This window comes from Streptomyces sp. 142MFCol3.1, assembly GCF_000424945.1.
Lineage (GTDB): Bacteria > Actinomycetota > Actinomycetes > Streptomycetales > Streptomycetaceae > Streptomyces > Streptomyces siamensis.
On record NZ_AUKV01000014.1, the window covers coordinates 230,568 to 283,296 of the forward strand.

Annotated in this window: 43 protein-coding genes, 1 tRNA gene and 1 rRNA gene (1 of these 45 running past the window's edge); 17 read left to right on the forward strand and 28 right to left on the reverse strand. The window is 70.7% G+C overall.

Translation table 11 applies throughout. The annotated features are described in order from the left end of the window. On the reverse strand, nucleotides 1-788 hold the 5' portion of the coding sequence (gene miaA, locus H305_RS0122225; protein WP_028802325.1) for a tRNA (adenosine(37)-N6)-dimethylallyltransferase MiaA. The gene continues 151 nt to the left of window position 1, outside the view; only the first 788 of its 939 coding nucleotides appear in the window; the start codon lies at nucleotides 786-788; its stop codon lies off the left edge, out of view. A gap of 183 nt (nucleotides 789-971) precedes the next feature. Between miaA and H305_RS0122230 the strand changes: the two genes are divergently transcribed. Then, nucleotides 972-1,229, forward strand: a complete 258-nt coding sequence (locus H305_RS0122230) for a hypothetical protein (RefSeq protein ID WP_028802326.1) — start codon at nucleotides 972-974, stop codon at nucleotides 1,227-1,229. Between the two features lie 24 nt (nucleotides 1,230-1,253). Beyond that, on the forward strand, nucleotides 1,254-1,517 hold the full coding sequence (locus tag H305_RS0122235) for an antitoxin (protein ID WP_028802327.1): 264 nt from the start codon (nucleotides 1,254-1,256) through the stop codon (nucleotides 1,515-1,517). Nucleotides 1,518-1,623: 106 nt separating this feature from the next. Here the strand turns inward: H305_RS0122235 and H305_RS0122240 are convergent, their stop codons facing one another. The 3 genes from H305_RS0122240 to H305_RS0122250 form a co-directional block, all read right to left on the reverse strand. After that, nucleotides 1,624-2,343: a class III extradiol dioxygenase subunit B-like domain-containing protein gene (locus H305_RS0122240; RefSeq protein WP_028802328.1), complete on the reverse strand. Its 720-nt coding sequence runs from the start codon at nucleotides 2,341-2,343 to the stop codon at nucleotides 1,624-1,626. Nucleotides 2,344-2,661: 318 nt separating this feature from the next. Further along, nucleotides 2,662-4,188: a tRNA (N6-isopentenyl adenosine(37)-C2)-methylthiotransferase MiaB gene (gene miaB / locus H305_RS0122245; protein ID WP_028802329.1), complete on the reverse strand. Its 1,527-nt coding sequence runs from the start codon at nucleotides 4,186-4,188 to the stop codon at nucleotides 2,662-2,664. A 40-nt stretch (nucleotides 4,189-4,228) separates the two neighbouring features. Further along, nucleotides 4,229-4,747, reverse strand: a complete 519-nt coding sequence (locus tag H305_RS0122250) for a MazG nucleotide pyrophosphohydrolase domain-containing protein (protein ID WP_324608113.1) — start codon at nucleotides 4,745-4,747, stop codon at nucleotides 4,229-4,231. An 87-nt stretch (nucleotides 4,748-4,834) separates the two neighbouring features. Between H305_RS0122250 and H305_RS0122255 the strand changes: the two genes are divergently transcribed. Then, on the forward strand, nucleotides 4,835-5,833 hold the full coding sequence (locus H305_RS0122255) for a TAXI family TRAP transporter solute-binding subunit (RefSeq protein ID WP_028802331.1): 999 nt from the start codon (nucleotides 4,835-4,837) through the stop codon (nucleotides 5,831-5,833). 133 nt (nucleotides 5,834-5,966) lie between these two features. On the opposite strand, the gene H305_RS0122260 is transcribed toward H305_RS0122255, so the two are convergent. Then, nucleotides 5,967-7,373 carry a sensor histidine kinase gene (locus tag H305_RS0122260; RefSeq protein ID WP_028802332.1) on the reverse strand — a complete coding sequence of 469 codons (1,407 nt, stop codon included), beginning with the start codon at nucleotides 7,371-7,373 and terminating at the stop codon, nucleotides 5,967-5,969. Nucleotides 7,374-7,382: 9 nt separating this feature from the next. Further along, nucleotides 7,383-8,069, reverse strand: coding sequence for a response regulator transcription factor (locus tag H305_RS0122265; RefSeq protein WP_028802333.1), 687 nt, complete (start codon nucleotides 8,067-8,069; stop codon nucleotides 7,383-7,385). 286 nt (nucleotides 8,070-8,355) lie between these two features. On the opposite strand from H305_RS0122265, the gene H305_RS0122270 reads away from it, so the two are divergent. From H305_RS0122270 to H305_RS0122300, 8 genes are all read left to right on the forward strand, one after another. Beyond that, nucleotides 8,356-9,132: an amino acid ABC transporter ATP-binding protein gene (locus H305_RS0122270; protein ID WP_028802334.1), complete on the forward strand. Its 777-nt coding sequence runs from the start codon at nucleotides 8,356-8,358 to the stop codon at nucleotides 9,130-9,132. 107 nt (nucleotides 9,133-9,239) lie between these two features. Next, nucleotides 9,240-10,076, forward strand: a complete 837-nt coding sequence (locus H305_RS0122275) for a glutamate ABC transporter substrate-binding protein (protein WP_028802335.1) — start codon at nucleotides 9,240-9,242, stop codon at nucleotides 10,074-10,076. Nucleotides 10,077-10,150: 74 nt separating this feature from the next. Next, nucleotides 10,151-10,816: an amino acid ABC transporter permease gene (locus H305_RS0122280; RefSeq protein ID WP_028802336.1), complete on the forward strand. Its 666-nt coding sequence runs from the start codon at nucleotides 10,151-10,153 to the stop codon at nucleotides 10,814-10,816. Beyond that, entirely contained in the window at nucleotides 10,813-11,712 is a 900-nt protein-coding gene (locus H305_RS0122285; protein ID WP_028802337.1) for an amino acid ABC transporter permease, read from the forward strand. Before H305_RS0122280 ends, H305_RS0122285 begins: the two co-directional genes overlap by 4 nt. Before the next feature lie 225 nt (nucleotides 11,713-11,937). Next, nucleotides 11,938-13,605, forward strand: coding sequence for an FAD-dependent monooxygenase (locus H305_RS0122290; RefSeq protein WP_028802338.1), 1,668 nt, complete (start codon nucleotides 11,938-11,940; stop codon nucleotides 13,603-13,605). A 257-nt stretch (nucleotides 13,606-13,862) separates the two neighbouring features. Further along, a complete protein-coding gene (locus H305_RS56085; protein ID WP_324608114.1) occupies nucleotides 13,863-13,949 on the forward strand; it encodes a putative leader peptide in 87 nt (28 codons plus the stop codon). Nucleotides 13,950-14,032: 83 nt separating this feature from the next. Continuing rightward, entirely contained in the window at nucleotides 14,033-14,560 is a 528-nt protein-coding gene (locus tag H305_RS0122295) for a cysteine dioxygenase (RefSeq protein WP_199791439.1), read from the forward strand. Then, on the forward strand, nucleotides 14,557-14,955 hold the full coding sequence (locus H305_RS0122300) for a rhodanese-like domain-containing protein (protein ID WP_420708112.1): 399 nt from the start codon (nucleotides 14,557-14,559) through the stop codon (nucleotides 14,953-14,955). The genes H305_RS0122295 and H305_RS0122300 overlap by 4 nt, the downstream gene beginning before the upstream one ends. Nucleotides 14,956-15,059: 104 nt before the next feature. Here H305_RS0122300 and H305_RS0122305 read toward each other — a convergent pair whose 3' ends face one another. The 4 genes from H305_RS0122305 to recA all read right to left on the reverse strand — a co-directional run bounded on the left by H305_RS0122305 (nucleotide 15,060) and on the right by recA (nucleotide 20,450). Then, on the reverse strand, nucleotides 15,060-17,594 hold the full coding sequence (locus H305_RS0122305) for an ABC transporter permease (protein ID WP_028802341.1): 2,535 nt from the start codon (nucleotides 17,592-17,594) through the stop codon (nucleotides 15,060-15,062). After that, nucleotides 17,591-18,253, reverse strand: a complete 663-nt coding sequence (locus H305_RS0122310; protein ID WP_028802342.1) for an ArsR/SmtB family transcription factor — start codon at nucleotides 18,251-18,253, stop codon at nucleotides 17,591-17,593. Before H305_RS0122310 ends, H305_RS0122305 begins: the two co-directional genes overlap by 4 nt. Before the next feature lie 232 nt (nucleotides 18,254-18,485). Beyond that, complete coding sequence (recX, locus tag H305_RS0122315) at nucleotides 18,486-19,322, reverse strand: recombination regulator RecX (protein WP_028802343.1); 837 nt, start codon at nucleotides 19,320-19,322, stop codon at nucleotides 18,486-18,488. A gap of 3 nt (nucleotides 19,323-19,325) precedes the next feature. Next, nucleotides 19,326-20,450 (reverse strand): recombinase RecA, encoded by a 1,125-nt coding sequence (recA, locus tag H305_RS0122320; RefSeq protein WP_028802344.1) that lies wholly within the window; start codon nucleotides 20,448-20,450, stop codon nucleotides 19,326-19,328. Between the two features lie 415 nt (nucleotides 20,451-20,865). Between recA and H305_RS0122325 the strand changes: the two genes are divergently transcribed. Beyond that, on the forward strand, nucleotides 20,866-21,645 hold the full coding sequence (locus H305_RS0122325; protein ID WP_051370827.1) for a hypothetical protein: 780 nt from the start codon (nucleotides 20,866-20,868) through the stop codon (nucleotides 21,643-21,645). Between the two features lie 41 nt (nucleotides 21,646-21,686). On the opposite strand, the gene H305_RS0122330 is transcribed toward H305_RS0122325, so the two are convergent. Then, nucleotides 21,687-22,901, reverse strand: coding sequence for an AI-2E family transporter (locus H305_RS0122330; protein ID WP_078629182.1), 1,215 nt, complete (start codon nucleotides 22,899-22,901; stop codon nucleotides 21,687-21,689). A 60-nt stretch (nucleotides 22,902-22,961) separates the two neighbouring features. After that, entirely contained in the window at nucleotides 22,962-23,156 is a 195-nt protein-coding gene (locus tag H305_RS0122335; RefSeq protein ID WP_028802347.1) for a DUF3046 domain-containing protein, read from the reverse strand. Nucleotides 23,157-23,236: 80 nt separating this feature from the next. On the opposite strand from H305_RS0122335, the gene H305_RS0122340 reads away from it, so the two are divergent. Then, a complete protein-coding gene (locus tag H305_RS0122340; protein ID WP_028802348.1) occupies nucleotides 23,237-24,181 on the forward strand; it encodes a hypothetical protein in 945 nt (314 codons plus the stop codon). Between the two features lie 40 nt (nucleotides 24,182-24,221). Here the strand turns inward: H305_RS0122340 and H305_RS0122345 are convergent, their stop codons facing one another. Genes H305_RS0122345 through H305_RS46775 form a run of 3 tightly spaced genes read right to left on the reverse strand, consistent with a single transcriptional unit; the run spans nucleotide 24,222 to nucleotide 26,091 of the window. Next, complete coding sequence (locus H305_RS0122345) at nucleotides 24,222-24,530, reverse strand: AzlD domain-containing protein (protein WP_028802349.1); 309 nt, start codon at nucleotides 24,528-24,530, stop codon at nucleotides 24,222-24,224. Next, nucleotides 24,527-25,246 (reverse strand): AzlC family ABC transporter permease, encoded by a 720-nt coding sequence (locus H305_RS50895; protein WP_234021007.1) that lies wholly within the window; start codon nucleotides 25,244-25,246, stop codon nucleotides 24,527-24,529. The genes H305_RS0122345 and H305_RS50895 overlap by 4 nt, the downstream gene beginning before the upstream one ends. Then, nucleotides 25,147-26,091: an AraC family transcriptional regulator gene (locus H305_RS46775; RefSeq protein WP_234021008.1), complete on the reverse strand. Its 945-nt coding sequence runs from the start codon at nucleotides 26,089-26,091 to the stop codon at nucleotides 25,147-25,149. Before H305_RS46775 ends, H305_RS50895 begins: the two co-directional genes overlap by 100 nt. A 265-nt stretch (nucleotides 26,092-26,356) precedes the next feature. Here H305_RS46775 and H305_RS0122360 point away from each other — a divergent pair, with 265 nt between their 5' ends. The 3 genes from H305_RS0122360 (at nucleotide 26,357) to H305_RS0122370 (ending at nucleotide 33,422) form a co-directional block, all read left to right on the forward strand. Next, nucleotides 26,357-31,465, forward strand: coding sequence for an ATP-dependent helicase (locus H305_RS0122360; protein WP_028802351.1), 5,109 nt, complete (start codon nucleotides 26,357-26,359; stop codon nucleotides 31,463-31,465). A 320-nt stretch (nucleotides 31,466-31,785) separates the two neighbouring features. Beyond that, nucleotides 31,786-32,628 carry an Fpg/Nei family DNA glycosylase gene (locus H305_RS0122365; protein WP_028802352.1) on the forward strand — a complete coding sequence of 281 codons (843 nt, stop codon included), beginning with the start codon at nucleotides 31,786-31,788 and terminating at the stop codon, nucleotides 32,626-32,628. 32 nt (nucleotides 32,629-32,660) lie between these two features. Beyond that, nucleotides 32,661-33,422, forward strand: a complete 762-nt coding sequence (locus H305_RS0122370) for an SDR family NAD(P)-dependent oxidoreductase (protein ID WP_028802353.1) — start codon at nucleotides 32,661-32,663, stop codon at nucleotides 33,420-33,422. Between the two features lie 3 nt (nucleotides 33,423-33,425). On the opposite strand, the gene H305_RS46780 is transcribed toward H305_RS0122370, so the two are convergent. From H305_RS46780 to H305_RS0122420, 10 genes are all read right to left on the reverse strand, one after another. Further along, entirely contained in the window at nucleotides 33,426-33,659 is a 234-nt protein-coding gene (locus tag H305_RS46780; protein ID WP_037764891.1) for a hypothetical protein, read from the reverse strand. A 98-nt stretch (nucleotides 33,660-33,757) separates the two neighbouring features. Then, the gene (locus tag H305_RS0122380; RefSeq protein WP_028802354.1) at nucleotides 33,758-34,228 is read right to left on the reverse strand and encodes a Dps family protein; all 471 of its coding nucleotides are present in this window, start codon (nucleotides 34,226-34,228) and stop codon (nucleotides 33,758-33,760) included. A gap of 232 nt (nucleotides 34,229-34,460) precedes the next feature. Next, nucleotides 34,461-34,838 carry a helix-turn-helix domain-containing protein gene (locus tag H305_RS0122385; RefSeq protein WP_028802355.1) on the reverse strand — a complete coding sequence of 126 codons (378 nt, stop codon included), beginning with the start codon at nucleotides 34,836-34,838 and terminating at the stop codon, nucleotides 34,461-34,463. A gap of 109 nt (nucleotides 34,839-34,947) precedes the next feature. Next, the gene (locus tag H305_RS0122390) at nucleotides 34,948-35,493 is read right to left on the reverse strand and encodes a CinA family protein (protein WP_028802356.1); all 546 of its coding nucleotides are present in this window, start codon (nucleotides 35,491-35,493) and stop codon (nucleotides 34,948-34,950) included. Continuing rightward, nucleotides 35,490-36,212: a CDP-diacylglycerol--glycerol-3-phosphate 3-phosphatidyltransferase gene (gene pgsA, locus H305_RS0122395; RefSeq protein ID WP_028802357.1), complete on the reverse strand. Its 723-nt coding sequence runs from the start codon at nucleotides 36,210-36,212 to the stop codon at nucleotides 35,490-35,492. Before pgsA ends, H305_RS0122390 begins: the two co-directional genes overlap by 4 nt. Then, a complete protein-coding gene (gene rimO / locus H305_RS0122400; RefSeq protein ID WP_028802358.1) occupies nucleotides 36,209-37,687 on the reverse strand; it encodes a 30S ribosomal protein S12 methylthiotransferase RimO in 1,479 nt (492 codons plus the stop codon). The genes pgsA and rimO overlap by 4 nt, the downstream gene beginning before the upstream one ends. A gap of 93 nt (nucleotides 37,688-37,780) precedes the next feature. Further along, nucleotides 37,781-38,647, reverse strand: coding sequence for a helix-turn-helix domain-containing protein (locus tag H305_RS0122405; RefSeq protein ID WP_028802359.1), 867 nt, complete (start codon nucleotides 38,645-38,647; stop codon nucleotides 37,781-37,783). 264 nt (nucleotides 38,648-38,911) lie between these two features. Continuing rightward, the gene (locus tag H305_RS0122410) at nucleotides 38,912-41,644 is read right to left on the reverse strand and encodes a DNA translocase FtsK (RefSeq protein ID WP_051370829.1); all 2,733 of its coding nucleotides are present in this window, start codon (nucleotides 41,642-41,644) and stop codon (nucleotides 38,912-38,914) included. A gap of 151 nt (nucleotides 41,645-41,795) precedes the next feature. Further along, nucleotides 41,796-42,479, reverse strand: coding sequence for a response regulator (locus H305_RS0122415; protein ID WP_028802361.1), 684 nt, complete (start codon nucleotides 42,477-42,479; stop codon nucleotides 41,796-41,798). Between the two features lie 342 nt (nucleotides 42,480-42,821). Continuing rightward, on the reverse strand, nucleotides 42,822-48,323 hold the full coding sequence (locus H305_RS0122420) for a HAMP domain-containing protein (protein WP_028802362.1): 5,502 nt from the start codon (nucleotides 48,321-48,323) through the stop codon (nucleotides 42,822-42,824). Nucleotides 48,324-48,641: 318 nt separating this feature from the next. On the opposite strand from H305_RS0122420, the gene H305_RS0122425 reads away from it, so the two are divergent. After that, nucleotides 48,642-51,389, forward strand: a complete 2,748-nt coding sequence (locus H305_RS0122425; protein ID WP_028802363.1) for a SpoIIE family protein phosphatase — start codon at nucleotides 48,642-48,644, stop codon at nucleotides 51,387-51,389. Between the two features lie 123 nt (nucleotides 51,390-51,512). On the opposite strand, the gene H305_RS0122430 is transcribed toward H305_RS0122425, so the two are convergent. From H305_RS0122430 to rrf, 3 genes are all read right to left on the reverse strand, one after another. Further along, nucleotides 51,513-51,585, reverse strand: a tRNA-Thr gene (locus tag H305_RS0122430). Between the two features lie 104 nt (nucleotides 51,586-51,689). Continuing rightward, the gene (locus H305_RS0122435; RefSeq protein WP_028802364.1) at nucleotides 51,690-52,352 is read right to left on the reverse strand and encodes a DegT/DnrJ/EryC1/StrS family aminotransferase; all 663 of its coding nucleotides are present in this window, start codon (nucleotides 52,350-52,352) and stop codon (nucleotides 51,690-51,692) included. Nucleotides 52,353-52,466: 114 nt separating this feature from the next. Then, nucleotides 52,467-52,583 (reverse strand): 5S ribosomal RNA (gene rrf / locus H305_RS0122440). Between the last annotated feature and the right edge of the window lie 146 nt (nucleotides 52,584-52,729).

Here is a 52,729-nt window from a genome sequence, read left to right on the forward strand (position 1 = left end):
TCCGCGCGCGCCTCCTCCTCTGTGCATTCGCCCGCGAGAGCCGAAAGCACTTGCTGGTATCCGAGCGCACGCGATGCCGTGCGCCCCTCGCGCAGGCCCTGCGCCTCCAGCGCGCGCACCTCGTCGACGAGCCCCGCGTCCCACATGCGGTCGACCCGGCGGGTGATGCGGTCGTCGAGCTCGGGGCGCGCCACGTCGACGCCGATCTGGAGGGTGTCGTAGACGGAGTCGTGACCCGGCAGGTTGGCGGTGAAGGGCTTCCCGGTGATCTCGATGACTTCGAGGGCGCGGACGATGCGCCGGCCGTTGCTGGGCAGGATCGCGCGGCCGGCCTCGGGGTCGGCCGCGGCCAGACGGGCGTGCAGGGCGCCCGATCCGCGCAGGCCGAGCTCCTCCTCCAGGCGGGCCCGCACCTCGGGGTCGGTGCCGGGGAACTCGAGGTTGTCGACGGCCCCGCGGACGTACAGGCCGGAACCCCCGACCAGGATCGGCCAGCGGCCCTCGGCGAGCAGGGCGTCGATACGGGCGCGGGCGAGCCGCTGGTACTCGGCGACGCTGGCCGTGACCGTGACGTCCCAGATGTCCAGGAGGTGGTGCGGGACGCCGTCGCGCTCCTCGGGCGTCAGCTTGGCGGTGCCGATGTCCATCCCTCGGTACAACTGCATCGAGTCGGCGTTGACGACCTCGCCTCCGAGGCGTCGGGCGAGGAAAACGCCCAGATCAGACTTTCCTGCCGCGGTCGGTCCTACGACGGCGATGACCCTGGGGGCGGGGGGTGCGCTACTCACCGCCCCAGTCTCGCAAACCTCGCGGGCTCTTCTCGAACGAGCTACGTGACGCCACGAGTCCGACCTCGTTGCCTGTTGCGAGGTTCCAGCCGCCGGTTTTCGAGGACCGGTGACCCGGGCGACGCAATGGGACGCACCGGGTGACGCGGGATTTCGCCCTCACGAGTAACGTATGGAGTGGATATGGGCGTTTTTGCACGGCTTCTCCGGAAGTCGAAGGCCACGGAGGAGGCGTCGACCGCCGAGGTGCGGACCGGCCCGCGCGGGGCCGGCGCCGAGGCGGAGGCGGTGGAGGAGGCTAAGGCATCGTCCGAGACCGGAGACCCGGCCACCGCGGAGAAGCCCGCGGCGACCGCCGCCGAGGAGGACGTGGAGATTCCTCAGCAGCAGACGGCCGACAAGGCCGCGGACAACGAGGCCGGTGAGGGCGCCCGCAAGTAACTGTCCCGCGAGAGAAGGGGAACCATGAGTCTCCTGGAGACATTGAAGTCCAAGCTGGCGCCTGCGAAGGACAAGGTCTCGGACCTCGCGCAGCAGCACGGGGGCAAGGTCACCGACGGTCTGGACAAGGCCGCGAAGGTGGTCGACGAGAAGACCAAGCACAAGTACAGCGACAAGATCCACACGGGCACGGACAAGGCGAAGGGTGCCATGGACCGACTCGCGCACAAGGACAGTGGCGGGCCCACGCCCCCGCCGGACGCGCCGTCCCCGCCTCCGGCATCCTGAACAGCACCACATATCGGCGGACGGCCGCGGAGCGCACCAGGCTCTCGGCCGTCCGCCGTTTTCACGCCCGGCCTGCCCCGTCGGCCCGCGCGCACCGGCAGGCCCGCTACGACCAGGCCGCGACCAGGTATCCCACCCCGTAAGGAGCGTCCTCGTAGAGCAGCGCGCCGCCCAGCCCCGCGCCCTCGGCAGCGCCGGCGAGGACCTGCCAGGCGGCTCGGCCGGAGGCCTTGAGTTCGTACGCCAGCTCGGTGTCGAGCGCCTTCAGCGCCGTCAGGTCCGCCGCTCCCAGTGCACGGGCGACCTCGGCGTCGAAGGCCTCCGCGCGCTCGTCGAGGTAGCCCGGCGCCTTGAGGGTCCGGCACGCGCTGGCGTCGCCCATCACCAGCAGCGCCACCCGCCCGGCCCGTCCGGCGATCGCCTGCCCGGCCTGGATGCAGCGCTCGGCCGCGAGGGGTTCGCCCACACCGAGACCCTCGACGGGGGAGTCGGACCAGTCCGTCCGCTCCAGCAGCCACGCGGCGACGGCCAGCGACGGCGGCAGCCCGCGCTCCACCGCGGCCGGGGCAGGCCCCTCTCCCCCGAGGTGCACGTCGAGATCGACGCCGAACCCGCGGAAGGAGCCGGGTGCTCCTTGCGGGAACGTCCCGCGCCCGGACTCGTCGGCCGGCCCCACGACGACCAGCAGGTCGGGTCGGGAGGCGGCCAGCAGTCCCACCGCGTCGGTGCAGGCGGCGCGCGCGGCGTCCAGCTCGGGGGCCGCGCCGGCGGCGACGCCGGGGACGAGCAGCGGAGGGCAGGGGCAGACTGCGGCGGCTACAAGCATGATCCGCAGCGTAACGCGCCCGGTGGGCGATGAGCCCTGAGTCCCCTTCAAGCCCGTGAGCAGGAAGGGGAGCGCGTGCGCATGCAGCCGGGCGAGCCTTCCCCGACGAGCCCACTCGCGGGGTCTGCGGCTCACGTCAGCCCTGCCCCACTCGCGGGGTCTGCGGCTCACGTCAGCCCTGCCCACTCGCGGGGTCTGCGGCTCACGTCAGCCCTACCCCACTCGCGGGTCTGAGGCGCGCGTCAGCCCTGCCCCGAGCAGGCCGGGGCAGGCCCTGCGCCTGGCAGGCCGGGGTCGACCGGCCCCGGTCAGGCCGGTTCAGTCGCAGCCGCAGCCGCTGCCCGTGGCGACCGGGAGCGGTGCGGGCACGCCGATCTTCGGCAGCCCGAGCATGACACCTGCCGGCTTCGCGGCCTCGGCGGCGTTGCGCTTCTCCCAGGCGTCCCCCGCGCGCGTGCGGCGCACGTCGAGGACCTGGCCCTCGGCGAGCAGATGGTGCGGGGCGGCGTACGTGATCTCGACGGTGACCACGTCTCCGGGGCGTACCTCTTCGTCCGGCTTGGTGAAGTGGACCAGGCGGTTGTCGGGGGCGCGGCCGGAGAGCCGGTGGGTGGCGCCGTCCTTGCGGCCCTCACCCTCGGCGACCATCAGCTCCACGGTGCGGCCGACCTGCTTCTTGTTCTCGTCCCAGGAGATCTCCTCCTGGAGCGCGACGAGACGCTCGTAGCGCGCCTGGACGACATCCTTGGGGATCTGCCCCTCCATGGTGGCCGCCGGCGTTCCGGGGCGCTTGGAGTACTGGAAGGTGAACGCCTGGGTGAACCGGGCCTCGCGGACCACGTGCATGGTCTGCTCGAAGTCCTCCTCGGTCTCGCCGGGGAAGCCCACGATGATGTCGGTGGTGATCGCCGCGTGCGGGATGGCCGCGCGCACCTTCTCGATGATCCCCAGGTAGCGGTCCTGGCGGTACGAGCGGCGCATGGCCTTCAGCACGGTGTCCGAGCCGGACTGGAGCGGCATGTGCAGCTGCGGCATCACGTTCGGGGTCTCCGCCATCGCGGCGATCACGTCGTCCGTGAAGTCGCGCGGGTGCGGGGAGGTGAAGCGGACGCGCTCCAGGCCCTCGATCTGCCCGCACGCCCGCAGCAGCTTGCTGAAGGCCTCGCGGTCCCCGATGTCGCTCCCGTAGGCGTTCACGTTCTGTCCGAGCAGCGTGATCTCGGAGACGCCCTCGCCGACGAGCGCCTCGATCTCGGCCAGGATGTCGCCCGTCCTGCGGTCCTTCTCCTTGCCGCGCAGCGCCGGGACGATGCAGAAGGTGCACGTGTTGTTGCAGCCGACGGAGATGGAGACCCAGGCGGCGTAGGCGCTCTCCCGCCGAGTGGGCAGCGTCGAAGGGAACGCCTCCAGGGACTCGGCGATCTCGACCTGGGCCTCTTCCTGGACGCGGGCGCGCTCCAGGAGGACCGGCAGCTTGCCGATGTTGTGCGTTCCGAAGACGACGTCCACCCAGGGCGCCTTCTTCACGATGGTGTCGCGGTCCTTCTGGGCCAGGCAGCCACCGACGGCGATCTGCATCCCGGGGCGCTTCGACTTCATCGGGGCGAGGCGGCCGAGGTTGCCGTACAGCCGGTTGTCGGCGTTCTCCCGGACGGCGCAGGTGTTGAAGACGACCACGTCGGCGTCGCCGTCCGACCCCTCGGGCGCACGCACGTAGCCGGCGCCCTCGAGGAGCCCGGAGAGCCGTTCGGAGTCGTGCACGTTCATCTGGCACCCGTAAGTGCGCACTTCGTAGGTCTTGGGTTCCTGAACGTCCACTGCCTGACTCCGGTCGCTGCTGCTCATGTGACAAGGGTAGGCGGTACCCGGGGTACCTCCTGTCGCCCTATGTCTCAGCGGCCGCCCAGCCCTGACCGCGAAGGATCCGGGCGACGTCCGGGGCCCTGTAGTGGTCCCCCTTGAGGACCTTGCCGTCGGCCCTGCGGGCGACCCGGCCGTCGGGACCCAGCTTCGTCATGTTGGACCGGTGGACCTCTGCGATCACCGCGTCCAGGTCGATGCCGTGGACGAGCGCGGTGCCGTAGGCCACGTACACGACGTCGGCCAGCTCGTGCGCCAGCCTGTCGAGCGGACCGCCGACCGAGACTTCGGCGACCTCGGCGGCCTCCTCGGCGAGCAGGTCACCGCGGTGGGCGGCCAGGGCCGGGGACACCTCGGTCGGGGTACTGCGGGCGTCCAGACCGAACGCGAGGTGGAACTCGCGCACCAGGGACGCGGGCGACGCCGCAGGGGCACCAGGCGTACGGGGCGAAGGCACGGGGACGGCGGAGGAGATGTCCGGGACGGAGGAGGCGGGGGCCGGGACGCCGGGCGCGGGGTCCTGGGAGGGGTGGGAGGACTGCATCCGGTGACCCTACCGATCCGGGAGGTGCCCGCGCGGTCGGCCGGGACGGCCCTGGTCATGGCAGCCCACGCCTGGCAGGATCGCGGAATGCTTCAGGCACTCCCCCGTATCGGCCGGCGCCGCGCGCTGCTCGGCTCGGCGGCCGCGTTCGTGGTCTTCGGGCTGCTGCTGTGGTGGCTGCTGCCGCTGGGCGAGGAGTCGCCCAGCGGGAGGGTCAGGTTCAGCACGGGCACGCCGACCGGGGTCTACCAGAAGTACGGCACCCTCCTCCAGGACGCCATCGCCAAGGACCTCCCCCGCCTGGATGTGCAGCTGCAGAACAGCGACGGCTCCCAGGAGAACGTCCAGCGGGTGGCCACGGGGACGGCCGACTTCACCATCGCGGCGGCCGACGCGGTGGAGACGTACCTGCTGCACGGCAAGCAGGGGGCGAAGCGGCTGCGGGGCTGCGCCCGGCTCTACGACGACTACGTGCACCTGGTGGTCCCGCGCTCGTCGTCGGTGAGGTCGGTGGCGGACCTGCGGAACAAGACCGTCGCCGTGGGACCGAGCGGCTCCGGGGTACGGCTGATCGCGAACCATGTGCTCCAGGCGGCCGGGCTCGACCCCGACGAGGACATCCGCCCGGTGGCCGACGGCATCGCGACCATGCCGGGCCTGCTCAAGCGGCACAAGATAGACGCCTTCTTCTGGTCCGGCGGCCTGCCGACGAGCGCCGTGCTGGAACTGTCCAGGACGGACAGCATCAGGCTCGTCCCGATCGGCGGCAAACTCATCAAGAAGCTGCACGAGCAGGGTGGCGCCTCCCGCTACTACCGCGCCGCGGTGATGCCCGCCGACGCCTACCCGAAGGCTCAGCGCGGCATGTCCGTGCAGACGCTGGCGGTGGCCAATTACCTGATCACGCGGGAGGACGCGGACGCGCAGCTCACCCAGGAGCTCACCCGCACGGTGATCGCCAGCCGCGACCGTATCGGCTCCGTGGTGCACGCGGCGCAACTCGTCGACCTGCGCACGGCCATCTACACCGACCCCCTGCCGCTGCACGAGGGCGCCCGCCGCTACTACCGGTCGATCAAGCCCTGACCCCACTCAAGCCCTGGCCGCGCGCCACGGCGGCCGGGACGCGGCCGGGCCGCGCGTGGGAGGCCGCTCCTCAGGCCGAGGCTCCGCACGAGGGCGGTCGATCAAGCCCTGTCCACGGCACGACGGTGGCCGCTCAGGCGGCTGGCCCCGACCTCGGCACCTTCACCGTGACCCGCAGGCCGTGCGGCTCGTGGTGGTCGTACGCGATCGAGCCGCCGCCCGCCGAGAGCAGCGCGCGCGAGATGGACAGGCCGAGGCCCGAGCCCTTGATGTTCTGGTGTCCCGCGCTGCGCCAGAACCGGTCCCCGATGCGAGCCAGGTCCTCGTCGCTGAGGCCGGGACCGCCGTCGGTCACGACGATCGTCGAGGCCTCCCCGTTCGAGGCGACCTCCACGTCGACGCTTCCTCCCTCGGGTGTGAACTTCACCGCGTTGTCGATGACCGCGTCCAGGGCGCTGGACAGCGTGACGGGGTCCGCCCAGGCCGTGGTGGCCGGGCAGGTCCCCGCGAGCCGAACGCCCTTGCTCTCGGCGACGGGCTGCCAGGACGCCACGCGCTCGGCCGTCAGGGCGCCGATGTCGGTGAGCCGGAGGTCGGCCTCGGCGTGCTCGGCGAGCGCCAGGTCGAGAAGGTCGTCGAGCACCTGGGCGAGCCGTTTGCCCTCGGTACGGACCGACGCGATCTCCTCATTGCCCTCGGGCAGTTCCAGGGCGAGCAGCTCGATGCGCAGCAGCAGCGCCGAGAGCGGATTGCGCAGCTGGTGCGAGGCGTCGGCGACGAAGGCGCGCTGCTGCTCCAGGACCTCTTCGACGTTGTCCGCCATCTCGTTGAACGACCGGGCCAGGCGTCTGAGTTCCGGTGGGCCGCCCGCGGCCGCCACCCGGGACTTCAGACGCCCGGTCGCGATGTCGTGGGTGGTGGCGTCCAGGACGCGTACCGGCCTGAGGACCCAGCCGGTGAGGCGCAGCGCCGCGCCGAGGGCGAGCAGCATCGCGGCGATCTCGCCCGCGCCGATGATCAGCCAGCCGTGCAGGGTCTTGGAGCGCATCTGCCCGGTCGGCGAGTCGGTGACGACGACGGCGATGACGTCACCGTCCCTGATGACCGGGGAGGCGACGACGAGGCGGTGCCGCTGCCAGGGCCAGACCTGTTGCGGGTCGTGGCTGCGCCGGCTGACGCGGGCCTCGTTGAACGCGTCGCGCGCCGCGCCCTTCTTGGGCAGGAACCAGGTGTCCGGCGCGTTGGCCATGGGCGTGTCGTTGCGGTAGAAGACGCCGGCCCGGATGCCGTACACGCTGTAGTAGCGGGCGAGTTCCGTGCGCAGGGTCTGGCCGCGTTCGTCGGTGAAGTTCTCCGGGGCCGCGGTCGGCGGGTCCGTGACGAACTGGGCGAGGGCCGCGAAGCGCGCCGTGTCGTCGATGCGGTCGACGACCACCCGTTGCTGCTCGGCCGCCGCCACACTCACGGCCAGCGGGACGCCGAGCGCCAGCAGCACGGCGGCCATCAGGACGATGAGCAGCGGCAGAAGACGTGTGCGCACCCGGCCCCGCTACGACACCGGGGCGACGAGCCGGTACCCGACGCCGCGTACGGTCTCGATCAGCGCCGGCATGCGCAGTTTGGAACGCAGGGACGCGACGTGCACCTCCAGGGTGCGCCCGGTCCCCTCCCAACTGGTGCGCCACACCTCGCTGATGATCTGTTCCCGGCGGAAGACCACTCCGGGCCGCTGGGCCAGCAGTGCGAGGAGATCGAACTCCTTGCGGGTCAGTTGGACGGTCGAACCGTCGACGGTGACCTGACGGTTGGGGAGTTCGATGTGCACGGGCCCGAGGCGCAGCGCGGTCTCGCCGTGGGTGGCGGCCTCGTCCGGTACGCTGCGCCGGCTGACGGCGTGGATACGGGCGAGCAGCTCTCCGGTGTCGTACGGCTTCACCACGTAGTCGTCGGCGCCGAGGTTGAGGCCGTGGATGCGCGAGCGTACGTCGGAGCGGGCGGTGACCATGATCACCGGGGTGCTGGTCCGCTTGCGGATCTTGCCGCACACCTCGTAGCCGTCCTGGTCGGGCAGTCCCAGGTCGAGCAGGACGACCCCGAAGCCGTCGCACTCCGGCACCAGTGCCTGGAGCGCCTCCTCGCCGCTGCGGGCGTGCGTGACGTCGAAACCGTGTCGCGCCAGCACCGCGGACAGGGCGGCGGCGACATGGTTGTCGTCCTCGACGAGGAGCAGTCTCATTCCGGCCCCCTCCGGTTCATCGGTCATACGGTCTCGGCTTGTAGGAACGCGACACACGCGCGCGTGCACTGTGGAAGTCACGCCGATGGACAAGGATGGCGTCAAGAGCCATCGGGTTGCCGACGGCTTCCGTTACCCAGCCGGTACGCGACCGCGTACCCCCTGCTACGACACGTGTCCGATTGCTACCGGATCGTGATGCTCAAGTTCCCCTCAGATGTAATGACGCTGGTCGTGCGGGGTTACTACTGTCCTCCGAAACCGAGGAGGATGGAGCCAAAAAGCGATGACCGAAGCATCGGTGGCCAAGGACGCCGTGGCCGCGGCCGAGGAACTGGTCGTCCTGAAGGGCGTCAACAAGCACTTCGGCGCGTTGCACGTGCTCCAGGACATTGACCTGACGATCGCCCGCGGCGAGGTCGTCGTGGTCATCGGGCCCTCCGGGTCCGGAAAGTCCACTCTGTGCCGCACCATCAACCGCCTGGAGACCATCGACTCGGGTGACATCTCGATCGACGGCAAGCCGTTGCCCGAGGAGGGCAAGGCACTCGCCCGGCTGCGGGCCGACGTGGGCATGGTCTTCCAGTCCTTCAACCTCTTCGCGCACAAGACGGTGCTCGAGAACGTGATGCTGGGGCAGATCAAGGTCCGCAAGGCCGACAAGAAGGCCGCGGAGGAGAAGGCCCGGACGCTTCTCGACCGCGTCGGCGTCGGCACGCAGGCGGACAAGTACCCCGCACAGCTGTCGGGCGGCCAGCAGCAGCGTGTCGCGATCGCCCGGGCGCTGGCCATGGACCCCAAGGTCATGCTCTTCGACGAGCCGACCTCGGCGCTGGACCCCGAGATGATCAACGAGGTCCTCGAGGTCATGCAGCAGCTCGCCAGGGACGGCATGACCATGATCGTCGTCACCCATGAGATGGGCTTCGCCCGTTCCGCCGCCAATCGGGTGGTGTTCATGGCCGACGGTCGCATCGTCGAAGAGGCTGTGCCGGACCAGTTCTTCAGCAACCCGCGCAGCGATCGTGCCAAGGACTTCCTGTCGAAGATCCTGCACCACTGACGTCCTGCACTTCTTCACGGCCGGTCTCGCCGACGAAGGTCCGGCCCCGAAGTCCCTCGTTCGTTCCTGAAGAACTGCATCTCTTCACCAGTCAAAGGATGTTCACCATGAAGCTCCGCAAGGTCACCGCCGCCTCGGCCGCCGTCCTCGCGCTCGCGGTCACGGCCACGGCGTGCGGCTCGGGCGACAAGGACGACAACGGGTCGTCGGGCGGCGGCAAGAAGATCACCATCGGCATCAAGTTCGACCAGCCCGGCATCGGCCAGAAGACCCCGCAGGGTTACTCCGGCTTCGACGTTGACGTCGCGACGTACGTCGCCAAGAAGCTCGGCTACAAGGCCGACCAGATCCAGTGGAAGGAGTCGAAGAGCGCCGACCGCGAGAACATGCTGAAGCGCGGTGACGTCGACTTCATCGCCGCCTCCTACTCGATCACCCCTGAGCGCCAGCAGCTCGTCGACTTCGCCGGCCCGTACCTGCTGGCCCACCAGGACGTCCTGATCCGCGCCGACGACAACTCCATCAAGTCGCCGGCGGACCTCAACAGCAAGAAGCTGTGCTCGGTGACGGGTTCGACCTCGGCCCAGAACGTGCACGACAAGCTGGCCCCCAAGGCGCAGCTCCAGAAGTACCCGACGTACTCGGCGTGTCTGACCGGCCTGCAGAACAAGGCGATCGACGCCCTGACGACGGACGACTCCATCCTCGCGGGTTACGCGGCGCAGTCGAACTTCAAGGGCAAGTTCAAGCTCGGCGGCTTCAAGATGACCAACGAGAACTACGGCATCGGCGTCAAGAAGGGCAGCGACCTCAAGGCCAAGATCAACAAGGCGCTCGAAGAGATGGTCGCCGACGGTTCGTGGCAGAAGGCCGTCGACAAGAACTTCGGCCCGGCGAAGTACAAGAACGAGCAGGCGCCGAAGATCGGCAACGTCGTCAGCTGAGCAGGGCCCGACGGTGCGCCACCCACGGGGGGTGGCGCACCCGGGCATCGCCACACGCGGAAGCGCGGGAGATCGTGTTCGACTTTCTTGAAGGTTACGACCTGCTGGGAGCCTTCTGGGTGACGGTGAAACTCGCCGTCTTCTCAGCCATCGGCTCCCTCATCTGGGGAACGATGCTGGCGGCCATGCGCGTCGGCCCTGTGCCCCTCATGCGCGGTTTCGGCACCGCCTACGTGAACATCGTGCGGAACATCCCGCTCACCGTGATCATTCTGTTCACCTCACTGGGCCTCAACCAGACCCTGGGTGTCAGCCTCGGATCGAGCAACTTCGACACGATCAACTTCCGGCTTGCCGTGCTGGGTCTGATCGCCTACACCTCCGCCTTCGTCTGTGAGGCACTGCGTTCGGGCATCAACACGGTCCCGGTGGGCCAGGCGGAGGCAGCACGCGCCATCGGCCTGAACTTCACCCAGGTCCTGACGCTGATCGTGCTGCCACAAGCCTTCCGTTCGGTCGTCGGCCCGCTGACGAACGTGCTGATCGCGCTGACGAAGAACACCACGGTGGCGGCTGCGATCGGCGTGGCCGAAGCGGCGACCCTGATGAAAGAGATGATCGAGAACGAGGCTCAGCTCGTCGCGATCTCGGCCGTCTTCGCCTTCGGATTCATGTGCCTGACGCTGCCGACCGGCCTGCTGCTCGGCTGGGTGGGCAAGAAGGTGGCGGTGAAGCGATGACCTCCATCCTGTACGACGCCCAGGGCCCCCGGGCCAAGCGGCGCAACATCCTCTACACGGTGTTGTTCATAGTCGGACTCGCCGCCGTGGCGTGGTGGGTGTTCAAGAACCTCGACGACAAGGGACAGCTCACCTGGGACAAGTGGAAGCCCTTCGTCCACTCCGAGGCCTGGACCACGTACCTCCTACCGGGCCTCAAGAACACGCTGAAGGCCGCGGCGCTCGCGATGGTGATCGCGCTGCCGCTGGGAGCCTTCTTCGGCATCGCGCGGCTCTCGGACCATGCCTGGGTCCGCGTCCCGGCGAGTGCGATCGTGGAGTTCTTCCGCGCCATCCCGGTGCTGGTCCTCATGATCTTCGCTGTGGCCGCCTACTCCCAGTACACGGACGTAAGCTCGGACGACCGTCCGTTCTATGCGGTCGTCACCGGCCTCGTGCTCTACAACTCCTCGGTCCTCGCGGAGATCGTCCGCGCGGGCATCCTGTCCCTGCCCAAGGGACAGTCCGAGGCGGCCATGGCGGTCGGCCTGCGCAAGAACCAGGTCATGCGGTTCATCCTGCTGCCGCAGGCGGTCACGGCGATGCTCCCGGCGATCGTCAGCCAACTCGTCGTCATCGTGAAGGACACAGCGCTCGGCGGCGCGGTCCTCACCTTCCCGGAGCTGCTCGCCTCGGTCGGCCCGATGAGCGCGTACTACGGCGCCAACACGATCGCCAGCTTCACGGTCGTGGCCGTGATCTACATCGTGCTGAACTTCAGCCTGACGAGCTTCGCGAGCTGGCTCGAGGGCCGGTTGCGTCGCGGCAAGAAGTCGACCGGTGCGGTCGTCGGTGCCGACGCCGTCGCCGAACTCGCGACGCCGGGTGAGCACCCGGGCACCACCAAAACGCCGTGAGACTGCGGACCGGGCCGAAGGGTCGCCGTACGCGAGGTGACGGCCGGGCCTAAGAACTGACGAGATGTGAGCATGACGGAGGCAGCGGCGCGAGTGCCGCTGCCTCCGTCACTTGACGCAAGCAGCGGCAATAGGTTGCATACGTTCTGTGATCGTGCACCCCGCTCCAACTGCCTGTTCCCGTACATCCCTCAGGGCACCGCACCGGGCAGGGGGCGCCGCGTCGTGGACCCGGTGATCATCGTCGGAGCCGGCCCCGTTGGGCTCGCGCTCGCCCTTGCGCTGGCACGCCAGGAGGTGCCGTGCGTGGTCCTCGACGAGGGGCCGGGCAAGGATGAACAGCGGCTCGCCAGGACGGTCGTGCTGCGCGAGGACACGGTCGCGCTCGTCGAGCGGCTGACCGGTTTCCCGCTCTCCGGGCTGGGGTTCCGTTGGGCCGGATGGCGGTCCATGCGGCGCAAGCAGGTGACACGCGAGATCACGTTCGGCGGCGAGGCGCCCGCGGCGGACCACGCGGCCGGGACACCCGGCACGGCGTCCCCCCGGAGCGTCGCCGGCGCCGGGACGTACGCCGCCCCGCTGCACATCACGCAGCACGCGCTGACCGGCGCCCTGCGCGACGCCATCGGCGACGAACGGCTGATCAAGCTCGCCGTGGACAGCCGCCTCGACGCCATCGAGCAGGAACCCTCGGGCGTCACCGCGCACACCAAGGGCTCCAAGGGCACATGGTGGCGCGGCAGCTACCTGGTCGGCTGCGACGGCCCCCGCTCCACCGTGCGCAAGCTCCAGGACATCCGGTTCCCGGGACGCACGGCCGTGGAACGGCACGCGGTCGCGGCACTGCGCACGGAACTTCCCTGGCCCGGCGAGGCGTTGTTGCATCGCACGCCACCGTGGCGGACGTCGAGCCCCTCGGCCGCCGAGGTGACCGCGCGCCCGCTCGCCGACGACCTGTGGCGCCTCGACTGGCTGCTGCCCCCGGGCAAGGACCTGGTGACGCCCGACCTGCTGGTGACCCGTGTCCGGGAGACCCTCGCCGGCTGGAGCGGCGGCCCCACACCTCCGTACGAGCTGCTCGACACCGGAGTCCACACCGTCCACCACCGGCTCGCCCGCAGGTGGCGCGCCGGACGTGTCTTCCTCGCGGGTGACTCCGCGCACCTGCTGGGCGCGCTCGGCACCCAGGGGCTCGACGAGGGCCTGCGCGACGCCGACAACCTCGCCTGGAAGCTGGCGCTCGCCTGGCACCACGGACCGCACGAGTCGCTGCTGGACAGCTACCAGACGGAGCGTCGCGCGGTCGTCGCCGCCCGGCTGCGCGCCGCCGACCAGGCACTGCCGCTGCTCCGCGGAGGCGGAGGTCTGCGCGCCTACGTTCCCGGGTCCGCCCGCGGTCATGACGCGCTGCTCACGGACGGTCATCTGGGACGCGGCCCGCTGGGTGCGCCGGGGACGTACGCGGACTCGCCGCTCGCGCCTCCGCGTGCCGAGTCGGACACCCCCGTGGACACCGCTCCGGGCGCGCCCGTCGTCGACGTGCGGGTGACCGCCGAGGACGGCTCGTTCGTGGGGCTGCGCGAGCGGCTCGGACGCGGGGTCCTCCTCGTGGTGCTGGTCGCTCCCGGTACGGGAGTGTGGGAACGGAAGCACTGGGTGACGGCGGGGATCATGCCCCGGCTCGCCGCGGCCGTGACCGCGCTCCCCCACCCCGCCGAACTGCTGGTCGCCGAGAACTACCCCGGCGCCGCCGCGCACACCGTGCTCCTGGTCCGCCCGGACGGGCACCTGGTCACCGCGCTCGGCGGGGTGCGCCCGGCCGACCTGTACGAGGCGGCGGAGGCCGCGCTCGGCGGCCCCACGAAGACGGAGGCCACCGCGAGCACGGGCTGAATCCCCCCGCCCCGGCACCGACTGAGTCCCACAGGTCCCGCGTCGGCCGTGGAGTTCGGGCAGTACCGGAATGCGAATCGGTCGGCCTCAGGCCGGCACCGACCGCCCGACCGCCCGATCACCGGGTGACCCGCTGCCGCGCGGTTTTCGGCAGCGGCATCCATTGGACCCAGGCAATCCATGCCTCCACGATTACCGAGCGTCCACATAGTGACGGTGAGTTGACCGGTCTGCGCCGTCATGCTCTACTCCGGAACGTGACCGACACTCGTGTACGCCTGTGGCGGAGGGTCCACATGGACCTCGTCCGCTATGCGGGCTGCGTGTGTCGCCCGTCCTGCTGAACTCGGAATTCGCACCCCCCTTCCTTCCGCGCGCCGCGCTCTCGCTGCCGCGCGCTCCCACGCGAACCCTCAGGACGGTACGAGTGTCTGTGTCCCCCGCTGTCGGCACGCTCCCGCAAACCCCCACGCAGGCCGACCTGCTCGACTTCGTGCGCCGTACGGCCGCCGACGCCGAACTGATCGCGTCGCTCCCCCTCGACCCCGAGGGCCGCACCTGGGTGCGCCTCGAAGGACCGGGCGGCAGTGAGGCCTGGCTCATCGGCTGGCCGCCCCGGACCGGAACCGGCTGGCACGACCACGCCGAATCCGTCGGCGCCTTCCTCACCGCGTCCGGCGAGCTCAAGGAGAACTCCCTCGGCGCCCGCCTCCCCGCGGACGGCTGGAAGACCCTGGAACTGTCCGAGGGCATCGACCGCGAACGGACCCTGCCGGCGGGCAAGGGGCGTTCCTTCGGCCGCCACCATGTCCACGAGGTGCTCAACGAGTCCACCGAGGAGCACGCGATCTCGGTCCACGCCTACTACCCGCCGCTCCCGCAGATCCGCCGCTACAGCCGCACGGGTCCGGTGCTGCGTCTGGAGCACGTCGAGCGTCCCGAGGACTGGCAGTGAGCGGCCCGCGCCCCGTGGGGATCGACGAGTTGCTGGAGCGGGCCCGCGAGGACCTGGACCGAGTGGACGCCGCGGATGCCTACGAGGCCGCGCTGGCCGGCCGGGCGCTGCTGGTGGACATCCGGTACGCCGCGCTGCGCGAGCGCGACGGCGTCATCCCCGGCGCCCTCGTCGTCGAACGCAACGAACTGGAGTGGCGGCTCGACCCGCAGGGGAGTCATCGCGCCCCGCAGGCCACGAGCCACGACCTGCGCATCGTCGTGATCTGCAACGAGGGATACGCGTCGAGCCTCGCCGCCGTGTCCCTGCGCCAGTTGGGACTGCGCCGGGCCACCGATCTGGTCGGCGGGTTCCAGGCGTGGAAGGCGGCAGGGCTCCCGGTGACCGCCGCGTAGGCCGGAACGTCTGGCGGACCCGCCTGTCTTGGGCGTCGCTCGATGTCGTACGCACCAGTGGGCGCCCCTGGAGGTAAGGGGCGCCCACCATTGCGTATCGCCCCTTACTCCTTGGCCGTGGCCACCGCTACTGGGCGCACCCGCAGTGCGACGCGGCCGGGCAGCGCGGTGGCGACGAGTGCGAGCACTCCGGCGACCGCGACGACCGTCACGTACACCAGAGGCGTGACCGCCGGGGCCGCGCCGCCCGTCATACCGACGCTGAAGGCGGTCAGCACGGCGAGCGCGATGGAACTGCCGAGCGCGGTGGCGAGCAGCAGCACCGACAGGGCTTCGGTCCGCAGCATCCGCAGGACCTGGCGTCGGGTCGCCCCGGCGAGGCGGAGCATCGCGAACTCACGGACCCGCTCGGACACCGACATGGCGAGCGTGTTGACGACGGCGATGGCGGTGAACGCCAGGACCAGCCCCATGGCGAGGTAGTTGACCTCTGCGTTCGCCTGCTGCCTTTCGGCCTGGATCGAGTCGGCGGTCGCGGGTGCGAGAACACGGACCGCCGGGAACTTACGGAGCGTGCTCGCCAGTTGTGTCTGTGTACGGTCCGTTCCGACCAGGACGGAGGTGGCGAGCGGGTTGTCGACGTGGCGTGCGACCAGGTCATGGGCGAAGGTGAGGTCCCCGAAGCCGAGTCCCTTCGCGTAGACGGCGGCGACGGTCACGGTGACCGGCGTGCCGTCACCGAGGGTGAGCCCAAGGGTGCTGCCGGGCTTCAAGTGGCGCTGTTGCGCGGCGAGTTCGCTGACGGCGACGGTGTCGTTCCCGAGGTCCTTCAGGGAACCCGCGGTGACCTCCGGGTCCCAGGTGCGGGTGAGACCGGCCGGCGTCACTCCCTGGGCCGCGTATTTGTCGAGGCCGACGCGGACGGTCGTGCGGACCACTTCGGTTGCGACGTCGTGCCGCGTGCGCAGTGCCCGGGCGGCCTCGGCCGGGACACCCGGTCCCTGTGCGGCGAGCACCCAGTCGGCACGGATTCCTTCGCGTGCCTGGGCGCGGGCCGCGTCGCCGAGGGTCGGCTGGACGAAGAGCACCGTGCAGGTCATGCCGATGAGGAGGGTGAGAGGGGTGACGACGGAGGCCATGCGTGCCGCGTTGCCCCGCAGATTGGCGCGTGCGAGGCGGCCACCGGGGCCGCTCAGCCGCAGCGGGCCCGCGAGCACGGTCGCGGCGGCCTTGACCAGCAGCGGTCCCAGCAGTGCCACGGCGCAGGCGAGGACCACGACAGCCAGGAAGGTCACGGGAGTCGAGGCGGGCTCGGTGCGCAGCACGCTGAGCACGGCGACCAGGACGGCGCCCCCGGCGAGCAGGACGAGGCCGGCGAGGAGGCGCCCCCAGGCCGGGCGGGTGCGCTCGGCGCGGGCTTCGACGAGTGCTTCGGCCGGACGGATCCGGGCGACCCGGCGCGACGAGATACGGGCGGCGGCCCAGGCGCCGAGGAGCGTGGCGGCCACCGCGGCGAACGGCGGGAAGGCGCCGGCCGAGTGCTGGAGCGTGGCCGGAACGGCCCCCATGGCGACGAACCGGCTGTGCAGCCAGGCGCCCAGCGGAAGTCCGGCGAGCGCTCCGGTCGCCCCGGCGGCCGCCCCGACGATCAGCGCCTCCTTGCCGAGGAGTGCGCGGATCTGGCCCGGTGTGGCGGCGATGGCGCGCAGCAGGGCGAGTTCGCGGTGGCGCTGCTGCACGGAGAGGGCGAAGGTGCCGACGACCACCAGCACGGCCACCAGCAGCGAGGTACCGCCCATCGCGCCGCCCATGCTGACCAGCTTCGTACGTGCGGCGGCCGCGTCCAGGAACTCGACCGGACCGCGGGCGCTCCCCGAACTGACCTGTGCGGTGGTGCCGTGCAGCGCCTCGGCCACCGACCGCTCCAGGGCGGTGGTGCCGGTCCTCTTGGCGGGCAGGACGCCGAAGGCGGTGACGTGTCCGGGGTGTGCGGCCAGGCGCCGCGCCTCGGCGGTGGAGAAGAAGAGCGAGGTCTGGTGGCGTACGTTCACAGCTGCCTGGGCGATTCCCGTGATCCGGTAGGTGCGCGGCGACTGCGTCGACTGGACGGTGAGACGGTCGCCGGGCTCCAGGTGGGCGCGCTCGGCGAACCGGCGGTCGACGACCAGGTCACTCGCGGCTCTGGGCGCCCTTCCGACGCGCAGCGTGTAGGGGGTGAGCACGGCGGAGTCCCATGCGTGGCCGTAGGCGGGCCGGCTCTCCTCGACAGCGGGGCCGGACGTCAACGGCTTGGCCAGGAAAGTCAGTTCGGGGACGACGCGGCCCACGCCAGGTGCCCGGTGGAGCCGTACGGCAAGGCCCTCGTCGAGCCAGGCCCGTTCCGCGATCGGCTTGGCCTTGTGTTTGACCTTGGTCTTGCCCTTCTTGTGCTTGACCGTGGTCCGGTGGACGTTCTGGTCGGCGGAGACCACGACGGGGGCCGCGGCATAGCGTTCGGTGCTGATCGTGCCGCGCAGCCCGGTTTCGAGGAGGGTGCTGCAAGCGGTGATCAGAGCGGCGGCGCACATCAGGGCGAGGAAGGCTCCGAGGAACCCGCCCTTGCGGGCCCGGACGGTCTTCAGGGCGTACCGCAGCATCATGAGGGGTCGCTCTCTCTTCTGTTGTGGGGCGCCGGGTGGGTCTCGGGTGCGGCGCCGGGAGCCGGGAAGGCGAGGAATCGGGTGAGCACGGTGCGCGCTCCGCGCGGAGTGTCCGCGTCCGGGCGCTTGTAGCGGTTGAGGAGCGCGATGTACTCCTCGAAGAAGGCGCGCAGTTCGGGGAGGGTCAGCCGGATGCTGCCGCGCGAGTAGGGGAAGGCGTCCGCCCAGGGGTCTTCGTATCCGCCGGCCTGGAGCTGGGTCTGCTCGAAGAGTTCGAGATCGGCGGCGTAGACGTCATGGTTCAGCTCGTTCATGACGAGCCGCATCTCGGGGCTCTGCCGACTGCGCGGCGGGAAGCGGCGGTCTCCGGGCACGGCCCGCCACCAGCGCTGCCTGCCCTGGCCGCGCGGTTCGGACAACTCCTCCACGAAGCCGTACCGTGCGAGTTCGCGCAGGTGGTAGCTGGTGGATCCGGTGTTGAGTCCGAGCGCCCGGGCGAGCGTGGCGGACGTGGCGGGTCCGTGCAGGGTGAGGTGCTGGAGCATGCGCTGCCGACGGGGCTGCGCGAGCGCCTTGAGCGTGGCGAGGTCGCAGAGCTCGGTGGGTGCGTGCGGCGCCTTCGAGGGGGATTCCGCTCGCGCGCCGGGTTCCTGTGCCATGCGTACACAGTCGTCTGTGCACAGGTGTCTGTGCAGTGCGGCGGCCCGGCGTCTTGGACCGGGGGTTAACCCCACCCCGGCCAAGAGGAGTTGAGCCGGTGGAGTGGAGCGTGTGCCGCGGTATGCCCGGACGGCGAGCAGGCTCTGAACGCGATCGGCGCCCCCGCGCGTCGACCGTGCTCAGAGCCCTCGTACGTCTGCCGGTGTGCGAGCTCTGCCGCTGTGAAGCCGGTCAGTACCCCGCGTCGTCCAGCCCCTCCGTGTCCTCGCCCTCTTCCTCCAGCGCCTGGCGCACCACGCGCAGGGCCATCCCTTCCGGGTAGCCCTTGCGGGCGAGCATGCCCGCGAGCCGGCGCAGCCGCTTGTCGCGGTCGAGACCGCGGGTGGAACGCAGTTTGCGGGCGACCAGCTCCCGCGCCGTCGTCTCCTCCTGCTCGGAGTCAAGCTGTCCGACGGCCTCGTCGATCAGCGTCGAGTCGACGCCTTTGATCCGCAGCTCCTGCGCGAGCGCCCGCCCGGCCAGCCCCCGGCCGTGGTGCCGGGACTCCACCCAGGCCTCCGCGAAGGCACTGTCATTGATCAGGCCGACCTCTTCGAACCGTGTCAGCACTTCGTCCGCCACGTCGTCCGGGATCTCGCGCTTGCGCAGGGCGTCGGCGAGTTGCTTCCGCGTGCGCGGGGTCCCGGTGAGCAGGCGCAGACAGATCGCCCGCGCCCGCTCAGCCGGGTCCCCTGAAGACTCCCCCTTCTCGGCCCTCGACGAGGCAGAGGCGTCTTCGTCCTGTGGGTCGCCGGACGCCTCGCCGAAACCGCCACGCCTTCGACGCCCTCGGCCACCGCGCGGCCCCCCGTCGGCGCGCCGGCCCCCGCCGCGGCGCGAGCCACCGCCGGGCGAGGCACCGCCCGGCGCATCGCCCTTCGGGTCGCCGTGGAACCCGTCGTACGCTGCGGTGTCGTACGCGTTCTCACCGTGTCCGGCCGAGCCGCCGTCCCGCCCGTCGTACCCCTGCCCCGGCCCTTCCGGAGCGATGGGGTACGCGTACTCGGCCCAGTCGGTTCGTCGCGTCATGGACTAGCTCTTGGCCGCCGCGGCCTTGGACTTGGTCGCCTTGGCAGCCGGTGCGGGCACCGTCTTCGCGGCCTCGTCCGCGCTCGCGGAGACCGCGGCGTCCGTGCCGGGCTCGGTGGCGGGCTCCTCGGGACGCACGCCGACGCCCAGCTTCTCCTTGATCTTCTTCTCGATCTCGTTGGCGAGGTCGGGGTTGTCCTTGAGGAAGTTGCGGGCGTTCTCCTTGCCCTGGCCGAGCTGGTCGCCCTCGTACGTGTACCAGGCGCCGGCCTTGCGGACGAAGCCGTGCTCCACGCCCATGTCGATCAGGCCGCCCTCGCGGCTGATGCCCTGGCCGTAGAGGATGTCGAACTCGGCCTGCTTGAAGGGCGGCGCGACCTTGTTCTTCACGACCTTGCAGCGGGTACGGTTGCCGACCGCCTCCGTGCCGTCCTTCAGGGTCTCGATGCGGCGGATGTCGATACGCACAGAGGCGTAGAACTTCAGGGCCCGGCCACCCGTCGTGGTCTCCGGGGAGCCGAACATCACGCCGATCTTCTCGCGGAGCTGGTTGATGAAGATCGCGGTGGTCTTCGACTGGTTGAGCGCGCTGGTGATCTTCCGCAGGGCCTGGCTCATCAGGCGGGCCTGCAGACCCACATGCGAGTCGCCCATCTCGCCCTCGATCTCCGCGCGCGGCACCAGGGCGGCCACGGAGTCGATGACGATGAGGTCGAGCGCGCCCGAGCGGACCAGCATGTCCACGATCTCCAGGGCCTGCTCGCCGTTGTCCGGCTGCGACAGGATCAGGTTGTCGATGTCGACGCCGAGCTTCTTCGCGTACTCGGGGTCGAGGGCGTGCTCGGCGTCCACGAAGGCCACCTGGCCGCCGGCCTTCTGCGCGTTCGCCACCGCGTGCAGGGTCAGGGTCGTCTTACCGGAGGACTCCGGGCCGTACACCTCCACCACGCGGCCGCGCGGCAGGCCACCGACGCCGAGGGCGACGTCGAGTGCGGTCGACCCGGTGGGGATGACCTCGATGGGCTCATTCGGCCGCTCGCCGAGGCGCATCACGGCGCCCTTGCCGAACTGCCGTTCAATCTGTGCGAGCGCGGCGTCGAGTGCCTTCTCGCGGTCGGTTCCTGCCATGGGTTCCACCCGGTTTGCTTGAGTCGATCGCTTCACGTCAAAGACGCTAACGCCTGCCACTGACAATGCGCCCCGACGCCCGTCCGGCCTGTGGATAACTCGGGCACATCTCCATCAAAACCCTGTCGAAATGCCCGCCGGGAGCCTCGCTGGAGCCTCCATAAGAATGGATGTTCGATTTTCGTGTCAAGCGCACCACCCGCATCTCCGAGAGTACGGCGGCGCTCCGACAACGCCCCGGCCCTCCACCGGACGACGCCCGGCCCTCAGCCGGACGGGCACGGATCGGCCGGGCCCGACGGGCGGTCGCTGCCTCGCTGCGCCCACCCGACGGCCGGACTACTCCCCCGGGCGTACGACCGGTGCCTTCGGGGGTACGACGACGCGGCGGGGCCCGGTCGCCAGGCTGTGAGCCATGGAGACCACCACGTCCCGACCGCCCGCGCCGGTGAGGACCACGCTCCGCCCGCCCGAGCGGCTCTGCTGTGCGACGGGCGCGCTGCTCGTCCTGACGGGATGCGCGCACCTGGCGGTCTTCGCCGTCGACGGCGGCCCCTGGGACGGTCCCGTCTCCTGGCGCAAGCCCGTCACCTTCGGACTCTCCTTCGGGCTGACACTGATGGCGATCACCTGGGTCACGTCCTACCTGCGTGTCGGCAGCCGGCTGCGCACGGCGCTGCTGGTCGTGTTCGCCGCGGACTGCGTGGTGGAGGTCGGCGGGATCACGCTTCAGGCATGGCGCCGGGTGCCCTCGCACCTCAACATGGAGACCGGCTTCGACACGGCGGTCTCCATGACGCTCGCCGTGGGCGGCGGGGTGCTCGTCGTCCTGCTCACCGTGTTCGCCGTCGTCTCGTTCCGCGGCCGGCCCACGGGCCCGGCGGGCATGCCGCTCGCGCTCCGTGCCGGGTTCGCCATCCTGATCGTCTCCCTGCTGTCGGGCGCCGCGATGATCGCGCGGGGGGTCGTCCTCACCCGGACCGGCCATCAGGAGGCGGCGTACCACTCGACGGCCCCGCTCAAGCCGCTGCACGGGGTGAGCCTGCACGCCGTGCTGGTACTGCCCGCGCTGGCCCGGCTGCTCTCCCGCACCGCCTTGAGCGGCGCGACCCGGCAGCGGATCATGTGCGCGGCGGTCGGCTGCTACACGGCGGCCGTCGTCGGCGCCGGTGTGTGGGCGGCCCTCACCTGGTGAACGGCCCGGCGGCCCTCACCCGGTGAACGGCCCGGCGGACGTCATCGGGTGAACAGGCCCCTCACCCGCCCGAGGAAGGTGCTCGAACTCCGCGTCCGGTGCCCGTGCACCCGGGGGTCGTCCGTGACGTCGTACCGCTTCACGTAGGCCCCGAGGAACGCCTGGAGCGTGGCGACGGCCGGGATGGCGATCAGCGCGCCGACGGCGCCGAGGAGCGCGGTGCCCGCGATGACCGATCCGAAGGCGACCGCGGGATGGATGTCCACTGTCTTCGCGGTCAGCTTGGGCTGGAGCACGTAGTTCTCGAACTGCTGGTAGACCACGACGAAGATGAGCACCCACAGCGCGTACCAGGGGTTGATCGTGAAAGCGATCAACATGGGCAGGGCGCCCGCGAGATAGGTGCCGATGGTGGGGATGAACTGCGAGACCAGGCCCACCCACACGCCGAGCACGGGCGCGTAGGGTACGCCCAGGGCCTGCAGCAGGATGTAGTGGGCGATGCCCGAGACGAGCGCCATCAGGCCGCGCGAGTACAGATAACCGCCGGTCTTGTCGACCGCGATCTCCCAGGCACGGAGCACCTCGGCCTGCCGGGCCGGCGGCAGTACCGAGCAGAGCGCCCGCCGCAGTCGCGGTCCGTCGGCGGCGAAGTAGAACGAGAACAACGCGATCGTCAGCAGCTGGAAGAGGCCGCCCAGCACCTGCGCGGACACGTCGAGGACTCCGGTGGCGCTGTTCTGCACGTACTTCCGCAGCCAGTCGGAGTGGAGCAGGCTGTCCTGGATGTCCACCCGTCTCAGGTCGGTGTGGAAGTGCGTGTTGATCCAGTTGATGACCGAGTCGAGGTACTCGGGGAAGCCCTCGACCATTTTGATGATCTGGCCCGCGAGCATCGAGCCGAGCAGCGTGATGAACCCGGCTATCACGATCATCGACCCGATGAAGACGAGGAAGGTGGCCAGCCCCCGGCGCATGCCGTGCGAGGCCATCCAGCTCACCGCGGGCTCGATGGCGAGCGCCAGGAAGAACGCGATGAGGATGTTGATCAACAGGCCGGTGAGCTGGTGGAAGGCCCAACTGCCCAGCTGGAAGACGGCGATGAGGGCGAGGGCGAGCACCATGGCACGCGGCAGCCAGCGCGGCATGCGCCCGCCGCGCGCGTCGGCGTCTCCGCCCGGCGGCGGGTCGGGCGGCGTCGTACCGAACGGTGATGCCTGCGGGGCGACCTGCGCGGTCTCGTCTGTCGGGGCCACCCAGCAAGTCTCGCCCACGCCACCGACAATCGGGACCCGGCCCCGGATCTTCGTGGCCGGTCAGCGGTTTTCGTGCGGAATGTTCATGGTCGCGCACACCACGCGCCACACATCCTTGGCTTCCCAGCCCGCGTCCAGCGCCTCGTGCACGGTGCGCCCGCCGAGTTCCGTCATCACATGATCGCGCGCGAAAGTGTCGGCGTACCCCGCACCGAAGTGATCCGCCATCCGCTGCCAGAAGACCGTCAACCGCATGACTTCAGTATCCCGCCCCTGAGAGTGGGCCGGAGCCGGGACCGCTTGCCGAGACCGCTTTCCGCCCTACGGTCTGTCGCATGGCCGATACAGGAGCATCCCCACTCCCCCCGACGCCCCCGGCGCACTCCCCCCTCTCGCGCGCCGAGCACTTCGTCTGGCTCACCGCGCGCGTGCTGGAGCAGCGCCGTTTCGCGTACCACTTCCTCCGCGGCGACGCCGACGCGGTGGAGACCGCGCTGGCCGCCTACCGCAATGAGGACGAGGGGTACGGTCACGCGCTCGAACCCGACCTGCGCGGTCCGGTCAGCCAGCCGCTGCACACCGCTCACGCACTGCGCGTGCTCGACTCCATCGGGCGCTGCGGTGGACAGCGCGTGGAACGCGTGTGCCGCTACCTGACCTCCGTGTCCACGACGGACGGCGCCCTGCCGGCGATCCACCCCGGCCAGCGCGGCTATCCGACGGCCCCCTTCGTGCCGGTCGTCGACGACCCGCCCAGCGAACTCCTCGCCACAGGCCCCGTGGTCGGCCTGCTGCACCGCAACGAGGTGTGGCACGCCTGGCTGTTCCGGGCCACCGACTTCTGCTGGCACGCGGTCGACTCCCTGGACAAGTCGCATCCCTACGAGATCGAGGCGGCCGTCGCCTTCCTGGACTCCGCGCCCGACCGCTCCCGCGCGAAGGCCGCCGCCGACCGACTGGGCCGGATGGTACGCGAGCAGCGGCTCGCGGCGCTGGATCCCGAACGTCTGGAGGCGTTTCCGGTCGCGTCCGGATACGCGCCGGGCGAGCACCACTTCCCGCACGACTACGCGAAGACCCCCGAATCCCTCGCGCGCGCGTGGTTCACCGACGACGAGATGTCGCGCTCCCTGGATCACCTGGCAAACGAGCAGGAGGCGGACGGAGGGTGGCCGATCCACTGGCGTCGGTGGGCGCCGGGCACGGCCCTGGAGTGCCGCCCCATGGTGACCATCGAGGCGTTGCGCACACTGCGCGCGTACGGCCGGCCCATCGGCTGACGGCCGGGGCGTGCATCCGGCGGCTGCCTCGAGAGAGCCGTCAGCCGGTGAGCGCCCGCACACCCGCCGTCACCACGACGGCGGCACCGACCACGAGCAGGAAGGGCGCCCGCAGGACCAGTGCGACGGCAGCGGCGGCGAGTCCCGCGGCCTTCGCGTCGATGACGAGTACACGTCCGTCGGCGAAGGTCTGCTGGGCGGTGAGCGCGGCGAGGAGGGCGACGGGCAGCAGGGCGGAGAGGCGCTGCACGAGCGGGCGTTCCAGCACTCCGGCCGGGACCAGCAGTCCGATGAGCTTGACGGCGTAGCAGCCCACGGCGGTGGCGCCGATGGCGATCCAGATGTTCAACGCTCTTCCCTCGGTCCGTCGTCGGCGGTCTTCGTCCCGCGGCGCCCCCGCAGCCAGAGAGCCACCGGCGCGGCCAGCGCCGCCACCAGGACGGGCACTCCGGCGGGCAGCACGGGCAGCAGGCCCAGTCCCAGCAGGACCGCGGCTCCGGCGACCGCACGCTCCGTGCCGGTCCTCAGCATCGGCGCGAGCAGGGCCAGGAAGACCGCGGGTCCCGCGGCGTCCAGCCCCCAGGCGTCGGTGTCGCCGATGGCCTCGGCCCCGACGGCCCCGAGCAGCGTGGTCAGGTTCCACAGCACGTAGAGGGTGAGTCCGGTGACGGTGAAGCCGATGCGGACACTGCGCCGGGTGGGCTGGGCGAGCGCGACCGCCGTGGTCTCGTCGATGACCCACTGGGCGGCGAAGGGACGCACCGCGCGCGGGAGGGCCAGCAGCTGCGACAGACGCAGTCCGTAGAAGGCGTTGCGGACCCCGAGGAAGAAGGCGCCCGCGGCGGCCGTGAGCGGGTTGCCCCCGGTCGCGAGCGCGCCCACGAGGGCGAACTGTGAGGCCCCGGTGAACACCAGGAGACTGAGCGCGCAGGTCTGCAGCAGTGTGAGCCCGCCACCCGCCGAGGTCACCCCGAAGGCGAAACCGGACAGTCCGACGGCGACCCCGACTCCCAGGGCGTCCCGGACGACGGCGGCGTCGGGTTTTCCGAGTCCTTCACTGCGTATGTCTGCGAGAGCTGTCTGTTCTGCCACGCCCCGGACGGTACGGCCAGGCGTCCGCGACGGTCTTGTACGTTCTTGCGCTCGCGCTGGTAGGCACCTGGGGGCACGCCCACGATCCGGCCGAAGTGCCGGTTCAGGTGCGGCTGGTCCGTGAAGCCGACGGCGACCGCCGCTTCCGCGGGCGCGGAGCCGGCGTCCAGCAGATGCCGCGCCCTGCGTACCCGGGCGTCGGTCAGCCAGGTGTGGGGAGGCATGCCGTAGGCGTCCCGGAACGCGCGCAGCAGCGCGAACGGGCTGGTCCCGAGGTCGGCGGCGAGTCGCTCCAGTGTCGGGGGCTCGGCCATCCGCTCCTCCAGCACGGCACGTGCGCGTGCGGCGGTGCGGGCGCCCGCGGAGCGCACGGACCGCTGGGGCAGCGGACCTCCGTTGAGGCGCAGCAGCCGGGTCACCGCGACGCGCAGCATGGTGTCGGCGGCGAGCGCGTTGCCCTCCTCCGCGGCCCGCAGCACCTGGTGGACCAGGCCCACCGTGTACGGGTCGTCGAGCACCGGGGCGGCGAATCCGGGCGTGCCGCGGATGGAGGTGGTCTCGGCGGCGATCTCGGAGACCAGCTCCGGTGACGGATACACCGCCCCGTACCGCCAGCCTTCGGGTACGCCGGCGCGGCCGGTGTGCGCGGTGTCCGGGTTGACGAGGGCCAGGGAACCGGGACCCGCGTACTGGTCGGCGCCGCCGTGGTGGAAGACCTCTACGCCGTCGGCGATGGCGGCGATGACGAAGTTCTCGTGGGTGTGCCGCACGAAGATCTTTTCCACGTAGCGTGCGCGGAGCAGGTCGACGCCGGGCAGTTCCGCCTACTGCCAGTGCCGTGCCCGTTCCGCCGATGTCGCCATGCCCTCCATTCTCTGCCGGCGGCGGCGGCCGGATCGCGGGCTCGGCGGCCGCCGTCGGGCCACGCGGCCTCGGCCCAGCGACCGGGCCGCCTGGCCACCCGCGCCGCGACAACACCCCCACCTTCCGGTCTTCTGGCCTCCCCACCTCCCGGCCTCCCGGCCTCGACGATCATTTCCGCAGGTCAGGCACATTGTCAGTGGCCGGGTGCAGGATGGACGCATGGTCAGCTCCGCACACCGAGCCCTCGACGGCTTCTCCCCCGCGACCCGCGGCTGGTTCACGGGGGCCTTTTCCGCGCCCACCGCGGCCCAGGCCGGGGCGTGGGCAGCCATCGGCGAGGGTTCGGACGTCCTCGTCGTGGCCCCCACGGGCTCCGGCAAGACGCTGGCCGCCTTCCTCGCCGCGCTCGACCAGCTGGCCTCCACCCCGCACCCGGCCGACCCGCGCAAGCGCTGCCGGGTGCTGTACGTGTCCCCGCTGAAGGCCCTCGCGGTCGACGTGGAGCGCAATCTGCGCAGCCCCCTCACCGGCATCAGGCAGGAGTCGGTACGGCTAGGGCTGCCCGAGCCCGAGGTCAAGGTGGGCATCCGCTCCGGGGACACCCCCGCGGCCGAGCGGCGCGCGCTGGCCACACGTCCGCCGGACATCCTGATCACGACTCCCGAGTCGCTGTTCCTGATGCTGACGTCGGCCACACGCGACGCGCTGACGGGCATCGAGACGGTGATCCTCGACGAGGTGCACGCGGTGGCGGGCACCAAGCGCGGCGCCCATCTCGCGCTCACCCTGGAGCGCCTCGACGAGCTGCTCCCGAAGCCCGCCCGCCGGATCGGCCTCTCGGCCACGGTGCGCCCGGTGGACGAGGTGGCCCGCTTCCTCTCGCCCCGCCGCAAGGTGGAGATCGTCCAGCCGCGGTCCGGCAAGGAGTTCGATCTCTCAGTGGTCGTCCCGGTGGAGGACTTGGGCGAGCTGGGCGCCTCCCCCGCCGCCGACGGCAATGAGGGCGCCGAGAAACCCTCCATCTGGCCGCACGTCGAGGAGCGGATCACCGACCTCGTCCAGTCCCACCGATCGACGATCGTGTTCGCCAACTCCCGCCGCCTGGCGGAGCGCCTGTGCAACCGGCTCAACGAGATCGCGTACGAGAGGGCCACCGGGGAACCGCTCGAAGAAGCGCACGCACCGGCCCAGTTGATGGGCGGTTCGGGAGCCGCGCAGGGCGCCCCGCCCGTCATCGCCCGCGCCCACCACGGCTCCGTCTCCAAGGAGCAGCGGGCCCTCGTCGAGGAGGACCTGAAGGCCGGTCGTCTGCCGGCAGTGGTCGCCACCTCCAGCCTGGAGCTGGGCATCGACATGGGTGCGGTCGACCTCGTCGTCCAGGTGGAGTCGCCGCCGTCCGTGGCCTCCGGCCTGCAGCGCGTGGGGCGCGCCGGTCACCAGGTGGGCGCGGTCTCCACCGGTGTGGTGTTCCCCAAGTACCGCGGCGACCTGGTCCAGGCGGCCGTCGTCACCGAGCGGATGCGCACCGGTTCCATCGAGTCCCTCCGGGTGCCCGCCAATCCCCTGGACGTGCTGGCGCAGCAGCTCGTCGCCATGACCGCGCTCGACACATGGCAGGTCGACGACCTGCTCGCCATGGTCCGCCGGGCGGCCCCTTTCGCCTCGCTCCCGGAATCGGCCTTCACCGCGGTGCTCGACATGCTCGCGGGCCGCTATCCCTCCGACGCCTTCGCCGAGCTCAGGCCCCGCGTGGTGTGGGACCGCGTCGCCGGCACGGTCACCGGACGGCCCGGCGCCCAGCGCCTCGCCGTCACCTCCGGGGGCACGATTCCCGACCGGGGACTCTTCGGCGTCTTCCTCGCGGGGTCCGATCCCAAGAAGGGCGGCGGCCGGGTCGGCGAGCTCGACGAGGAGATGGTCTACGAGTCCCGCGTCGGCGATGTCTTCACGCTCGGCACCAGCTCGTGGCGCATCGAGGACATCACGCGCGACCGCGTACTGGTGTCGCCGGCCCCGGGCGTCCCGGGCAGGCTCCCCTTCTGGAAGGGCGACCAGCTCGGCCGTCCCCTCGAACTGGGCCGCGCGGTCGGCGCGTTCCTGCGCGAGGTGGGCTCGCTCTCCAAGGAGGACGCGCGGCTTCGGCTGCTCGCCGCCGGCCTGGACGCCTGGGCCGCGGACAACGTGCTGTCGTACCTGGCCGAACAGCGCGAGGCGTGCGGTCACGTGCCCGACGACCGGACCATCGTCGTCGAGCGGTTCCGCGACGAGCTGGGCGACTGGCGCGTCGTCGTGCACTCGCCGTTCGGGGCCCAGGTCCACGCCCCCTGGGCGCTCGCGCTGGGCGCCAAGCTCTCCGAGCGGTACGGCATGGACGCCCAGGTGATGCATGCCGACGACGGCATCGTGCTGCGGCTGCCCGACGCCGACCTGATGGGCCTGGACCTGCTCGACCAGACCCCGACGAAGGCGGGCACGGAGTACGACGCGGAGCAGGCGCCCGTGGGTGCGGCGGACGTCGCCTTCGACAAGGGTGAGGTCGACCAGATCGTCACCGACCAGGTGGGCGGCTCCGCGCTGTTCGCGTCCCGCTTCCGCGAGTGCGCCGCCCGCGCGCTGCTGCTGCCGCGCCGCAGTCCCGGCAAGCGCACTCCGCTGTGGCAGCAGCGCCAGCGCGCCGCCCAGCTGCTCGAAGTGGCGAGCGAGTACGGATCGTTCCCGATCGTCCTCGAAGCGGTCCGCGAGTGCCTCCAGGACGTCTTCGACGTGCCGGGCCTCACGGAACTGATGGGCGACATCGAGTCCCGCAAGGTGCGGCTGGTCGAGGTCACCACACCCGAACCCTCCCCCTTCGCCCGTTCCCTGCTCTTCGGGTACGTCGCGCAGTTCCTGTACGAGGGGGACTCCCCGCTGGCCGAGCGGCGCGCCGCGGCCCTGTCGCTGGACTCGCGGCTGCTGGCCGAGCTCCTCGGTCAGGCAGAGCTGCGCGAGCTCCTCGACGCCGACGTCCTGGCCGAATTGGAGCGTGAGCTCCAGTGGCTGACGGAGGACCGCCGCGTCAAGGACGCGGAAGGTGTCGCCGACCTGCTGCGTCTGCTGGGTCCACTCACGGACGGCGAGCTGGCGGAGCGCGGCGCCGAACCGCAGTGGGCCCACGAGTTGACCGCCGCCCGCCGCGCGATCCGGGTGCGGATCGCCGGGGCGGACCACTGGGCCGCGATCGAGGACGCGGGCCGGCTGCGCGACGCACTCGGCACGGCGCTGCCCGTCGGTGTCCCGGAAGCCTTCACCGAACCGGTCAAGGATCCGCTCGGCGACCTGCTCGCCCGGTACGCGCGCACCCACGGCCCGTTCACCTCCACGACGGCCGCGGCCCGCTTCGGTCTCGGCACCGCCGTCACGGACGGCGCGTTGCAGCGGCTCGCGGCGAGCGGGCGTGTCGTGCAGGGAGAATTCCACCCGGCGGGCATCGGCCAGGAGTGGTGCGACGCGGCGGTGTTGCGCAGGCTGCGGCGTCGCTCCCTCGCGGCCCTTCGCCACGAGCTGGAGCCGGTGCCGCCCGCCGCTCTCGCCCAGTTCCTGCCGCAGTGGCAGCACGTGGGCAATGGGCACGGGTTGCGTGGCGTCGACGGACTGGTGCGCGCCGTGGAGCAGTTGCAGGGTGCGTCCGTGCCCGCGTCCGCCTTGGAGAAGCTCGTCCTGCCCTCCCGGGTCGCGGGTTACGCCCCCGCGATGCTCGACGAACTCACCGCCGCCGGAGAGGTGGTGTGGGCCGGGGCCGGGTCGCTGCCGGGCAAGGACGGGTGGGTCTCGCTGTATCTGGCCGACGCCGCCCCGCTGCTCCTGCCGGCCCCGCACCCGCTCGAACTGACGGCGCTGCACCAGTCGGTGCTGGACTCCCTGTCCGGAGGGTACGGCCTCTTCTTCCGCCAGATCGCCGACCAGGTGCGCGCCACCACACACCCCGACGCCACCGACCCCCAGCTCGCCGACGCGATCTGGGACCTGGCCTGGTCCGGGCGCCTGACGAACGACACGCTCGCGCCGATGCGCTCCGTCCTGGGTTCCGGCCGCACCGCGGGGTCCACGGCGCACCGTGCCAAGCGCTCCGTCCCGCGCGGGCGTTACGGCTCACTGACCGGCGGGGCGCGTCCTCAGTCCCGGACCGGTCCGCCGACGGTGGCGGGCCGCTGGTCGCTGCTCCCCGAGCGCGAGCCGGATGCCACGGTGCGCGCTCATGCCCTGGCTCGCACCCTGCTCGACCGGCACGGCGTGGTGACGCGGGGTGCCGTCGCCGCGGAGGGGGTCGAGGGCGGCTTCTCGGCGGTGTACCGCGTCCTGTCCGCGTTCGAGGACAGCGGCCAGGCCCGGCGCGGCTACGTGGTCGAGGGGCTCGGCGCGGCGCAATTCGCGATGGACGGCGCGGTGGACCGCCTGCGTGCGGCGGCGAACGCCCGGGACCGGGGCGAGGCCCTGTCCGCCCAGGGCATGTCGGACGGATTCCCTGGCTTCCCGGACGGACTCCCGGCCGTCCCCGCCTTCCCCGGCGATCTCGGCTCCGCGAACACCCCCGCGTTCCCGGGCGACCGCGGTCCCGCGCGCAGGCCGGACGACGGGGACGCGCCGGACGCCTTCGGCAAGTCGCACGGTTTCGGGCCGACCGAAGGCTCCGGCTTCCCGGACGACCCCGGATTCGGGAACGCCCTCGGCTACCCGGCCGTCGCGGACTTCCCCGACGACCACGGCACCGACGGCGCCGGCCTCGGCCCCGACGGCGATCACACCTACTCCGCCGACTCCGCGTTCTCGACAGGTTCCGCCTTCCCGGCCCGCTCCGGCGGCCCCTACGGTCCCGCCCGCCCCTCGTCCGGCTATGGCGACGGCCCGGGCCGTCCGGGCGGCCCGGGCTTCCGCAGTGGCCGCTCCCGCACCCGAGCGGCCGCCCCGGCGGTGGTCCTGGCCGCAGCCGACCCGGCCAATGCGTACGGCGCGGCGCTCTCCTGGCCCGAGCCTCCGACCGGTGCGGGACACAAGCCAGGCCGCAAGGCAGGCTCGCTCGTGGTCCTCGTCGACGGCGAGCTGGCCCTCTACATGGAGCGGGGCGGCAAGACTCTGCTGGCCTGGCCCTCGGACCCGGACGCATCGGTCATGGAGGACGCCCGGCTGCTCAGTGCCGCCGAAGCGCTCGCCGGTGCCGCCCGCGCGGGCTCCCTCGGCACGGTGACGGTCGAGCGGGTCAACGGCGCCTCCGCGCTCACCTCCCCGTTCGGCACCCTCCTGGAAGGAGCGGGCTTCATCGCGACCCCCCGCGGACTGCGCCTGCGCGCCTGAGCCGCCCACCGACATCCCGGCACCTGCCACCGGCCCAAGCAACCCACCGACACCATGCACGCGCCACCGGCCGCAGCAACCCACCGACACACCCGGCACATGCCACGCGCCACCAGCCCGAGCCACACCCACGCACACATACACCCGCACGCGCCGCACCCCGCACACTCGCACCCCGCACACTCGCACCCCGCACGCGCCGCACCCCGCACACTCGCACCCCGCACGCGCCGCACCCCCACACCCCGCGAGTGCACCCCACGCCCATCCCCCACAAGCACCCACGCCCACCACCCCCCGACGCGTGCCACCCTGGAGCCATGCCCGAAGGAGACACCGTCTGGCAGGCCGCGAAGAGGCTGCACACCGCCCTCGCGGGAAAGGTGCTGGTCCGTTCCGACCTGCGGGTGCCCCGGTACGCCACCGCCGACCTCACCGGCCGCGCCGTCCTGGAGGTCGCCCCGCGCGGAAAGCACCTCCTCACCCGGATCGAGGGCGGGCTGACCCTCCACTCGCATCTGCGGATGGACGGCTCCTGGAAGGTGTACGCGCCCGGCCAGCGCTGGAGCGGTGGCCCCGCGCACCAGATCCGGGCCGTCCTCGGCACCGCCGACCGCACGGCCGTCGGCTACCGCCTCCCCGTACTGGACCTCATCCGCACCGGCGAGGAGGAGCGGGCGGTGGGCCACCTCGGCCCCGACCTCCTCGGCCCGGACTGGGACCCGGACAAGGCCCTCGCGAACCTCCTCCGCGACCCGGCCCGCCCTCTCGGTGAGGCCCTGCTGGACCAGCGCAATCTCGCCGGGATCGGCAACGTCTACAAGAGCGAGCTGTGCTTCCTGCTGGGCGTCACCCCCTGGCTCCCCGTCAGCGACCTTCCCGCCGACCGCGCGGCTCAACTGCCGGTCCTCGCCAAGAGGCTGCTGGAGGCCAACCGCGACCGCCCCACCCGCGTCACCACGGGACGCCGCGACCAGAACCTGTTCGTGTACGGCCGCACGCCCCGCCCCTGCCTGCGGTGCGGCACCCCGATCCGGTCGGCCGACCAGGGAGACGGTTCCCGCGAGCGCTCCACGTACTGGTGCCCGAGGTGCCAGCCGGGCCCCACCCCGCCGCCGGGTGCCGGGCGACTGCGTACAAGTCCCCGGCACACAGCTAATTGACGACCCGTCAGAAACCCTCGTACCGTCACTTCATGCCCCTCACGGCGTACGACCTCACCGGACGCACCGCATTCGTCACCGGCGCCGCCAGCGGCATCGGCCGCGCCTCCGCCCTGCTGCTCGCCCGGGCCGGGGCCACGGTCCATTGCGCGGACCGCGACGCACAGGGCCTGGACCGGACGGCCGTGATGATCAAGGACGAGGGCCGCACGGCCCACACGCACCCGCTCGACGTCTCCGACCGCGCCCAGGTCCAGCAGGCCGTCGCATCCTGCGAGCGGCTGGACGTCATGGCCGCGGTCGCCGGGATCATGCACAGCAGCCCGGTGCTGGAGACCCGGGACGAGGACCTCGACCGCGTTCTGAACGTCAACTTCAAGGGCGTGTGGTACGCCTGCCAGGAGGCCGCTCGCCTGATGATCGCGAAGGGCATCAGGGGGAGTGTCATCACGATGGCGTCCGGCGCCATCGACACCGGCGGCCCTGGACTGTTCTGCTACGGGGCGGCGAAGGCAGCCGTGGTGCAGCTGACGAAGACGCTGGCCACCGAGGTCGGCCCGCACGGCATCCGGGTCAACGCGGTCGCGCCCGGCTGGACCCGTACGGCGATGACCGATCGTCACGGGGAGGCGCAGGCACACACGGAGGCGTTCATGGCGCGCCTGTCACCACTGGGCCGGGTCGGCGAACCGGAGGACATCGCCCACGCGGTGCTGCATCTGGCCTCCGACGCCTCGGCGTTCACCACGGGTCAGATCCTGCGCCCCAACGGCGGCGTGTCGATGCCCTGGTAGCGATCACGAGTCCGACCCCGCCTGCCGCGCGGCCACGGCGACCCGCGCCGGCCTCGCGGCACGCGTCCGGGACTTCGGCACGCAGTGCACCGGCAGCACGCTCAGGCCCCAGCCGCCGGCAGCGACCGCGCCCTCCAGCATCCCGGCGCCCGGCACCAGCGCGAGCCTGAGCACGCTCCACCACCACAGCGCCCCCAGCCCCAGTGCGGCCCCCCGGCGCGCTATTCGCCCTGCCATGCCGCCACCTCCAGCCCGACGCTAGATCGCTGCCCCGGCACACGAGCAGGGCACACCGGCGCCACGCGGGCACACCCCGGGCGCAGCCCCGCGGACGGTCACCCGTTCTCCGCCTGGAACATCCAGTGATGCTTCTCCAGGTCGGCCGTGATTCCGATGAAGATGTCCTGGCTCACCGGGTCCGGCTCCGCCGTGGCCTCCACCCGCTCACGCATCCGCGCGATCACCGCGCCCAGCGCGTCCACGAGCGTCTTCACGGCGTCGGTGTCCCTCACCCAGCCCTCCGGCGTCACGTCGATGCCGGAACTGGTGGCCACGGTCGAGGCCCGACCGTCCGGCGAGACTCCGAGCGTCGCGGCGCGCTCGGCCACGGTGTCGGAGTGCAGCCGAGCGGTGTCCACGACCTCGTCGAGCTGGAGGTGGATGGAGCGGAAGCGCGGCCCCACCACGTTCCAGTGGACCTGCTTGGCCACGAGCGAGAGGTCCACCAGGTCGACCAGTGCGCCCTGCAGCGCATCGGCCACGGTCTTCAGGTCCGCGTCGGACAGCGGGCTCTTCACGACGTACATCCACATCCTCCGATTACGACGACGATCGCGATCAAGACGTCCGGCGACGGCCGCCGGGCGCCACCGAGCTGCCCCTCCACCATGGCCGCCGCGCCGGATACCGGCAAATGGACGCATAGAGGACACCCGCACAACGCGAAAACCCCGGCCGCACTCCTCCAGGTCTCCCCGGACAAGCCCCGGCCGGGGCTCTCACACACTTCCTCGGCCCACGAGCGTGAGCCCGCGGGCGTCAGGCGGCGACGACGTCGACCGCTTCTGTAGGCGCCTTGATCGTGACCCGTTCCGGTGGCACACCGGTCACCGACACGGAATTGAGCATCGGGCGACGTACCGGTGCGGGCACCGGTTCGGTGGCCGCAGCCGACTGTGCCAGCTCGGCGAGGGCGAGCTCGTCGCTCACTTCCCGCATGAGCTCGGACATCCGTACGTCCAGCGCGTCGCAGATCGCGGAGAGCAGCTCGGAGGATGCCTCCTTCTGCCCCCGCTCCACCTCGGAGAGATAGCCGAGTGAGACTCGGGCGGACGAGGAGACTTCGCGCAGAGTACGGCCCTGGCGCTGGCGCTGCCGACGCAGCACGTCACCCAGCAGGCGACGGAGCAGAATCATCGGTGGCTCCCTCCTCGGACCGCGTAGCCGCATCCTTCACGCCCCACCGTACCGCCTCGCGCCGCGGCCGTGCGGGGAGCGATGTCGTGTTCACTCAGGGCTGCAAACATCAAAACCCCCCGTTCTGTTCCGTATCCTGTGCCCGCTCGTTCCCGGTCTGTTCGCCCGCCAGCTCCTTCAGGAGCAGTGCGAGTACGCTCCGTACACTCTCCATACGGATTTCCGCCCGGTCGCCGTTCAACCGCAGCGGTATCACTTTCCCGCCATGAGCGGGTTCAAAAGTCGTCGGGGAAGGCGCTTCGACAGCCACGAAGACGGTGCCGACCGGCTGGCCGTCCTGCGGGTCCGGACCGGCCACACCGGTGGTCGCGATCCCCCAGTCCGCGCCGAGCGCATGGCGCACACCGACCGCCATCTGGGCCGCGACCTGCGGATCCACCGCACCGCGCTCGGCCAACAGAGTGGCGTCGACGCCGAGCAGCTCATGCTTGAGCTCGGTGGCGTACGCGGTCACGGAACCCCGGAACACCTTGGAGGCTCCCGGAACCGCGGTGATCTCCGCGGCGACCAGGCCACCGGTGAGCGACTCCGCGACGGCCAGGGTCTCACCCCTCACCGTGAGTAGTCGCACCACGTCAGTGGCCGGGGAAGTCACCGCTCCGCCTCCTCCGCAGCCGCCCGGCGCTCCGCGATTCCGCGCCTGCGCAGCACAATGGCCTGTCTCACGTAGTCGAGCCCTGTGACGACGGTGAGGACGACCGCCACGGCCATCACCCAGAACCTCAGGGTGGCCAGCGGTCCCGTCAGTGCCAGCACGTACATGCCGACGGCCGTGCCCTGGGCCAGCGTCTTCATCTTGCCGCCGCGGCTGGCCGGGATGACCCCGTACCGGATCACCAGGAAACGCATCAGCGTGATCCCGAGCTCCCGCCCGAGGATCACCCCGGTCACCCACCAGGGCAGATCGCCGAGGTACGAGAGGCAGATGAGCGCCGCGCCCATGATCGCCTTGTCGGCGATGGGGTCGGCGATCTTCCCGAAGTCGGTGACGAGGTCGTACGTCCGGGCCAGGTGACCGTCGAAGATGTCGGTGATCATGGCGACGGCGAAGGCCGCCCAGGCCCAGGCACGCCAAGCCGGGTCGTACCCACCGTCGGCCAGCATCAGCGCGACGAAGCCGGGGACGAGGACCAGCCGGACCATGGTCAGAATGTTGGCGATGTTCCAGAGGCTGGCCTCGTTGACGGCGGCAGCGCCCAGTTTCCCGCCGCGCACCGGCTTGGCACCTCCCGGAGCGCCGGATGTGCCGGGGGCGCCCGCCGCGCCCTGCGCGCTGGAGGAGCCGCCCGCCGCAGACGCCGGGACTCCGGTCATCTGCCCGCCTCCTCAGGACACGACAGCGAGCCCACCAGGAGAGGCTCGGCCACCAGGTCGACACCTTCCGTGCCGACCACCTTCGCCTCGACGACATGGCCCACGGTGAGCCCCTCGCCGCTCGTGAACAGCACCTGCCCGTCCGTCTCCGGCGCCTGGTGAGCGGCACGGCCGTAGGCGCCGTCCTCGTCGTCCAGGGACTCCACGAGCACGTGCAGGGTCTCTCCGACCCGCTCCTCGGCGCGCTGCGCGACGAGCTCCTCGGCGAGGCGCGAGACGCGCGCGAGGCGATCGGCGACGACGTCCTCGGCGAGCTTGTTCTCGTACGTCGCCGCCTCGGTGCCCTCCTCGTCGGAGTACCCGAAGACGCCGATGGCGTCGAGGCGCGCACCCGTGAGGAAACGCTCCAGCTCCGCGAGGTCGGCCTCGGTCTCGCCGGGGAAGCCCACGATGAAGTTGGACCGCACACCGGCCTGCGGGGCCTTGGCGCGGATGGTGTCGAGCAGCTCCAGGAAGCGGTCGGTGTCGCCGAAGCGGCGCATCGCCCGCAGCACGCCGGGCGCGGAGTGCTGGAAGGACAGGTCGAAGTAGGGCACCACGTTCGGTGTCGAGGTGAGCACGTCGATGAGGCCGGGGCGCATCTCGGCGGGCTGGAGGTAGCTGACGCGGACGCGCTCGATGCCGTCGATCTCGGCGAGCTCGGGCAGCAGCGTCTCCAGGAGGCGGATGTCGCCCAGGTCCTTGCCGTACGAGGTGTTGTTCTCGGAGACCAGCATGATCTCCTTGACGCCCTGCTCGGCGAGCCAGCGGCTCTCGTTCAGCACGTCGCTGGGGCGGCGCGAGATGAAGGAGCCGCGGAAGGACGGAATGGCGCAGAACGAGCAGCGCCGGTCGCAGCCGGAGGCGAGCTTCACCGAGGCGACGGGCGAGCCGTCGAGACGGCGGCGCAGGGGTGCGCGGGGGCCGGACACCGGGGCCACACCCTCGGGGAGGTCCGCGGGTGCGCCGTGGCCGGGAAGGGCCACCTCCTCGCCGGCGGTCTGCCGCTCGGCGGGGCTGATCGGCAGCAGCTTGCGCCGGTCGCGCGGGGTGTGCGAGGCGTGGACGCCGCCGCTCAGAATGGTCTGGAGGCGGTCGGAGATGTCGGCGTAGTCGTCGAAGCCGAGCACGCCGTCGGCCTCGGGCAGGGCCTCCGCGAGTTCCTTGCCGTACCGCTCGGCCATGCAGCCCACCGCCACGACGGCCTGGGTTCTGCCGTGCCCCTTGAGATCATTGGCTTCGAGGAGGGCATCGACGGAGTCCTTCTTCGCGGCCTCGACGAAGCCGCAGGTGTTGACGACCGCGACGTCCGCTTCCTCGGCGTCCTCCACGAGTTGCCAGCCGTCCGCCTCCAAGCGGCCTGCGAGCTCCTCCGAGTCCACCTCGTTACGGGCGCAGCCAAGGGTGACGAGTGCGACGGTACGGCGTTCAGGCATGGGCTCAAGACTACTTTGTCTCTCCGACAGCCCACGTCGACGGGGTTGGCCGATCTTGGCCAACCCCGTACCGGCTGTCCCCCTTCGGACGGTTTATCCGACCTGGGGGTCACCCTTGGTGTAGGTGAGACGCTCGACCGCGCCGGGCTGGAAGTCGTCCTCGATCTTCTTGCCGTTCACGTACAGCTGGATGGCTCCCGCGTCCCCGAGGATCAGGTTGATCTTCGAGTTGTCCTGGAAGGTCTTGGACTCGCCCTGCTTCAGCAGGCCGTCGAAGAGCATCCGGCCGTTGTGGTCCTTGGCGGAGATCCAGCTGCGTCCGTCGGCGGCGCTGACCTGGACGGTGACCTTGTCCTGCGGCGCGGCCGCGATGGCGCTGTCCGAGGGGTCGGGCTTGGGGTCGGCGGGCTTGGTGGTCTCGGGGCCGGCCGAGGAGGCGGTCTTGCTGGCGGTCGGCTTGGATCCCTCGGCGACCTGTGTCTTCGAACCGTCCTCGTCGCCGCCACTGCCCTTGACGACGGTGAACCCGACGAAGCCGATCACCGCGACGATCGCGGCGACCATGGCGGCGGTCCAGTTCGGCCCGCGCCGCTCTGGGCGGATACGTTCCGCCTCGAAGAGCGGGGCGGCCGGCGTGGGTGCGGGGCGCCCGCCGTGCTCGGCGTCGTACCGGGCGAGCAGGGGGGCCGGATCGAGGTGGACGGCGCGGGCCAGGGTCCTGATGTGACCGCGGGCGTAGACATCGCCGCCGCAGGGGGTGAAGTCGTCCTGTTCGATCGCGTGGACGATGGCGATGCGGACCCTGGTGGCGTTGGTGACGTCGTCGACGCTCAGTCCCGCCTCGATGCGTGCCTGCTTGAGGGCACGGCCGATCGAGAGGAACTGCTCGGCATCGCGGTCGTCTTCGAACGGACGCTCGTCTTGGGGGAAGTTGCCGTCAGGGGAGTTGCCGATGGACACGGGGGCGCCTTTCGAGCGTGTAGCCACCTGTGCTGGACGTTCAGTCTAGGGGGGGTACGAAAGGGTGGGGCAACCGGGCGGTAGGACTTTGTACGCCATCAGAATGGCCGGTCATCCTGATGTCGGGGCACCTTGGCGCCCCTTCGCTCAACTTGACGTGCGACGGCGGGAAACGGTTGCTCGCGGTTTCCTTACAGGTGGGTCACGTTCGAATACCCGCGTGTCGCGGACTCATCCGTCCGGTGACCGACCTGTCCTGTTTCCTTACGCTTCAGCTTCCCCACGAATCACGGCGAGCACTCCATCGAGTTCGTCCGCCTTCACCAGGACGTCGCGCGCCTTGGACCCTTCGCTGGGGCCGACGATGTTGCGCGACTCCATGAGGTCCATCAGTCGACCGGCCTTCGCGAAACCGACGCGCAGCTTGCGCTGGAGCATCGAGGTCGATCCGAACTGCGAGGTGACGACCAGTTCGGCGGCGGCGCACAGCAGGTCGAGGTCGTCGCCGATGTCCTCGTCGATCTCCTTCTTCTGCTTGGCGCCCACGGTGACGTCGTCCCGGAAGACGGGCGCCATCTGGTCCTTGCAGTGCCGGACGATTGCCGCGACCTCGTCCTCGGTGACGAAGGCGCCCTGCATACGGGTCGGCTTGTTCGCTCCCATCGGCAGGAAGAGTCCGTCGCCCTTGCCGATCAGCTTCTCGGCGCCCGGCTGGTCGAGGATGACCCGGCTGTCGGCGAGCGAGGAGGTGGCGAAGGCGAGCCTGGAGGGCACATTGGCCTTGATGAGACCGGTGACGACGTCGACGGACGGCCGCTGCGTGGCGAGCACGAGGTGGATGCCGGCCGCGCGGGCGAGCTGGGTGATGCGGACGATCGCGTCCTCGACGTCGCGCGGGGCGACCATCATCAGGTCGGCGAGCTCGTCGACGATCACCAGCAGGTAGGGGTACGGCTGGAGTTCGCGCTCGCTGCCCTCCGGCAGCTTCACCTTGCCGTTCCTGATGGCCTCGTTGAAGTCGTCGATGTGCCGGTAGCCGAACGCCGCGAGGTCGTCGTAGCGCAGGTCCATCTCGCGGACGACCCACTGCAGGGCCTCGGCGGCCCGCTTCGGGTTGGTGATGATCGGTGTGATCAGGTGCGGGATGCCCTCGTAGGCGGTGAGTTCCACGCGCTTGGGGTCGACGAGGACCATCCGCACGTCCTCGGGCGTCGCGCGCACCATGACCGAGGTGATCAGGCAGTTGATGCACGAGGACTTGCCGGAGCCGGTGGCGCCGGCGACGAGGACGTGCGGCATCTTCGCGAGGTTGGCCATCACGTAGCCGCCCTCGACGTCCTTGCCGAGCGCGACCAGCATGGGGTGGTCGTCCTCCGCCGCGTCCGCGAGACGCAGGACGTCACCGAGGTTGACCATCTCGCGGTCCGTGTTCGGGATCTCGATGCCGACCGCCGACTTCCCGGGGATCGGGCTGATGATCCGGACGTCGGGACTGGCGACGGCGTAGGCGATGTTCTTGGTGAGGGCGGTGATGCGCTCGACCTTCACGGCGGGGCCGAGTTCGACCTCGTACCGCGTGACCGTCGGGCCGCGGGTGAAGCCGGTCACGGCGGCGTCGACCTTGAACTCCATGAAGACGTTCTGGAGGGATGCGACGACCGCGTCGTTGGCGGCGCTGCGCGTCTTGCCGGGGCCGCCGCGCTCCAGCAGGTCGAGCGACGGCAGTGAGTAGGTGATGTCGCCGGACAGTTGGAGCTGCTCGGCGCGCGGGGGAAGTTCGCGCCCCTCGTCGGGCGCGGCCTTGGTCAGGTCGGGCACGACGGAGTCGACCGGCAGGGCCTCCTGCTTGGGCGCCTTGGCCGCCTTGGGGCTCTTGGCGCGCGCGGCCGGTACGGGCGTCGTCTCCTCGTATCCGTCCCGCTCCACGCTGACACCCTGCGTGAGGTCGGCGACCAGCGGCGAGGGCGGCATGCCGTGCAGCACCGCTCCGTCGAGGGCGGCCGCCGCGGCGGCGGCGACGTCCACCGCGTCCATCGGGCGGTTCATGTCGGGCTGCTGCACGGCGGACCGCCTGGGGCGGCTCCGGCGCTTGCTGAGGGCGTCCTGCTCGGCGCTGTCCGGGTCGTAGGCCTCGGGGGCGCTCGCACGCCTGCGGGAGCGCACGGGAGTGGCCTCGCGCCACTGCTCGTCGTAGCCCTCGTCGCCGAGGTCGTCCTCGTCGGCGTCGGCCTGGACGACGCCGAGCCTCTGGCCGAGCATCCGCAGCCGCTGCGGAATGGCGTTCACCGGGGTCGCGGTGACGACCAGCAGCCCGAAGACGGTGAGCAGCACCAGGAGCGGTACGGCGAGGACGTCACCCATCGTGTACGTCAGCGGGGTGGACGCGCCCCAGCCGATGAGCCCGCCGGCATCCCTTATGGCCTGCATGCCGTCGCTGCGCGCGGGCGCACCGCACGCGATGTGGACCTGGCCGAGCACGCCGATCACGAGCGCGGACAGGCCGATCACGATGCGGCCGTTGGCCTCCGGCCTCTCGGGGTGCCTGATGAGCCGCGCGGCGATGACGCCGAGCAGTATCGGGACGAGCAGGTCGAGGCGGCCGAAGGCGCCCGTCACCAGCATCTCGACGAGGTCACCGACGGGGCCGCGCAGGTTGGACCAGGTGCCCGCCGCCGTGATCAGCGCCAGGCCGAGCAGCAGGAGTGCGACCCCGTCCTTGCGGTGAGCCGGGTCGAGACCCTTCGCGCCCCGCCCTATGCCGCGGAACATCGCTCCCACGGCGTGCGCGACGCCCAGCCAGAGGGCGCGTACGAGTCTGTACACGCCCCCGGTCGGGTTGGGCGCCGGCGCGGGAGCGGGCTTCTTCGCCGCGGTCTTCTTGGCGGGCGCCTTCTTGGCGGCTGCCTTTTTCGCGGGGGCCTTCTTCGCCGGAGCCTTCGTCGGAGCGGCCGCCTTCTTCGCTGGCGGCTTCTTGGCTGCGGACTGACGTGAGGCCATGTGTGTGAGGTTACCGGTGGAGACGGCAGCGGACACGTGTGCCTACTGCTTCACCCGTTCGTGTCGCCTTTGCGAGGTAAAGGAACTGACGCCGCCTCACTCGGGAGGCGTGACGTCCGGGTTCGCCCTGGAGGGACGGGAGGGGCCGCGCTCAGTTCTGCGACGGCACCGAGGGTGCCCCGCTCCCCGTGCCCGGCTCCAGTGCGTCCAGCGCCCTGCGCAGGCCGGTGAGTTTGCGTTCGAGATGGGCCGCGGTGGCGACCGCCGCCGCGTCGGCGGAGTCGTCGTCGAGCTGCTTGGACAGCGCCTCCGCCTGCTCCTCGACGGCCGCGAGCCGCGCGGAGAGCTCGGCGAGGAGTCCGGCGGGCTCCTTGGCCTCGCCCAGCGCCGCCTTGCCCCCGCCCTCCAGCTGGAGGCGCAGCAGAGCCGCCTGCTCACGGAGTTGGCAGTTCTTCATGTAGAGCTCGACGAAGACGGAGACCTTCGCACGCAGCACCCATGGGTCGAACGGCTTGGAGATGTAGTCGACCGCGCCGGCCGCATAACCCCGGAAGGTGTGGTGCGGACCGTGGTTGATCGCGGTGAGGAAGATGATCGGGATGTCCCGGGTCCGTTCGCGGCGCTTGATGTGCGCGGCGGTTTCGAAACCGTCCATGCCCGGCATCTGGACGTCCAGCAGAATGACCGCGAAGTCGTCCGTGAGCAGCGCTTTGAGCGCTTCCTCCCCGGACGATGCCCGAACCAGTGTCTGATCGAGCGCGGAGAGGATCGCCTCCAGCGCCAGCAGATTCTCCGGCCGGTCATCGACCAGGAGGATCTTGGCCTTCTGCACCATGGCCCGCCCTCCTCGCCCCGGCATGGGGCCTCCCCTGTCCGAAGGACTTGAGGTGGCACCGGGCGCCGCCCCAGGGGACGACTCCCTTGCGTCGTCCGTCCTTGTGCCGGTCATGGTAGCCGCACCCCGCCTGTCGCCACACCCTGTCACCGCGATGTCACTGTGCACGTAGCAGAAACGCAGCGGGAGACCAGAAGGTTCCCCGTATCCCGTACTTCTACACGGCTTCAGGCACAGTCAGTTATACGACACAGGTCCCGCGGCGCCACCGGCGCGGCGCGCGGAACCAACCGTTCCGGTCGCTGACGGTGCGTGACGCCCGGAACGCCCGATCAGACTCGGTCACTCCCCATGCATCCACTGCTCCATCACCGTGAGCAGGTGATCGGGATCGACCGGTTTCGTCACATAGTCGGACGCACCCGATTCGATGGCCTTCTCCCGGTCGCCCTTCATCGCCTTCGCGGTGAGCGCGATGATCGGCAGCCCGGCGAACTGCGGCATCCGTCGGATCGCCGTGGTCGTCGCGTACCCGTCCATCTCCGGCATCATGATGTCCATCAGGACGACCGTCACGTCATCGTGCTGCTCCAGGACCTCGATGCCCTCACGGCCGTTCTCCGCGTACAGCACCGAGAGGCCGTGCTGCTCCAGGACGCTGGTCAGCGCGAACACGTTGCGGATGTCGTCGTCGACGATCAGCACCTTCTCGCCCTCGAAGCGGATGCCCCGCTGCGTCTGCGCCGGGGCCTCCGGCCGGCTCCCGGCCTGCCACTGCTCCTGTGCCGCCGCCGTGGCGCCCGGAGGCTGCTCGGGCAGCGCGGGCCGGTGTTCGGGCGCGGAGACCGCCCTGCGGCGCCGCCTGAAGAGCGCGGCCGCGCCGTTCTGGGTCTCCCGGTACGACTTCACCTCGGCCGGCGTCTCGATGTCGGACCCCGCCAGCTCCGCCTCGGACGCGAGCAGCTCCCCCGCCTCGAGGGCGGGTGCGAGCTGCCCGTAACCCTGCGGCGGCAGTTCGCTCGGGTGCAGCGGCAAATAGAGCGTGAAAGTGGAACCGCGTCCCGGCTCGCTCTGCGCGTGGATCTCGCCGCCCAGCAGCCGCGCGATCTCGCGGGAGATGGAGAGCCCGAGGCCCGTACCGCCGTACTTCCTGCTGGTCGTGCCGTCCGCCTGCTTGAAGGCCTCGAAGATGACGCGCATCTTGCTGGCCGCGATGCCGATGCCGGTGTCCGTCACGGAGAACGCGATCAGGTCGGCGTCGGCGTCGCGCAGCGAACCGGACTCCAGGAGCTGCTCGCGGATGGCCACCGGAACATCCCCGCCGGCGGGCCGGATCACCAATTCGACCGCTCCGGAGTCGGTGAACTTCACCGCGTTGGACAGCAGGTTGCGCAGCACCTGCAGGAGCCGCTGCTCGTCGGTGTGCAGAGTGGCGGGCAGCTCCGGCGAGACCCGTACGGAGAAGTCGAGGCCCTTCTCCGCGGTCAGCGGCCGGAACGTGGCCTCCACGTAGTCGACGAGCTGGACGAGCGCGATACGCGTCGGGGACACGTCCATCTTGCCCGCCTCGACCTTCGACAGGTCGAGGATGTCGTTGATCAGCTGGAGCAGGTCGGACCCCGCACCGTGGATCGTCTCGGCGAACTCGACCTGCTTCGGAGTGAGGTTCGTGTCCGCGTTGTCGGCGAGCAACTTGGCAAGAATGAGCAGGGAGTTGAGCGGCGTACGCAGCTCGTGCGACATGTTCGCCAGGAACTCGCTCTTGTAGCGCATGGACACCGCGAGCTGCTCGGCACGTTCTTCGAGGACCTGGCGGGCCTCCTCGATCTCGGTGTTCTTGACCTCGATGTCGCGGTTCTGCTGAGCCAGCAGCTCGGCCTTCTCCTCCAGTTCGGCGTTCGAGTCCTGGAGCGCCTTCTGCCGGTTCTCCAACTCTGCGGAACGTTCCCGCAGTTGCTCGGTGAGCTCCTGCGACTGCCGGAGCAGCACCTCCGTCTTGGTGTTGACGGAGATGGTGTTGACGCTCGTCGCGATCATCTCGGCGATCTGGTTCAGGAAGTCCTTCTGGATCTGCGTGAACGGCGTGAACGATGCCAGCTCGATGACGCCGAGCACGGTCCCCTCGAAGAGCACCGGCAGCACGATGACCTGTGCCGGGGGCGCCTCACCGAGCCCGGAGGAGATCTTCAGGTAGCCGCTGGGCGCGTTCTCCACGAGGATCGTGCGCTTCTCCTGGGCGGCCGTGCCGATCAACGCCTCGCCGGGCCGGAACGACGTGGGCATGGAGCCCATCGAGTAGCCGTACGACCCGAGCATGCGCAGCTCGTACGCCTCCTCGTCCTCGGTGCCCGGCTCCTTGCCGTCGACGAGCGGCATGGAGAGGAAGAACGCCCCGTGCTGCGCGGAGACCACGGGCGTGAGCTCGCTCATGATCAGTGAGGCCACGTCGTCGAGGTCGCGGCGGCCCTGCATGAGCGCGGAGATACGGGCCAGGTTGCCCTTCAGCCAGTCCTGCTCCTTGTTGGCGATCGTGGTGTCGCGCAGGTTGGCGATCATCTTGTTGATGTAGTCCTGAAGCTCCTGGATCTCGCCGGAGGCGTCCACGTCGATCTTCAGGTTCAGGTCGCCGCGGGTCACCGCGGTCGCCACGCGCGCGATGGCACGCACCTGCCGGGTGAGGTTCCCGGCCATCTCGTTCACCGACTCGGTGAGGTCGCGCCAGGTCCCGTCGACGTCACGCACGCGTGCCTGACCGCCCAGCTGCCCCTCGGTGCCCACCTCGCGGGCCACCCGGGTGACCTCCTCGGCGAAGGACGACAACTGGTCGACCATGGTGTTGATGGTGGTCTTGAGCTCCAGGATCTCGCCGCGCGCGTCGATGTCGATCTTCTTGGTCAGGTCGCCCTTGGCGATGGCCGTGGTGACCATCGCGATGTTGCGCACCTGGCCGGTCAGGTTCGACGCCATCCCGTTCACGGACTCCGTGAGGTCCTTCCACGTACCCGACACACCCGGTACGCGTGCCTGGCCACCGAGGATGCCGTCCGTGCCCACCTCGCGGGCCACCCGGGTGACCTGGTCGGCGAACGAACTCAGCGTCTTCACCATGGTGTTGACGGTGTCGGCGAGCTGCGCGACCTCGCCGCTGGCCTCGACGGTGACCTTCTTGGTCAGGTCGCCGTTGGCCACCGCGGTCGCGACCTGCGAGATGTTCCGCACCTGGTTGGTCAGGTTGTTGGCCATCACGTTGACGTTGTCGCTGAGGTCCTTCCAGATGCCCGTGACACCCGGTACCCGCGCCTGACCGCCCAGGTTGCCCTCGGTGCCCACCTCACGGGCCACCCGGGTCACCTGCTCGGCGAAGTTGGACAGCTGGTCGACCATCGTGTTGACGGTGGTGACCAGTTCGAGGATCTCGCCCTTGGCGTCGACGGTGATCTTCTTCGACAGGTCGCCCTTGGCGACCGCGGTGGTGACCTCGGCGATGTTGCGCACCTGGATGGTCAGGTTGTTCGCCATGAAGTTCACGGACTGGGTGAGGTCCTTCCAGGTGCCCGAGACACCCTGCACCTCCGCCTGCCCGCCGAGCATGCCCTCCGTGCCCACCTCACGGGCCACGCGCGTGACCTGCTCGGCGAAGTTCGAGAGCTGGTCGACCATCGTGTTGAGGGTGTTCTTCAGCTCCAGGATCTCGCCGCGCGCGTCCACGTCGATCTTCTGCGACAGGTCACCCCGGGCCACCGCCGTGGCCACCTGGGCGATGTTGCGCACCTGGGCGGTGAGGTTGCCGGCCATGCCGTTCACCGAGTCGGTCAGGTCGCGCCACACGCCGGCGACGCCGGGCACCTGCGCCTGACCGCCCAGACGGCCCTCCGTGCCCACCTCGCGGGCGACCCGGGTCACCTGGTCGGCGAAGGCCGAGAGCTGGTCGACCATCGTGTTGATGGTGTTCTTCAATTCCAGGATCTCGCCGCGCGCGTCCACGTCGATCTTCTGCGACAGGTCACCCCGGGCCACCGCCGTCGTGACCTGCGCGATCTGCCGCACCTGCGAAGTCAGGTTCCCCGCCATGAAGTTGACGGAGTCGGTCAGTTCCTTCCAGGTGCCGGACACGCCGTCCACCCGGGCCTGACCGCCGAGGCGGCCCTCCGTACCCACGTCACGGGCCATCCGCGTCACCTGGTCGGCGAAGCTCGACAGCTGGTCCACCATCGTGTTCACGGTGTTCTTCAGCTGGAGCATCTCGCCGGAGACGTCGACGGTGACCTTCTGCGACAGGTCTCCGTTGGCCACCGCCGTCGTCACCTGCGCGATGTTGCGGACCTGACCGGTCAGGTTCCGGAAGGCCGTGTTGACCGAGTCCGTGAGGTCCTTCCACGTCCCCGCCGCGCCCGGCACCTGCGCCTGGCCGCCCAGCTCACCCTCGACACCGACCTCGCGGGCCACCCGCGTCACCTCGGCGCCGAACGACGACAGCTGGTCCACCATCGTGTTGACGGTGTTCTTCAGCTCCAGCATCTCGCCGGCCACGTCGACGGTGACCTTCTGCGACAGGTCACCGTTGGCCACCGCCGTCGTCACCGCGGCGATGTCACGCACCTGGGTCGTCAGGTTGCGGAAGACCGTGTTGACGGAGTCCGTGAGGTCCTTCCACGTCCCCGCCGCGCCCGGCACGTTCGCCTGACCGCCGAGCCGGCCCTCGCCGCCGACCTCGTTGGCCACGCGCGTGACCTCGTCGGCGAACGTACGCAGCGTCTCGGTCATCTGGTTGATCGTCTCGGCCAGCTGCGCGACCTCACCGCGCGCACTGACCGTCACCTTCTGCGACAGGTCACCGCTGGCCACGGCGGTCGTCACCTGCGCGATGCCCCGCACCTGCGCCGTCAGGTTGCCGGCCATCAGGTTCACCGAATCGGTGAGGTCCTTCCACACGCCGGCCACACCCGGCACCTGCGCCTGGCCGCCCAGCTCGCCCTCCGTACCCACCTCACGGGCGACTCGCGTCACCTCGGAGGAGAAGGACGACAGCTGGTCCACCATCGTGTTGACGGTGTTCTTCAGCTCCAGCATCTCGCCGGCCACGTGAACCGTGACCTTGCGGGACAGGTCGCCCTTGGCGACCGCCGTCGTCACCAGCGCGATGTCACGTACCTGGGCCGTCAGCCGGTACGCCATGGTGTTGACCGAGTCCGTGAGGTCCTTCCACGAACCGGACATCCCACGGACCCGGGCCTGCCCGCCGAGCTTGCCCTCGGTGCCGACCTCGCTGGCCACCCGCGTCACCTCGTCGGTGAACGTGGACAGCTGGTCGACCAGATTGTTGACGGTCCGCCCGACCTTGAGGAACTCGCCGCGCAGCGGGTGCCCGTTGCCGTCCGCCGCCTGTGCGCGCAGTTCCATGCGGGGCGACAGATCGCCCTCGGCGACCGCGGAGAGTACCCGGCCGACTTCGGAGACGGGCCGTACGAGATCGTCGACCAGCGCGTTGGACGCGTCGATCGCGGCGCCCCAGGAGCCTTCGCAGGCGCCTGTTTCCAGCCGTTCCGTGAGCTTCCCCTCGCGTCCGACCATGCGACGCACGCGGGACAGCTCACCCGTCAGATGGAGATTCCGGTCGGCCACCTCGTTGAAGACCGCGGCGATCTCGGACATCACTCCGTCGCCGGAGACGGTGAGCCGCTTGCGGAAGTTGCCGTCCCGCATCGACACGAGGGCCGCCATCAGGCGGTTCAGGGCAGCGGTGTCGACCTCCGTCGTACCGTTGCGCGGTGTGCGCCCGTTCTCCAGGGACTGTCCGCCTTTCGCGCGCGTCTTACTGCCCCGCGTCGCTGCGCCAGACTCCACTGTGTCCCTCCCGCAAGGGTCGACCATTACTGCTCGGCGTACTCGGGTACTTCTGTTCGGCGTGCTGGACGGCATTCAGCCTGCCCGGACCTTCTCCATGAAGCCTGCCCAGTGTTTCACCCCGGCTGAACCAGGCCATAACAGTTCGGCAGCTTCGCACATCGTCCGCACACCCTCGGGCGGAAACACTGGTGACCGGCATCCGCATGGACGGCGAAGGTAAGTAACCTTGCATGCGGCTGTCCAGCCGTGCCGGTCCCGTCCGGCCTGGGCGGTGGCACGAGCACGAGCGGGCAGGCATCGGAGGGGCACCGCACCATGACCACCGGACTGCGTCCTGAGGGACACCCCCAGGATCCCCGGCCGTCGGGGAACCACGCCCTGCTCCGGCAGGAGCAGGTCGGCCACGGGGCCCTGCACGCAGACAACCGCACGAGGAGTTCTGTGATCACCGCGCGCGCGGCCGCCAGTTTCGAGCCCGTGGGGCGCTCCGTCGCGACCGCCCGCTCGTTCGTCCGTGACACCCTCCAGGGCTGGGGCTTCGGCGACATCGTCGACGATGCGGTGGTCCTGACCAGCGAACTCGTCACCAACGCCGTTGTGCACGCGGGCACCTCCGCGGACGTACTGTGTCTGCGCAGCGACGAGGGCGTACGCATCGAGGTGGCGGACCGCTACCCGGAACGCGAGATTCCACTCCAGGCGGCGGCCATCAATATGGGCAGCCCCGACCGCGAGGGCGGCCGCGGGCTCCAGCTGTGCGCCGCGCTGGCGGCCCGCTGGGGCGTCGAGTACACGCCGACGCACAAGCAGGTGTGGTTCCAGCTCGACCTCCCCGAGCGCCCGGTCGGCACCCGCGCGGCAGGCCCCTCCCTGCCCGCCGACCTCCTTCCGCTCGCCGACGGACGCGTCCGTGTCGCGGTCGTCCAGATCGACCGCTCCGGCTGCATCAGCGCCTGGAGCGAGGACGCGGAGGAGCTGTTCGGGTACGCCGCCGAGCAGGTCGTCGGCAAGCCCCTCACCGACCTCGCGGCCTGGCCGCACACGCCCGGCACCAGCACGGGCATCGCCGAGGCCCTCCAACTCTCCCGCTGGGAGGGCAGTTACGGCATCCGCGGCGCCGACGGCCGGGTGACACCCGTCTACGCCTCCCACCTCCGCGTCCGCGACACGGCCGGCGAGCCCTCCACGGTCTGCCTCCTCGTCCGTGACCACGAACGCGCCGTCCTCCAGACCCCTTTGCGTCTGCCCGCCTCGGACACGGCCGCCGGCCCCGAGGGCCCCACCGCGGACGCCTTCGAGGTCTTCATCGGCTCACCCGCCCCGGACGACCTCGACGGCCTCCTCCAGCGCACGGTGGAGCGCGCCCGGGACATGCTCGACGGCGACTCGGCCTTCCTCCTGCTGGCCACCGACGACGAGACGGAGCTGGAGGTACGGGCCTCGACGGGCCTGCCCTCCGCCCGCCAGCGCTTCGCCCGCGTCCCCGTCGAGGCGGGCCCCGGCCGCTACGGCTCGGCCCGCATGCCCGCCGTGCACGAGGACCTCACGGTCGTCCCCGGCGCCGTACCCCTGCTCGGCGGCACCGGCATGCGTTCGGTCGTCACGGTCCCGCTGAAGGTCGAGGGCCGTCTCACCGGCTCCCTCGGCGTCGCCGCCGAAGCGCCCGGCCGGTACTCCAACGAGGAGGCCCTGCGCCTCCAGTTCGCCGCCGATCGCATCGCTCTGGCGGTGGAATCCGCCCGCCTCGGCGAACTGGAGCGTCTGCGCCGCGGTTCGCTGAGCTTCCTGGTGGAGGCCTCCGACCTCCTCGCCGGCACCCTGGACCGCGACCAGACGCTGGCCCTCATGGCCCAGATGACCGTCCCGACCCTGGCGACCTGGTGTGCCGTCTACACGATCGCCGACCAGGCCTCCGAGCCCTACCTCTCGTACGTCCTGCACGAGGACGAGGAACGCATCGACGGCCTCAAGGCGCTCCTCGCGAAGATCGCCCCGCCGGACCCGGTCCCCACCCCGGGCGCCCGGGTCTGGTCTGCGCCCGCCGAGGCCGCCCATCAGGCGGCCCTGCGTTCCTCCATGCGCAGTCTTGGCCTGGGCGAGCAGCCTTCGGTGTCCTCCGGCATCGGCACGACGCTGGCGACGGCCTCCGCGGTCGGCGGCGAGACCGTCGTCCTCCCTCTGGTGGCCCGCAACCGCGTCATCGGCATGCTGACGCTCGGCAAGCCCTCGGACGAGCACTTCCGCCAGGAAATCCTGGAGTTGGCGGAGGACCTGTCCCGCAGGGCGGCCCTGGCACTGGACAACGCCCGTCTGTACTCGGAGCGCATGGCCATCAGCCAGTCCCTCCAGCGCAGCCTCCTGCCCCCGGAGCTCCCCCTCATCGACGGCGTCGAGGTCGAGGTCATCTACCGCGCGGCCGGCGAGGGCAACGAAGTCGGGGGTGACTTCTACGACCTCTTCCCGATCCGCGACGGCGCGTACGGCTTCGCCATCGGCGACGTCTGCGGCACGGGCCCGGAGGCCGCGGCGGTGACCGGTCTGGCCCGGCACGCGCTGAGGCTGCTGGCCCGCGAGGGCTACGGCGGTCCCGCGGTCCTGGAGCGCCTGAACTCGGCGATCCTCGACGAGGGTGCCCGCAGCCGCTTCCTGACACTCCTGTACGGCGAGTTGTGGCCCCAGGAGGACGGCTCGGCGGTCCTGAAGGTGGTCTGCGCCGGCCATCCGCTCCCGCTGCGCCTGCGCCAGGACGGCACGGTCGAACCGGCCGCGGAACCGCAGCCGCTGCTCGGCGTGATGGACGACCTGGAGCTGTACGAGCAGACCGTCACGCTCGACCCGGGCGACGTGCTGCTGTGCGTCACGGACGGCGTGACGGAGCGCCGCGAGGGCACTCGCATGCTCGGCGACGACGGTCTCGCGGACGTCCTCACCACCTGTACGGGTCTGACGGCCGGCGCTGTCGCGGCCCGCATCATGCGAGCGGTCGAACGCTTCGCCTCCGACGCCCCGTCGGACGACATGGCCATTCTGGCGATGCGCGTGCCGGGGCTTCAGAAGGACTGACACCGAGGACTGAAGGGCGGGGTCCACGAGCACTCGACGGCCGGGCCCCGCGCGCGCTGAACAGCCTTACCGTGGAAGGCATATGCAAAAGGCCCCGCCCACATGGGCGAGGCCTTTTCTCTGAGCCCCCAAACGGAATCGAACCGTTGACCTTCTCCTTACCATGGAGACGCTCTACCGACTGAGCTATAGGGGCCTGTTGCTTTCGGAGGTTTCCCCCCCGGCAACGGAATAGATCATACCCCGGACAGAGGCGTGCTCCTAATCGGTCCCGGTCAGTCCCTTTGGGGTTCCGGTAGGTCAGAATGCGGGCTGCAGCAGACCGCCCAGCGCGTTGCACGCGGAGACGATCCGGTGCATCTCCCGCTTCGTCAGCGCCGCGTCCACGGGCAGCGCGAGGGTCTCGTCGGCGGCCCGCTCCGTCTCCGGGAGCTGGATGTCGCGGCGGAAGGCGGGCATGCGGTGCACGGGGGTCTTCACCGGCACACGGCATTCAACTCCCCTGGCCCGCAGCGCCCGTGCGAACGCGTCACGGTCGGGGCGCCCGTTGCCCGGCACGCGCACGACGTACTGCTGGTACGTGTGCCCGTCACCGCCGTACGGCGTGCGCACTCCGTTCAGCCGTCCGTCGAGGTACGCGGCCCGCTGCCGGCGCTGCGCCGTCTCGTCGTACGGCGCCTCGGACTCGCCCTGTTCGAGCACCAGGAGTCCGTGCCGCTGCCCGATGTCCCTCAGCAGCGCCATGTCGGCCGTGCGCCCGAAGCGGTGTACGACGACGAGAGCGGCCGATCGGGGGGTGAGTACGGCTTCCGCCATGCTCGGGTCGAGGCAGTATGTCGCCGGGTCTATGTCGGCGAAGACCGGGGTCGCGCCGGCCTGGGTCACGGCCTCGGCAACCTCCACGTTGCCGAAGGCCGGCACTATGACCTCGTCGCCCGTCCCGACGCCCGCGGCCCTGAGCATTGCAGCAGTACCCATGTCACGGATGTTGGGCGCGCAACGTGAACGCGAAGTGACGCCAAACAAAAAAGAGCTGGTCCCCGAACCGAAGTTCGGGAACCAGCTCTTTCAATATTTGTTCGGCGGCGTCCTACTCTCCCACAGGGTCCCCCCTGCAGTACCATCGGCGCTGTAAGGCTTAGCTTCCGGGTTCGGAATGTAACCGGGCGTTTCCCTCACGCTATGACCACCGAAACACTATGAAACTGTCAACCGCACCATAGCCGTGGCCCGACTACGGGGTTGTTCGTGGTTTCAGAACCAACACAGTGGACGCGAGCAACTGAGGACAAGCCCTCGGCCTATTAGTACCAGTCACCTCCACGCCTTACGGCGCTTCC

Excerpts from the sequence above, each read along its gene's own strand:
- H305_RS0122310 (WP_028802342.1), bottom strand. The coding sequence starts at position 18,253 with ATGGCACAGGAACCCGGCGCGCGAGCGGAATCCCCCTCGAAGGCGCCG.
- H305_RS0122305 (WP_028802341.1), bottom strand. The coding sequence starts at position 17,594 with ATGATGCTGCGGTACGCCCTGAAGACCGTCCGGGCCCGCAAGGGCGGG.
- H305_RS0122370 (WP_028802353.1), top strand. The coding sequence starts at position 32,661 with ATGCCCCTCACGGCGTACGACCTCACCGGACGCACCGCATTCGTCACC.
- H305_RS0122435 (WP_028802364.1), bottom strand. The coding sequence starts at position 52,352 with ATGCTCAGGGCCGCGGGCGTCGGGACGGGCGACGAGGTCATAGTGCCG.
- H305_RS0122240 (WP_028802328.1), bottom strand. The coding sequence starts at position 2,343 with ATGCTTGTAGCCGCCGCAGTCTGCCCCTGCCCTCCGCTGCTCGTCCCC.
- recX (WP_028802343.1), bottom strand. The coding sequence starts at position 19,322 with ATGACGCGACGAACCGACTGGGCCGAGTACGCGTACCCCATCGCTCCG.
- H305_RS0122410 (WP_051370829.1), bottom strand. The coding sequence starts at position 41,644 with ATGGCCTCACGTCAGTCCGCAGCCAAGAAGCCGCCAGCGAAGAAGGCG.
- H305_RS0122340 (WP_028802348.1), top strand. The coding sequence starts at position 23,237 with ATGGCCGATACAGGAGCATCCCCACTCCCCCCGACGCCCCCGGCGCAC.
- H305_RS0122250 (WP_324608113.1), bottom strand. The coding sequence starts at position 4,747 with ATGCAGTCCTCCCACCCCTCCCAGGACCCCGCGCCCGGCGTCCCGGCC.
- H305_RS0122360 (WP_028802351.1), top strand. The coding sequence starts at position 26,357 with ATGGTCAGCTCCGCACACCGAGCCCTCGACGGCTTCTCCCCCGCGACC.
- rimO (WP_028802358.1), bottom strand. The coding sequence starts at position 37,687 with ATGCCTGAACGCCGTACCGTCGCACTCGTCACCCTTGGCTGCGCCCGT.
- pgsA (WP_028802357.1), bottom strand. The coding sequence starts at position 36,212 with ATGACCGGAGTCCCGGCGTCTGCGGCGGGCGGCTCCTCCAGCGCGCAG.
- H305_RS46780 (WP_037764891.1), bottom strand. The coding sequence starts at position 33,659 with ATGGCAGGGCGAATAGCGCGCCGGGGGGCCGCACTGGGGCTGGGGGCG.
- H305_RS0122425 (WP_028802363.1), top strand. The coding sequence starts at position 48,642 with ATGACCACCGGACTGCGTCCTGAGGGACACCCCCAGGATCCCCGGCCG.
- H305_RS0122365 (WP_028802352.1), top strand. The coding sequence starts at position 31,786 with ATGCCCGAAGGAGACACCGTCTGGCAGGCCGCGAAGAGGCTGCACACC.
- H305_RS0122385 (WP_028802355.1), bottom strand. The coding sequence starts at position 34,838 with ATGATTCTGCTCCGTCGCCTGCTGGGTGACGTGCTGCGTCGGCAGCGC.
- miaB (WP_028802329.1), bottom strand. The coding sequence starts at position 4,188 with ATGAGCAGCAGCGACCGGAGTCAGGCAGTGGACGTTCAGGAACCCAAG.
- H305_RS0122380 (WP_028802354.1), bottom strand. The coding sequence starts at position 34,228 with ATGTACGTCGTGAAGAGCCCGCTGTCCGACGCGGACCTGAAGACCGTG.
- H305_RS0122325 (WP_051370827.1), top strand. The coding sequence starts at position 20,866 with ATGGAGACCACCACGTCCCGACCGCCCGCGCCGGTGAGGACCACGCTC.
- H305_RS0122415 (WP_028802361.1), bottom strand. The coding sequence starts at position 42,479 with ATGGTGCAGAAGGCCAAGATCCTCCTGGTCGATGACCGGCCGGAGAAT.
- recA (WP_028802344.1), bottom strand. The coding sequence starts at position 20,450 with ATGGCAGGAACCGACCGCGAGAAGGCACTCGACGCCGCGCTCGCACAG.
- H305_RS0122255 (WP_028802331.1), top strand. The coding sequence starts at position 4,835 with ATGCTTCAGGCACTCCCCCGTATCGGCCGGCGCCGCGCGCTGCTCGGC.
- H305_RS0122275 (WP_028802335.1), top strand. The coding sequence starts at position 9,240 with ATGAAGCTCCGCAAGGTCACCGCCGCCTCGGCCGCCGTCCTCGCGCTC.
- H305_RS0122235 (WP_028802327.1), top strand. The coding sequence starts at position 1,254 with ATGAGTCTCCTGGAGACATTGAAGTCCAAGCTGGCGCCTGCGAAGGAC.
- H305_RS0122265 (WP_028802333.1), bottom strand. The coding sequence starts at position 8,069 with ATGAGACTGCTCCTCGTCGAGGACGACAACCATGTCGCCGCCGCCCTG.
- H305_RS0122335 (WP_028802347.1), bottom strand. The coding sequence starts at position 23,156 with ATGCGGTTGACGGTCTTCTGGCAGCGGATGGCGGATCACTTCGGTGCG.
- H305_RS0122285 (WP_028802337.1), top strand. The coding sequence starts at position 10,813 with ATGACCTCCATCCTGTACGACGCCCAGGGCCCCCGGGCCAAGCGGCGC.
- H305_RS0122270 (WP_028802334.1), top strand. The coding sequence starts at position 8,356 with ATGACCGAAGCATCGGTGGCCAAGGACGCCGTGGCCGCGGCCGAGGAA.
- H305_RS0122230 (WP_028802326.1), top strand. The coding sequence starts at position 972 with ATGGGCGTTTTTGCACGGCTTCTCCGGAAGTCGAAGGCCACGGAGGAG.